Source organism: Cellulosimicrobium sp. NPDC030954, from assembly GCF_055571305.1.
Genome location: NZ_JBVIFN010000013.1, coordinates 1 through 57671 on the forward strand (window position 1 = coordinate 1; position 57671 = coordinate 57671).

The 57671-nt window shown below is 74.2% G+C and carries 43 protein-coding genes and 1 pseudogene (1 of these 44 running past the window's edge); 24 read left to right on the forward strand and 20 right to left on the reverse strand.

Annotated features, from left to right (window positions below; all coding sequences use genetic code 11):
- Nucleotides 1–87: 87 nt before the first annotated feature.
- The 3 genes from ACZ402_RS18370 to ACZ402_RS18380 all read right to left on the reverse strand — a co-directional run bounded on the left by ACZ402_RS18370 (nucleotide 88) and on the right by ACZ402_RS18380 (nucleotide 5617).
- Complete coding sequence (locus ACZ402_RS18370) at nucleotides 88–1641, reverse strand: aminoglycoside phosphotransferase (RefSeq protein ID WP_375825606.1); 1554 nt, start codon at nucleotides 1639–1641, stop codon at nucleotides 88–90.
- An 80-nt stretch (nucleotides 1642–1721) separates the two neighbouring features.
- Nucleotides 1722–3515 carry a maltose alpha-D-glucosyltransferase gene (treS, locus tag ACZ402_RS18375; RefSeq protein ID WP_375825607.1) on the reverse strand — a complete coding sequence of 598 codons (1794 nt, stop codon included), beginning with the start codon at nucleotides 3513–3515 and terminating at the stop codon, nucleotides 1722–1724.
- Nucleotides 3512–5617: an alpha-1,4-glucan--maltose-1-phosphate maltosyltransferase gene (locus ACZ402_RS18380; protein WP_375825608.1), complete on the reverse strand. Its 2106-nt coding sequence runs from the start codon at nucleotides 5615–5617 to the stop codon at nucleotides 3512–3514. The genes treS and ACZ402_RS18380 overlap by 4 nt, the downstream gene beginning before the upstream one ends.
- A gap of 171 nt (nucleotides 5618–5788) precedes the next feature.
- On the opposite strand from ACZ402_RS18380, the gene glgP reads away from it, so the two are divergent.
- Complete coding sequence (gene glgP / locus ACZ402_RS18385) at nucleotides 5789–8389, forward strand: alpha-glucan family phosphorylase (protein ID WP_375825609.1); 2601 nt, start codon at nucleotides 5789–5791, stop codon at nucleotides 8387–8389.
- Between the two features lie 184 nt (nucleotides 8390–8573).
- Entirely contained in the window at nucleotides 8574–9578 is a 1005-nt protein-coding gene (locus tag ACZ402_RS18390) for a hypothetical protein (RefSeq protein ID WP_375825611.1), read from the forward strand.
- A 33-nt stretch (nucleotides 9579–9611) separates the two neighbouring features.
- Here ACZ402_RS18390 and ACZ402_RS18395 read toward each other — a convergent pair whose 3' ends face one another.
- From ACZ402_RS18395 to ACZ402_RS18410, 4 genes are all read right to left on the reverse strand, one after another.
- Nucleotides 9612–10868 (reverse strand): hypothetical protein, encoded by a 1257-nt coding sequence (locus ACZ402_RS18395; protein WP_375825612.1) that lies wholly within the window; start codon nucleotides 10866–10868, stop codon nucleotides 9612–9614.
- Between the two features lie 85 nt (nucleotides 10869–10953).
- Nucleotides 10954–12708 (reverse strand): FAD-binding dehydrogenase, encoded by a 1755-nt coding sequence (locus ACZ402_RS18400; RefSeq protein ID WP_375825613.1) that lies wholly within the window; start codon nucleotides 12706–12708, stop codon nucleotides 10954–10956.
- 32 nt (nucleotides 12709–12740) lie between these two features.
- Nucleotides 12741–12917, reverse strand: coding sequence for a hypothetical protein (locus tag ACZ402_RS18405; RefSeq protein WP_375825614.1), 177 nt, complete (start codon nucleotides 12915–12917; stop codon nucleotides 12741–12743).
- A complete protein-coding gene (locus ACZ402_RS18410) occupies nucleotides 12914–13156 on the reverse strand; it encodes a hypothetical protein (RefSeq protein WP_375825615.1) in 243 nt (80 codons plus the stop codon). The genes ACZ402_RS18405 and ACZ402_RS18410 overlap by 4 nt, the downstream gene beginning before the upstream one ends.
- A gap of 70 nt (nucleotides 13157–13226) precedes the next feature.
- On the opposite strand from ACZ402_RS18410, the gene ACZ402_RS18415 reads away from it, so the two are divergent.
- On the forward strand, nucleotides 13227–13874 hold the full coding sequence (locus ACZ402_RS18415) for a TetR/AcrR family transcriptional regulator (protein ID WP_375825616.1): 648 nt from the start codon (nucleotides 13227–13229) through the stop codon (nucleotides 13872–13874).
- Here ACZ402_RS18415 and glgX read toward each other — a convergent pair.
- Complete coding sequence (gene glgX / locus ACZ402_RS18420; protein WP_375825667.1) at nucleotides 13847–16180, reverse strand: glycogen debranching protein GlgX; 2334 nt, start codon at nucleotides 16178–16180, stop codon at nucleotides 13847–13849. The genes ACZ402_RS18415 and glgX overlap by 28 nt on opposite strands.
- Nucleotides 16181–16384: 204 nt before the next feature.
- Here glgX and ACZ402_RS18425 point away from each other — a divergent pair, with 204 nt between their 5' ends.
- From ACZ402_RS18425 to ACZ402_RS18440, 4 genes are all read left to right on the forward strand, one after another.
- Nucleotides 16385–17200, forward strand: a complete 816-nt coding sequence (locus ACZ402_RS18425) for an electron transfer flavoprotein subunit beta/FixA family protein (protein ID WP_375825617.1) — start codon at nucleotides 16385–16387, stop codon at nucleotides 17198–17200.
- A 13-nt stretch (nucleotides 17201–17213) separates the two neighbouring features.
- Nucleotides 17214–18221 (forward strand): electron transfer flavoprotein subunit alpha/FixB family protein, encoded by a 1008-nt coding sequence (locus ACZ402_RS18430; protein WP_375825618.1) that lies wholly within the window; start codon nucleotides 17214–17216, stop codon nucleotides 18219–18221.
- A 32-nt stretch (nucleotides 18222–18253) separates the two neighbouring features.
- Nucleotides 18254–18727, forward strand: a complete 474-nt coding sequence (locus tag ACZ402_RS18435; protein ID WP_375825619.1) for a GNAT family N-acetyltransferase — start codon at nucleotides 18254–18256, stop codon at nucleotides 18725–18727.
- A 137-nt stretch (nucleotides 18728–18864) separates the two neighbouring features.
- Entirely contained in the window at nucleotides 18865–20997 is a 2133-nt protein-coding gene (locus ACZ402_RS18440; protein WP_375825620.1) for a PhoX family protein, read from the forward strand.
- 72 nt (nucleotides 20998–21069) lie between these two features.
- Here the strand turns inward: ACZ402_RS18440 and ACZ402_RS18445 are convergent, their stop codons facing one another.
- Nucleotides 21070–22116 carry an aminoglycoside phosphotransferase family protein gene (locus tag ACZ402_RS18445; RefSeq protein ID WP_375825621.1) on the reverse strand — a complete coding sequence of 349 codons (1047 nt, stop codon included), beginning with the start codon at nucleotides 22114–22116 and terminating at the stop codon, nucleotides 21070–21072.
- Between the two features lie 221 nt (nucleotides 22117–22337).
- On the opposite strand from ACZ402_RS18445, the gene ACZ402_RS18450 reads away from it, so the two are divergent.
- Nucleotides 22338–23621: a cysteine desulfurase family protein gene (locus ACZ402_RS18450; protein ID WP_375825622.1), complete on the forward strand. Its 1284-nt coding sequence runs from the start codon at nucleotides 22338–22340 to the stop codon at nucleotides 23619–23621.
- Nucleotides 23618–24796, forward strand: a complete 1179-nt coding sequence (gene mnmA / locus ACZ402_RS18455) for a tRNA 2-thiouridine(34) synthase MnmA (RefSeq protein ID WP_375825623.1) — start codon at nucleotides 23618–23620, stop codon at nucleotides 24794–24796. Before ACZ402_RS18450 ends, mnmA begins: the two co-directional genes overlap by 4 nt.
- On the opposite strand, the gene ACZ402_RS18460 is transcribed toward mnmA, so the two are convergent.
- Complete coding sequence (locus tag ACZ402_RS18460) at nucleotides 24769–25197, reverse strand: ester cyclase (protein WP_375825624.1); 429 nt, start codon at nucleotides 25195–25197, stop codon at nucleotides 24769–24771. The genes mnmA and ACZ402_RS18460 overlap by 28 nt on opposite strands.
- Before the next feature lie 173 nt (nucleotides 25198–25370).
- Between ACZ402_RS18460 and ACZ402_RS18465 the strand changes: the two genes are divergently transcribed.
- The 3 genes from ACZ402_RS18465 to ACZ402_RS18475 all read left to right on the forward strand — a co-directional run bounded on the left by ACZ402_RS18465 (nucleotide 25371) and on the right by ACZ402_RS18475 (nucleotide 29774).
- The gene (locus ACZ402_RS18465) at nucleotides 25371–26420 is read left to right on the forward strand and encodes a uroporphyrinogen decarboxylase/cobalamine-independent methonine synthase family protein (protein WP_375825625.1); all 1050 of its coding nucleotides are present in this window, start codon (nucleotides 25371–25373) and stop codon (nucleotides 26418–26420) included.
- Nucleotides 26421–26520: 100 nt separating this feature from the next.
- Complete coding sequence (locus tag ACZ402_RS18470; RefSeq protein ID WP_375825626.1) at nucleotides 26521–27300, forward strand: HAD family hydrolase; 780 nt, start codon at nucleotides 26521–26523, stop codon at nucleotides 27298–27300.
- On the forward strand, nucleotides 27297–29774 hold the full coding sequence (locus ACZ402_RS18475; RefSeq protein WP_375825627.1) for a glycoside hydrolase family 65 protein: 2478 nt from the start codon (nucleotides 27297–27299) through the stop codon (nucleotides 29772–29774). The genes ACZ402_RS18470 and ACZ402_RS18475 overlap by 4 nt, the downstream gene beginning before the upstream one ends.
- 105 nt (nucleotides 29775–29879) lie before the next feature.
- Here the strand turns inward: ACZ402_RS18475 and ACZ402_RS18480 are convergent, their stop codons facing one another.
- Nucleotides 29880–30518 (reverse strand): TetR/AcrR family transcriptional regulator C-terminal domain-containing protein, encoded by a 639-nt coding sequence (locus ACZ402_RS18480; protein WP_375825628.1) that lies wholly within the window; start codon nucleotides 30516–30518, stop codon nucleotides 29880–29882.
- A 66-nt stretch (nucleotides 30519–30584) separates the two neighbouring features.
- Between ACZ402_RS18480 and ACZ402_RS18485 the strand changes: the two genes are divergently transcribed.
- Nucleotides 30585–31544 carry a zinc-binding dehydrogenase gene (locus ACZ402_RS18485; RefSeq protein ID WP_375825629.1) on the forward strand — a complete coding sequence of 320 codons (960 nt, stop codon included), beginning with the start codon at nucleotides 30585–30587 and terminating at the stop codon, nucleotides 31542–31544.
- A 46-nt stretch (nucleotides 31545–31590) separates the two neighbouring features.
- Nucleotides 31591–32808 (forward strand): FAD-dependent monooxygenase, encoded by a 1218-nt coding sequence (locus ACZ402_RS18490; RefSeq protein ID WP_375825630.1) that lies wholly within the window; start codon nucleotides 31591–31593, stop codon nucleotides 32806–32808.
- A gap of 26 nt (nucleotides 32809–32834) precedes the next feature.
- Here ACZ402_RS18490 and ACZ402_RS18495 read toward each other — a convergent pair whose 3' ends face one another.
- Nucleotides 32835–35063 carry a prolyl oligopeptidase family serine peptidase gene (locus ACZ402_RS18495; protein WP_375825631.1) on the reverse strand — a complete coding sequence of 743 codons (2229 nt, stop codon included), beginning with the start codon at nucleotides 35061–35063 and terminating at the stop codon, nucleotides 32835–32837.
- 209 nt (nucleotides 35064–35272) lie between these two features.
- On the opposite strand from ACZ402_RS18495, the gene adhE reads away from it, so the two are divergent.
- The 3 genes from adhE to ACZ402_RS18510 all read left to right on the forward strand — a co-directional run bounded on the left by adhE (nucleotide 35273) and on the right by ACZ402_RS18510 (nucleotide 40452).
- The gene (adhE, locus tag ACZ402_RS18500; protein WP_375825632.1) at nucleotides 35273–38017 is read left to right on the forward strand and encodes a bifunctional acetaldehyde-CoA/alcohol dehydrogenase; all 2745 of its coding nucleotides are present in this window, start codon (nucleotides 35273–35275) and stop codon (nucleotides 38015–38017) included.
- Nucleotides 38018–38226: 209 nt separating this feature from the next.
- Nucleotides 38227–39096: a hypothetical protein gene (locus tag ACZ402_RS18505; RefSeq protein WP_375825633.1), complete on the forward strand. Its 870-nt coding sequence runs from the start codon at nucleotides 38227–38229 to the stop codon at nucleotides 39094–39096.
- Between the two features lie 69 nt (nucleotides 39097–39165).
- Nucleotides 39166–40452, forward strand: coding sequence for a hypothetical protein (locus tag ACZ402_RS18510; RefSeq protein ID WP_375825634.1), 1287 nt, complete (start codon nucleotides 39166–39168; stop codon nucleotides 40450–40452).
- Here the strand turns inward: ACZ402_RS18510 and ACZ402_RS18515 are convergent.
- Entirely contained in the window at nucleotides 40431–41192 is a 762-nt protein-coding gene (locus tag ACZ402_RS18515) for a response regulator (protein ID WP_375825635.1), read from the reverse strand. The two genes, ACZ402_RS18510 and ACZ402_RS18515, sit on opposite strands and share 22 nt — an antisense overlap.
- Nucleotides 41189–42412 carry a sensor histidine kinase gene (locus ACZ402_RS18520; protein ID WP_375825636.1) on the reverse strand — a complete coding sequence of 408 codons (1224 nt, stop codon included), beginning with the start codon at nucleotides 42410–42412 and terminating at the stop codon, nucleotides 41189–41191. Before ACZ402_RS18520 ends, ACZ402_RS18515 begins: the two co-directional genes overlap by 4 nt.
- Before the next feature lie 197 nt (nucleotides 42413–42609).
- Here ACZ402_RS18520 and ACZ402_RS18525 point away from each other — a divergent pair, with 197 nt between their 5' ends.
- Complete coding sequence (locus tag ACZ402_RS18525; RefSeq protein WP_375825637.1) at nucleotides 42610–43191, forward strand: M15 family metallopeptidase; 582 nt, start codon at nucleotides 42610–42612, stop codon at nucleotides 43189–43191.
- A 74-nt stretch (nucleotides 43192–43265) separates the two neighbouring features.
- On the opposite strand, the gene ACZ402_RS18530 is transcribed toward ACZ402_RS18525, so the two are convergent.
- The 3 genes and pseudogenes from ACZ402_RS18530 to ACZ402_RS18540 form a co-directional block, all read right to left on the reverse strand.
- Nucleotides 43266–44027, reverse strand: a complete 762-nt coding sequence (locus ACZ402_RS18530; protein WP_375825638.1) for an ABC transporter permease — start codon at nucleotides 44025–44027, stop codon at nucleotides 43266–43268.
- Nucleotides 44024–44677 (reverse strand): annotated as a pseudogene (locus tag ACZ402_RS18535) (ABC transporter ATP-binding protein); the annotation flags it as partial. The gene ACZ402_RS18530 and the pseudogene ACZ402_RS18535, both read right to left, overlap by 4 nt.
- Before the next feature lie 76 nt (nucleotides 44678–44753).
- Complete coding sequence (locus ACZ402_RS18540) at nucleotides 44754–45353, reverse strand: TetR/AcrR family transcriptional regulator (RefSeq protein WP_375825640.1); 600 nt, start codon at nucleotides 45351–45353, stop codon at nucleotides 44754–44756.
- 152 nt (nucleotides 45354–45505) lie between these two features.
- Here ACZ402_RS18540 and ligA point away from each other — a divergent pair, with 152 nt between their 5' ends.
- Nucleotides 45506–47971, forward strand: a complete 2466-nt coding sequence (ligA, locus tag ACZ402_RS18545; RefSeq protein WP_375825641.1) for an NAD-dependent DNA ligase LigA — start codon at nucleotides 45506–45508, stop codon at nucleotides 47969–47971.
- Nucleotides 47972–48012: 41 nt separating this feature from the next.
- On the opposite strand, the gene ACZ402_RS18550 is transcribed toward ligA, so the two are convergent.
- The 3 genes from ACZ402_RS18550 to ACZ402_RS18560 form a co-directional block, all read right to left on the reverse strand.
- The gene (locus ACZ402_RS18550; protein ID WP_375825642.1) at nucleotides 48013–48918 is read right to left on the reverse strand and encodes a dihydrodipicolinate synthase family protein; all 906 of its coding nucleotides are present in this window, start codon (nucleotides 48916–48918) and stop codon (nucleotides 48013–48015) included.
- Between the two features lie 40 nt (nucleotides 48919–48958).
- Entirely contained in the window at nucleotides 48959–49624 is a 666-nt protein-coding gene (locus ACZ402_RS18555) for a ThuA domain-containing protein (RefSeq protein WP_375825644.1), read from the reverse strand.
- Between the two features lie 70 nt (nucleotides 49625–49694).
- Complete coding sequence (locus ACZ402_RS18560) at nucleotides 49695–50876, reverse strand: ROK family transcriptional regulator (RefSeq protein WP_375825645.1); 1182 nt, start codon at nucleotides 50874–50876, stop codon at nucleotides 49695–49697.
- Between the two features lie 409 nt (nucleotides 50877–51285).
- Here ACZ402_RS18560 and ACZ402_RS18565 point away from each other — a divergent pair, with 409 nt between their 5' ends.
- The 5 genes from ACZ402_RS18565 to ACZ402_RS18585 all read left to right on the forward strand — a co-directional run.
- Complete coding sequence (locus ACZ402_RS18565; protein ID WP_375825646.1) at nucleotides 51286–52806, forward strand: sugar ABC transporter ATP-binding protein; 1521 nt, start codon at nucleotides 51286–51288, stop codon at nucleotides 52804–52806.
- Nucleotides 52803–53846, forward strand: coding sequence for an ABC transporter permease (locus ACZ402_RS18570; RefSeq protein ID WP_375825647.1), 1044 nt, complete (start codon nucleotides 52803–52805; stop codon nucleotides 53844–53846). The genes ACZ402_RS18565 and ACZ402_RS18570 overlap by 4 nt, the downstream gene beginning before the upstream one ends.
- Nucleotides 53847–53953: 107 nt before the next feature.
- On the forward strand, nucleotides 53954–55021 hold the full coding sequence (locus ACZ402_RS18575) for a substrate-binding domain-containing protein (protein WP_375825648.1): 1068 nt from the start codon (nucleotides 53954–53956) through the stop codon (nucleotides 55019–55021).
- 135 nt (nucleotides 55022–55156) lie between these two features.
- On the forward strand, nucleotides 55157–56329 hold the full coding sequence (locus ACZ402_RS18580) for a Gfo/Idh/MocA family protein (protein WP_375825649.1): 1173 nt from the start codon (nucleotides 55157–55159) through the stop codon (nucleotides 56327–56329).
- 279 nt (nucleotides 56330–56608) lie between these two features.
- Nucleotides 56609–57671 carry the beginning of a ThuA domain-containing protein gene (locus ACZ402_RS18585; protein WP_375825650.1) on the forward strand. The gene runs 3929 nt beyond the window's last position, so only the first 1063 of its 4992 coding nucleotides appear in the window; the start codon lies at nucleotides 56609–56611; its stop codon lies beyond the right edge, outside the window.

A 57671-nucleotide genomic window follows, 5' to 3' on the forward strand; every position in this document is an offset into this window, starting at 1 on the left:
GGCACCACGCGACAAGAGGAGCACCCGTCCCGGACGACGGTCCGAGGCGGGTGCTCCAACCTGCCACTTGACAGAACGGCCTACATATCAGGCGTCGCCCGCGAGCAGGCGGTCCACCGCGGCGAGGGGGATGGGCTCCCAGTCCGGTCGGTTGCGCGACTCGTAGACGACCTCGTAGAGCGCCTTGTCGAGCGTGAGCGCCCGGACGAGCGCCTCGGACGTCGCGCGGTCGACGCCGGCCGTGTCGGCCCGGTCGTACGCGTCGAGGAACGCGGTGCGCGCCTGGACGGCCCACGCGGCGTCGGGCGCGTGCCCGACGGCGGCGGCGTAGTCGAACGAGCGCACGATCCCGGCGACGTCGCGCAGCGCGAGGTCGGGCCGCGTGCGCTCGACGACGGGGCGCAGCGGCTCGCCCTCGAAGTCGAGCACCTTCCACCCGAACCGGCGGGCGTGCAGCACCTGGCCGAGGTGCAGGTCACCGTGGACGGTCTGGAGCCGGGGGAGCGCGTCGGGGACGCGCGTGACGTTCGCGAGGCGCGCGGACGTGCGGTCCCAGAAGGCGGCGACGTCGTCCGCGCGCCGCGCGAGCGCGCGCGACGACGCGACGGCCTCGTCCGCCCGCCGGCGCAGGTCCGCGACGAGCCAGCGCGCGTCGACCGGCGAGCCGACGTCGAACGCGCGCCGGAGCGCGGCGTGCAGGTCGGCGAGCACGCGCCCCAGGTCGGCCGCGAGGTCGGCGAACGACGCGCCCTGGCCCGCGTACGAGCACGCGAGGTCGAACCCGTCGCGCGCGCCCTCCACGAACTCGCTGAGGATCGCCAGGTGCGCGGACCGCGGCGCGGGGTCCGGGGCGGTGCTCGACGGCGGCGACCCCGGCCCGGCGGTCGGCCCGCCCGGTCGGTGGTCCGGGTCCGGTCCGACGGCGGCCGGGTCGTCCGCCGCGTCCCACGTCACCTCGAGCCACGCGAGCGGGCGGGGCACGCCCGTCCAGCCCTGGGCCGCGAGCGCGCGGGGGATCGTCACGTCGGGGTTGGGGCCGATCGCGATGGCGCGCAGCACCTTGAGCATGCTCCCGCCGGCGACGCCCGGGAGCAGCACCGAGCTGTTGGACTGCTCGACGCTCAGCGCGCGGCCCCCGGCGAGCTCGCGGTCGGGCGCACCGGCGTCGCGGGACCCCGCGGCGCGGGGCGCCGAGCCCGGCTCCTCCCACGCGGCCTCGGCCAGGAGGGCCGCCCAGCAGGCGGGGTGCGTGGTGCCGTCGTGCACGACCCACCCCGGGCCGGCCGGGACGTCCGTGCCCAGGGTGCCGATCGGCGTCGGGCTCCCGAGCCTCGCCGCGCCACCGGGCTCCACGCCCCCGCTCGCGGTGCCCGCGGGTTCGAGCACGAGGGGCACCTGCACGACGAGGTCGACGCCGTCCCCGACGAGCCGCAGGAGGTGGAGCTCGACCCGCGCTCGCCCTGATGCGTCGTCGGGCGGGCCGGCGGCCGGGGCGGACGCCGGGACGTCGAGCGCGAAGGACAACCACGGCACGTGCCGCACGGCGACCCCTTTCACGGGGTACCACCGCCGCGCGGGCAGCCAGTCGTCCAGGAGCGCCATGAGCTCCGCCGAGGGCGGGTCCGTCCGCCGTACCGTCACGCGTGCCTCCCGGGTCGGGTCGCTCTCATGCCATCACGCGAGCGACGAGCCCGCCGCACGAGGACCGGGAGGAGGCGCGCTCACGCGGGGTCGTGCACGACGAGCCAGTAGAAGTCGCGCGACCCCCAGGTCATGACGACGCGCTCGTCGTCGTCGACGGCGGGGAAGTGCGCGCCGCCGAACACGTCGGTGAGCGTCGCCCCGGCGTGACCGGGCAGGTGCACCGCGGCCGAGCGCGCGGTCGCGGAGAGATTCGCGACGCACAGGACCGTCTCGGTCGGCGTGCGGCGCAGGAACGCGAGGATCGACTCGTTGTCGCAGTCGAGCGGCACGAAGTCGCCCGTGCCGAACGCCTTGTGCCGGCGCCGGACCTTGAGCATGCCGTGCACCCAGTGCAGCAGCGACGTCGACTGCTCGAGCTGCGCCTCGACGTTGACGTAGCCGTAGTGGTGCACGAGCGACTGGACGAGCGGCAGGTACACCTTGCCGGGGTCGGCGGTGGAGAACCCCGCGTTGCGGTCGGGCGTCCACTGCATGGGCGTGCGCACGGCGTCGCGGTCGGGCAGCCAGATGTTGTCGCCCATGCCGATCTCGTCGCCGTAGTACAGGCACGGGCTGCCGGGGAGGGAGAGCAGGAGCGCGTGGGCGAGCTCGACCTCCTTGCGCGAGTTGTCGAGCAGGGGCGCGAGCCGGCGCCGGATGCCGACGTTCGCGCGCATGCGCGGGTCGGGCGCGTACCAGCCGTACATCGACGCGCGCTCCTCGGTGGAGACCATCTCCAGGGTGAGCTCGTCGTGGTTGCGCAGGAACGTGCTCCACTGCGCGCCGGGCGGGATGTCCGGCGTGTCGGCGAGGATCTCCAGGACCTGGTTGGCGCGCTGGTCGCGGATCGCGTAGTAGATGCGGGGCATCACGGGGAAGTGGAAGCACATGTGGCACTCGGGCTCGTCCTCGGTGCCGAAGTAGTCCACGACCTCGCGCGGCCACTGGTTCGCCTCGGCGAGCAGGATGCGCCCCGGGAACTCGGCGTCCACCATGCGCCGCACGCGCCGCAGGAACTCGTGCGTCTGCGGCAGGTTCTCGCAGTTGGTGCCCTCGGCCTCGTACAGGTACGGCACCGCGTCGAGGCGGAACCCGTCGACCCCCATCTGCAGCCAGAACCGCGCGACGTCGAGCATCGCGTCCGCGACGCGGGGGTTCTCGAAGTTGAGATCGGGCTGGTGGGAGAAGAACCGGTGCCAGAAGAACTGGCGTCGCACGGGGTCGAACGTCCAGTTGGACGTCTCGGTGTCGACGAAGATGATGCGCGCGTCCTGGTAGCGCGTGTCGTCGTCGCTCCACACGTAGAAGTCGCCGTACGGGCCCTCCGGGTCGGCGCGCGACGCCTGGAACCACGGGTGCTGGTCGCTCGTGTGGTTCATGACGAGGTCGATGACGACGCGCATCCCGCGCGCGTGCGCCTCGCTGACGAGCTCGGCGAAGTCCGACGTCGAGCCGTACTGCGGCGCGATCGCCGTGTAGTCGGAGACGTCGTAGCCGCCGTCGCGCAGGGGCGACGGGTAGAACGGCGGCAGCCACAGCGCGTCGATGCCGAGCCACTGGAGGTAGTCGAGGCGGTCGATGAGGCCTCGGAGGTCGCCCGTCCCGCTGCCGTCGGAGTCGGAGAACGCGCGGACGATCACCTCGTAGAACACGGCCGTGCGGTACCAGTCTGGGTCGTCCGACAGCCCGGGGCGCGCGTCGACGGGCGCCGTCGGCTGGCGGCGTGGCGGGAGCGCCGCGACGGGGACCGGCGCGGTGATGGGCGGCACGGGGGCGGGGCCGGCAGCGGGACCGCGCACGGGGACCGGTGCAGCATCGCGAGGGAACGTCATGCAGGCCTCACGTGCACGACGTGCGCGACCTGGCGCATCGGCTCGAGCCGCACGTAGACGTCCTGGCCCCAGCCGTAGCTCTCGCCGGACAGCTCGTCGTGCGCGACGAAGGACGGCACCCACGGGTCCTGGCCGTCCGCGAGGGGAGGCAGCCCGAGGGTCGCGAGGTCGAGGTGCACGTTCGACTCCTGCGGGGAGCGGGGGTCGAGGTTCACCACGACGACGACCGTGTCCGCCTCGCCGGTCGGCGAGTGCTCGGCGGGCAGGTGCCGCGAGAACGCGAGCACCTGGTCGTTCGTCGTCGGGTGCACGGTGAGGTTGCGGAGCTGGCGCAGCGCGGGGTGGTCGCGCCGGACCTCGTTGAGCCGCGCGAGCAGCGTCGAGATCCCGATCTCCTCGGCGAGCGCCCAGTCGCGCGGCTTGTACTCGTACTTCTCGTTGTCGATCTGCTCCTCGACGCCCGGGCGCGGGACGTTCTCCACGAGCTCGTACCCGGAGTAGATCCCCCACGTGGGCGACCCGGTCGCGGCGAGCACCGCGCGCACCGCGAACCCGGCCACCCCGCCGTGCTGGAGGTACGGGGGGAGGATGTCGTGCGTCGTCGGCCAGAAGCTCGGCCGCATGTACGCGCCCGCCTCTCCCGAGACCTCCTCGAGGTACTCGGCGAGCTCGTCGCGCGTGTTGCGCCACGTGAAGTACGTGTACGACTGGTGGAACCCGATCCGCGCCAGCGTGTGCATCATCGCGGGCTTGGTGAACGCCTCCGAGAGGAACACGACCTCGGGGTTCGTCGCGCGCACCTCCGCGAGCAGCCACTCCCAGAAGTCGAGCGGCTTGGTGTGCGGGTTGTCGACGCGGAACGCCGTGACGCCCCGCTCGATCCACACGCGGACCACCCGCAGGACCTCGGCGTAGATGCCCTCGGGGTCGTTGTCGAAGTTCAGCGGGTAGATGTCCTGGTACTTCTTGGGCGGGTTCTCGGCGTACGCGATCGAGCCGTCGGCGCGGGTCGTGAACCATTCCGGGTGCTCGGCGACCCACGGATGGTCGGGCGAGCACTGCAGCGCGAGGTCGATCGCGACCTCGAGCCCGTTGCGTCGCGCCTCCTTGACGAACGCGCGGAACGTGCGGTCGCTGCCGAGCTCGGGGTGGATCGCGTCGTGGCCGCCGTCCTTCGAGCCGATCGCGTACGGGCTGCCCGGGTCGCCCGGGAGCGCCGTGAGGGAGTTGTTGCGGCCCTTGCGGTGGGTCGTGCCGATGGGGTGGACGGGCGTGAGGTAGACGACGTCGAACCCCATCGCGGCGATCGCGGGCAGGCGCCGGGCCGCCGCGGTGAACGTGCCGGAGCGCCAGCGCCCGTCCTTGAGCCGGCGCGCGCCCTCCGAGCGCGGGAACATCTCGTACCACGCGCCCGCGAGCGCCAGCGGCCGCTCGACGCGCAGGTCGTAGGTGGCCGACGCCGTCACGTGGTCGCGCAGGGGCGCGCGGTCCAGGACGTCGCGCACCTCGGGGGACGTCGCCGCGGCGAGGCGGGCCTCGGCGGGGCGGCTCGCGTCGGCGAGGGCGGCGGCCGCGTCGGCGAGCGTGCGCGCGTCCTGCGGCGACCGGGTGCCCGGGGTGCCGTCGGCGCCCGGGAGGGGGACGGCGTCGGCCAGGACGCGCTCGAAGAGGCGGACGCCCTCGGCGAGCATGAGGTCGACGTCGACGCCCGCGGCGATCTTCACCGTCGCGTCGTGCGCCCAGGTGCCGTACGGGTCGCTCCACGCCTCGACCCGCAGCGACCAGTCGCCGAGGGAGTCGGGGTGCAGCGACGCGCGGAAGCGGTCGAGGCCGGGCGCGACGTCCACCATCCGGGCGGTGCGCTCGGCCCCGTCCGGGGCGACGAGGACGGCGGTCGCGGCGACGGCGTCGTGCCCCTCGCGGAACACGGTCGCCTCGACCGGCACCATCTCGCCGACGACGGCCTTCGCGGGCCACCGCCCGCCCTCGACGACGGGGGACACGTCCAGCACGGGGATGCGGCCGATCGGGGCGGACGGCGCGGGAAGGGGGGAGGTCGCGGGGGTGCGGTGCGGCGCGGGGGCCGGAGGGGTCGACGTCACACGCACAACGTATCGAGGCCCGCGGGGGGCGGGCACCTGGGAGCGCGGGTCGGCGCGTCGCACGTCCGTGCCCGCAGGCGGCGCGCACCGGGGTGAAACTTCATGCAAGCGTTACGTGCGTGTGACGGCGCGAGGGTGTGCAGCGGCCCGAGCCCCCGTAGTCTCGTCCCCGTGAGAGCGATCCGACGGTTCACCGTCCGCACCCTGCTGCCCGCCGAGCTGCGCGACCTGGACGAGCTGGCGCACAACCTGCGCTGGTCCTGGCACGCCCCGACGCGCGACCTGTTCGCCGGCATCGACCCCGAGGCGTGGGCGTCCGTGCACGGCGACCCCGTCGCGCTGCTGGGCGCGCTCGGCCCGGAGCGCCTCGCGGAGCTCGCCGCCGACGGCGCGTTCGTCGAGCGCGTGCGCGCGGCGGCGGCCGACCTGCGCCACTACCTCGACGACGCGCTGTGGTACCAGCAGCGGGCGGCCGCGGAGGACGAGAACGGCCCGCTCCCGGCCGCGATCGCGTACTTCTCGCCCGAGTTCGGCATCACGTCGGTGCTGCCCCAGTACTCCGGCGGGCTCGGCATCCTCGCGGGCGACCACCTCAAGAGCGCGAGCGACCTCGGCGTGCCGATCGTCGGCGTCGGGCTCCTGTACGGCGCCGGGTACTTCAAGCAGTCCCTCACGCGCGACGGCTGGCAGGTCGAGACCTACCCGCTGCTCGACCCGGACGGCCTCCCGCTGACCCTGCTGCGCGACGACGACGGCACGCCCGCGCGCGTCTCGCTCGCCCTCCCGGGCGGTCGGACGCTGCACGCGCACGTGTGGGTGGCCGCCGTGGGGCGCGTGCCCCTGCTGCTGCTCGACTCGAACGTGCCCGGCAACGACGAGGCCGCGCGCAAGGTCACCGACCGCCTCTACGGCGGGGGTGGGGAGCACCGTCTCCAGCAGGAGCTGCTGCTCGGCGTGGGCGGCGTGCGCGCGCTGCGCCTGTGGTCGCGCCTCACCGGCGCGCCGGCGCCGGAGGTCTACCACACGAACGAGGGGCACGCCGGGTTCCTCGGCGTCGAGCGCATCCGCGAGCTCGTCGAGCAGGGCCTCACGTTCGACGAGGCCCTGGAGGCCGTGCGCGCCGCGACGGTCTTCACGACGCACACGCCCGTCCCGGCCGGCATCGACCGGTTCGGCCGCGACCTCGTCACGCAGTACTTCGGCGGCGACATGGCCGTGGACGGCCTGCCTGTGGAGCGGGTCCTCGCGCTCGGCGCCGAGGACTACGACGGCGGCGACCCGACCGTCTTCAACATGGCCGTCATGGGACTGCGCATGGGCGGCCGCGCGAACGGCGTCTCGCTGCTGCACGGCGAGGTGTCGCGGGGCATGTTCGAGGGGCTGTGGCCCGGGTTCGACGCGCGCGAGGTCCCCATCACGTCCGTGACGAACGGCGTGCACTCGCCCACCTGGGTGGACCCCGCGTTCGCGGCCCTCGAGGCCGAGCGGCTCGGGCTCGACGAGCTCACGGCCGACGACGCGTCGTCGGGCTGGCTGCGCGGTGAGGGCGAGGGCGGCGTGAGCGACGGCGAGCTGTGGGCGGTCCGCCGCGAGATGTGTGGTCGCCTCGTCGACGAGGCCCGCCGCCGCGTGCGCAAGTCGTGGCGCGAGCGCGGCGCGACCCCGGCGGAGCTGGGCTGGGTCGACGACGTCCTGTCGCCCGACGTGCTCACCATCGGCTTCGCGCGCCGCGTGCCCACGTACAAGCGGCTCACGCTCATGCTGCGCGACCCCGAGCGGCTCAAGGCGCTGCTGCTGCACCCCGAGCGCCCCGTGCAGCTCGTCGTGGCCGGCAAGTCGCACCCCGCCGACGACCAGGGCAAGCGGCTCATCCAGCAGCTCGTGCGCTTCACCGACGACCCCGAGGTGCGCCACCGCATCGTCTTCCTGCCCAACTACGACATCGCCATGGCGCAGTCGCTCTACCCGGGCTGCGACGTCTGGCTCAACAACCCGCTGCGTCCGCTGGAGGCGTCGGGGACGTCGGGCATGAAGTCGGCGCTCAACGGCGGCCTCAACCTGTCGATCCTCGACGGGTGGTGGGACGAGTGGTACGACGGCGAGAACGGCTGGGCCATCCCCACCGCCGACGGCGTCGAGGACCCCGACCGCCGCGACGACCTCGAGGCGTCCGCGCTCTACGACCTCGTCGAGCAGCAGGTGGCGCCGCGCTTCTACGACCGCACCGCCGACGGCGTCCCGGACCGGTGGCTCGAGATGGTGCGGCACACGCTCGCCACGCTCGGCCCCAAGGTCCAGGCGACGCGCATGGTCGGCGAGTACGTGACGCGCCTGTACGCGCCCGCCGCCGCCGCGGGGCGGGCGCTCGCGGCCGACGGGCTCGCCCCCGCGCGCGAGCTCGCGCACTGGAAGAACGCGGTCCGTGCGGGCTGGTCGCGCGTGCGGGTCGACCACGTCGACTCGTCCGGCATCGGCGAGGTGCCGCAGGTCGGCGACCGGCTCACCGTGCGCGCGTACGTCTCGCTCGGCGACCTGCGCCCCGAGGACGTGCAGGTGCAGGTCGTGCACGGCCGCGTCAGCGAGGCCGACGTCATCGAGGAGTTCACCGCCGAGCCGCTCGCGCTCGCCGAGACGTACGAGGCCGGCCGCTACGCGTTCGCCGGTGACGTCGTGCTCGACGCCTCCGGCCCGTTCGGCTACACGGTGCGCGTCGTCCCGACGCACACCGGCCTCCCGAGCGTCGCCGAGCTCGGCCTCGTCGCCAACGCCTGACGCCCCGCTGCCGAGGTAGAGCCTCCGGTCGCGGCGTAGAACACCCGGAGTTCTACATCGCGACCGGAGGCTCTACCTCGTGGGAGCCGGTGGCCGGGACGAGCCCGCTGGGCGCGGTCGACGGTTGTCCACAGGTTCCTGGCCGGCCCTGGCTGCGGCCGGCGTGCTCGGCCATTCTGTGCCCGTGAGCACGGACGAGCACGAGGTCGAGCAGACGCGTCGGACGGTGAGTCGTCCCCGGGACACGCGGCACCCGCCCCGGCGAGACGACGACGCGCGTGCTTCCGTGCCGTTGCCGTCGGTGGTCCGGTTCTCGGCAGAGCGGCGCGCCGAGATCGCGGCCGCGGTCCGCCGCGGCACGCTCGTCCGGGTGCGTCGGGGTGTCTACGCGGCCCCGCCGGCTTCGGTGGCTCCGCCGGCGCGGCGTCGGCGCGACGCCGTCGTCGCGCGTGCGGTAGCGCTCGCGGGACGGTTGACGACGGACTACTGGTTCAGTCACTCGACCGCTGCAGTCCTGCACGGGCTGTGGACCTGGCGGCTCGAGGACGAGGTCCATGTGACGCAGCTCGGGAACCCGTCCGTGCGCCGGACCGACTCGGGGTTCCGCAGGCACTGGACGGCGCTGCCCGAGAGCGACCGCTGCGAGCTCGACGGTCTGCCGATCACCTCGCTGGAGCGCACGATCGTCGACTGTGCTCGTTCTCTCAGCCCGACGGCGGGCGTCGTGGTCGCGGACTCGGGGCTCCGTGCCGGGGCTGACGTCCAGAAGGTCACGGCCGTTCTGGACGCAGCCGCCGGTGGGCGTGGCGTCCAGCGCGCACGGAGGGTCCTCGCCGAGGCCGATCCCCGGTCGGAGTCGCCGGGCGAGAGCGTGGTGCGCTGGTTGGTGGTCGACGCGGGCCTCCCGCACCCTGAGCCGAACCTCGCGGTGACGACCTGGCGAGGCACGTACCGGCTGGACGTCGCGTGGGCGACGTACCGCGTCGCGGTCGAGTTCGACGGAGCCGTCAAGTACTCCGGCGGCGAGTACGGCGACCCGCGGGACCGCCTGCTCGCGGAGAAGACCAGGCACGACGCCCTGACGGAGGCAGGGTGGTTCGTCCTGCGGGTGACGTGGAACGACCTCGCGGAACCCGACGTCCTCGTTCGCCGGATCCGGGCTGCGCTCGCGCGACGCTCCGCGAGATAGAGGCTCCCGCAGCGAGGTAGGGCTCGCGGAGCTCTATCTCACGACCGGAGGCTCTATCTCGCGGGTGTCGAGGAGGGTGAGGTAGCGGGAGCGGGTGCGGACGACGTCGGCGAGCTGGGTCTCGATGCCGTCGACGAACTCCTCGCGGTAGACCGCGTCGACCTGCACGGAGATCGCGTAGTAGAGGCCGGTGAAGGTCGCGATGGCGACGGAGACGCGCAGGAGCGTCTGCGTCACGACGAGGTCCGCCCCGCCGACCCCACCCCCGCCCGCGAGCGAGAGCGTCTGCTGCCAGGTGCCCCCGTCGACGTCCCACAGCGCCATGACCTCCGGCGTCACGGTGAGGGTCCCCAGCGCCATGAAGAACACGCCCATGCCGAGACTCACGACGAGGACCTGCAGGAGCTGGCTGCTGGCGATCATGGTCGCGAGGTTCGCCGTCTGGCCGCGGCTGAAGCGCGTCGCGCGCTCGTGCCCGGGTAGCCGCGCAGCCGTCTCGGCGAGGGCCTCGCGCGCCTCGCCCGGGGAGCGCAGCGCGACGAACAGCACGACGAGCAGCGCGAAGAACGCGCCGAGCACGAGGTCCGCGACGCCGTGCGTGCGGTCGAACACCTGCCAGACCTCGGCGTTGTAGAACAGGACGAGGGAGAACACGAGCAGCAAGGGGAGCAGCCGCACGAGGCGCAGGAGAGCGGCGCCGAGCTCGTCCGTGACGCGCGCGAGACCCCACCACAGCGACGACAGCACGCCGTACCCCACGACGACGCGCACGACCCCGAGCAGGACCAGGTTCCCCACGACGGTGAGCAGCGCCTCGTCCCACTGGCCGCCGAACACGAGCGGCAGCAGCGCCGGGACGAGCACGAAGAACGCGAGCTCGGGGAGGCCGACCGACTGGGGGAGGGTCGACCACGCGCGGCCGCGCACCACGTTGAGACCCGCGTAGGCGCCGGCGACGATCGCGGCGCCGCCGAGGAGCGCGAGCGCGTTCGCCCAGGCGGGCCAGCCGGAGCGGAGGGCGCCGGTGAGCTCGGCGAGCAGCACGACGAGCAGGAACGGTGCCGACCGACCGAAGACGTCACGGTCCACGGAGTGACCCTCGACGAGGAGCGGGAGCCCGTTGCGGCGGAAGACACGTTCGCACGCAGCGACGTCGGACGGGTCGGTCTCCGGCTGCGTGCCGGACTCCTGGACGACGCCCGGCCCGGCCGGTTCGCCGTGCCCGACCGGTCCCGTACCCGAGGCGAGGGCAGGTCGTCCGGGTCGGGACGCGTCGTCGTGCACGCTCATGCTCGGTGACCCTACCGGCCGTGGCACCTCGCGCGACGGACGACGACAGCCGGCCCCCAACGACCAGGTGCTGTCTCGCGTGGGTTCAGCCGAGCTCCGCCGCGAGCGAGCGGCCCGCGACACGGCCCGAGTAGAGGCAGCCGCCGAGGAACGTGCCCTCGAGCGCGCGGTGGCCGTGCACGCCGCCGCCGCCGAACCCGGCGGCCTCGCCCGCGGCCCAGAGCCCGGGCAGCATGGAGCCGTCGGCGCGCAGCACGCGCGCGGACGTGTCGGTCCACAGCCCGCCGAGCGTCTTGCGCGTGAGCACCGAGAGGCGGACGGCGAGCAGGGGCCCGTCCTTGGGCGTGGTGAGCGGGCGCGGGGGCGAGACGCGGATGAGCCGGTCGACGCGGTAACGCCGCGCCATCGCCGTCGCGACGACCTGCGGGTCCTTGCCGAGGCCGGTGCGGACCTGCTCGTCGCGCAGGTGGACGATGCGTGCGAGGGCGTCGCCGTCGACGTGGCCGCGCGAGCCCGGCGTCGCGTCCACGAGCGCGTTCATCCCGGCGGCGAGCTCCTCGGGCGTGTCGGCCCAGACGAACTCGGGCGACTGCTCGGCGAACCGCGCCACCGGCCCGACGGCGCCCGGCAGCACGCGCTGCGCGAGCAGCCGGACGTCCTTGCCGGTGAGGTCGGGGTTCTGCTCGGAGCCCGACAGCGCGAACTCGGTCTCCATGATCGCCTTGTTGAGCACGAACCAGGAGTGGTCATCGCCGCGCTCGGTGACGTGCTGGAGCGCGCCGAGCGCGTCGAACCCCGGGAACAGCGGCGCGGGCAGCCGGTTGCCGTCGGCGTCGAGCCACAACGAGCTCGGGCCGGGCAGGATGCGGATGCCGTGGTCCGTCCACACGGGGGAGTGGTTCGCGATGCCCTCGGGGTAGTGCCACATGCGGTCCTCGTGGACGAGCGCGGCGCCCGCGTCGGCGGCGACGCCGATCATGAGCCCGTCGGTCGAGTCGGGGACGCCGGAGAGCATGCGGGCGGGCAGGTGGCCGGCGGACCGCGGCCAGCGCGAGCGCACGAGGTCGTGATTCGCGCCGATCCCGCCCGACGTCACGACGACGGCGCTCGCGGCGATCTCGACCTCGCCGACCACGTCGCGCGACGACGGGGCCCCGCGCTCCGCGTCGGACGGCGCCAGCACCTCCGCGCGCACGCCCGTCACCGCGCCGTCGGTCACCACGAGGGACGTGACCCGGTGCCGGAACCGCAGGTCGAGCAGGCCCGCGGCCCGGGCGTCGAGCGCGGCGCGGACGAACGGCTCGAGGATGCCCGGCCCGGTGCCCCACGTGACGTGGAACCGGGGGACGGAGTTGCCGTGGGCGCCCGCCGCGGACCCGTCGGCGCCCGAGCGCACCGGGTACCCGCCGCGCTCGGCCCACTGCACCAGGGGGAACCACCGCACGCCCTTGTCGTGCAGCCAGCCACGCATCTCGCCCGCGGCGAAGTCGACGAACCCGCGCGCCCACGCGTACCCGTGGCGGTCGGGGCCTTCTCCTCGGTCGGCGCCGGGCGCGAACTGCGCGGACCCGAGCCAGTCGTCGAACGCGAGCTCGGCCGAGTCCGTGACGCCCATGCGCCGCTGCTCGGGCGAGCCGACGAGGAACAGGCCGCCGAACGACCACCACGCCTGACCGCCGAGGCTCGCGGCCGGCTCCTGGTCGAGCAGGACGACACGACGCCCCGCCGCGGTGAGCTCGGTCGCCGCGACGAGCCCGGCGAGGCCGGCCCCCACGACGACGATCTCGGGATCCTGGATCGCGGGAGAGCTGACGGAGGAGTCGACCGCGCTGTCACTCATGCGGGAACACTAGAGCACCAGGTCGTGCGACGTCAGCCGCGGTCGTGCGGTCCGCGACCCCACACCCGCCACGCGACGGCGAGCCCGACGGAGAGCAGGACCAGACCGACGAGCACGATCGCTCCCTTCGCGAGGGCGTCGTGCACGAGGAGCTCGACGACGTCGTCGCCGTCCGCGCGCACCGCCGCGCTCCGCAGCGTGGCGCTCACGGGCGGTGTCGGTCGGTCGGACGCTCGTCCCGGGCCGCCGTACCGCGCGCGCCCAGGAGGTGGTCGACAGCGGCACGCGCGACGGCGCGCGCGACCGGTGCGGCCTGCTCGCGCGCGGCGTCGAGCCGACCCCGGCGCCGCAGGACGAGCGCGACGACGAACAGGACGAGAGCGGCCACGACGATCGCGGCGACGACCAGGCCGAAGCGGACCAGGAGCAGGGTGGACAGGGTCTCCACGACGACCTCCGAAAGTTAAGTAGCACACTTGTGATAAAAAAACGTATCACAGGCGTGATAGAACGACCCCATGCCGAGGATCGTGGACCCCGTCACGCGACGGGAGGAGATCGTCACCGCCGTCCTGCGGCTGACGGCGCGCGAGGGACTCGCGCGCGCGTCGTTGCGCAAGGTGGCCGACGAGGCGGGCCTGAACGTCGGCTCCGTGCGGCACTACTTCGCGTCGCACGAGGAGCTGGTTCTCTTCGCGATGGTGTCCATGGTCGACCGGGTCTCCGGACGCGTCCGCCGGCACGTGGCCGACGCGCAGGGGTGGACCGCGCGCCCGTCCGGCGAGCGCCGTCGCCTGGTCCAGGCCCTGGTCGAGGAGCTCCTCCCGCTCGACGACGCCCGGCGCGACGAGGTGTCGGTGTTCGTCGAGTTCACGGCCGCGGCGCGGACGGACCCGACGCTCCAGGAACAGGCCCGACGCGCTGCCGAGGGCACCCGGTGGGTCCTCGGGCAGGTGCTGGCGGGGCACGTCGCCGGCGGGGGGTTACGCCCGGGGCTCGACGTCGAGACCGAGACGGCCCGCCTGTGGGCACTGGTCGACGGCGTCGCGACCCAGGCGGTCCTCCAGCCGCACCTCGCCGGGCCCGCGACGTGCCGGGCCGTGCTCGACGCGCACCTGCGCAGCCTGGAGGCCGACGGCTACGACGACGCGCCCCGCGCCACGTAGACGCGCAGGCTCAGGGCCTCGAGCCCGACGACGTCGCCCGCGCGGGCGGTGCCGTCGCCGTTCGCGCGGTCCCGGTCGTCGGGGTGCTCCCAGTCGGAGTCCCACGCGAGGTCCCAGCGCTCGGGGTCGCCGCCCGACGCCGCGCGCACGCCCGGGAGCGTGACGTCCACGGGGTCGAGGGCACCGACCAGGACGACGAGCACATCGGCGTCGCCGGGCTCGGGCGCGGTCCGCAGCATCTGCAGGGTCCGGACTGCGGGGTCGTGCCACGCGGCGTGGTCCAGGAGCTCACCGTCGGCGCCGAACCAGACCAGGTCGGGCACGCCGACGCGGTCCGCCCCGCGCGGCGTCGCCGCGTCCGTCGCTGCGCCCATCGCGGTGTTCGTGGCGGTGTCCGTCACGGCGTGCGTCGGGCGGGGCCGACCGGTGAAGAAGGTGTCGGGCCGCAGCGCGGGGTGCGCGCGGCGCAGGGCGAGCAGGTGCCGCGCGGTCGCGAGCAGGTCCTCGCGCCACGGGGACAGGTCCCACGACACCCAGGACGTCGCGTCGTCCTGGGTGTAGGCGTTGTTGTTGCCCCGCTGGGTCCGACCCATCTCGTCGCCCGCGGTGAGCATCGGGACCCCGGCGGCCAGGACGAGCGTCGCGAGCAGGTTGCGGATCGACCGGCGGCGCAGGGGCGCGATCACCTCGCCGATCCCGATCCCGATCCCGCTCCCGAGTTCGTCGAGCCCGGCGCCGGGGCCGCCGTCCGTCCGTGCGTCGAGGGCCGCGACCGGGCCCTCGAGGCCGTGGTTCCAGGACCGGTTGTCGTCGGTCCCGTCGCGGTTGTCCTCGCCGTTCGCGAGGTTGTGCTTGTGGTCGTACGCGACGAGGTCCGCGAGCGTGAACCCGTCGTGCGCGGTCACGTAGCTCACCGAGGCGACGGGCCCGCGCAGCAGCGGCGGGTCGGAGCGGCCGAACAGGTCCGCGGAGCCCGCGAGCCGGGTCGCGAGGTCGCGCACGCCGTGGCCGGGCCGCCCGTGGGACGCCTCGCGCGCGTCGGCGAGCCAGAACTGGCGGGCCGCGTCGCGGAACCGGTCGTTCCACTCGGCGAGCGGGGGCGGGAACTGACCGGTGCGCCAGCCGCCCGGCCCCACGTCCCACGGCTCGGCGACGAGCTTGAGCCCGCACAGCACCGGGTCGGTCTGGAGCGCGACGAGGAACGGGTGGTCGGGGTCGAACCCGGCCGACCCGCGCCCGAGCGTGACCGCGAGGTCGAAGCGGAACCCGTCGACGCCCACGACGTCCGCCCAGTACCGCAGCGAGTCGAGCGCCGCGCGCACGACCGCCGGGCGCCGGAAGTCGAGGGAGTTGCCCGTCCCGGTGACGTCCGCGAGGCGCGCGGGCGCGCCGCCGTCGTGCAGGTAGTACCCGGCGTTGTCGAGGCCGCGCCACGACAGGTGGTAGCCGTCCGCGCCGCCCTCGCACGTGTGGTTGTGCACGACGTCGAGCAGCACCTCGATCCCCGCCTCGTGGAGCAGGTGGACCATGCCGCGCACCTCGTCGAGGACGGCGCCGGGACCGGCCTCCTGCGCGGCGCGCGTCGCGTACGCGGCGTGGGGCGCGAAGAACCCGAGCGTCGAGTACCCCCAGTAGTTGGTGCGGCCGCTCGCGAGCAGGTGCGGCTCGGGGACGTTCGCGTGCACGGGCAGGAGCTCGACCGTCGTCACGCCGAGGGTGCGCAGGTGCTCGACCGTCACGGGGTGCGCGACGCCCGCGTACGTGCCGCGCAGGTGCTCGGGCAGCGCCTCGAGCCGCTGCGTGAGGCCGCGCACGTGCGCCTCGTAGACGACGGTGTCGCGCCACGGGACGCGGGGCCGGGGCGCGAGCGCGCCCGCGGGCTCGGCCACGACCACCGCGTGCGGGACGAACGGCAGCGAGTCGCGCGCGTCCGCCGGGCCGTACGGGTCGTCGCCGGCCTGCCCGCGGATCGCAGGGTCGTCGACGAGCTCGCCCACGAGGCCTCGCGCGTACGGGTCGACGAGGAGCTTCGCGGGGTTGTGCCGGAGCCCGGCCGCGGGGTCCCAGGGGCCGTGGACGCGGAACCCGTAGCGCTGCCCGGGGCGGACGCCCGGGACGTGGGCGTGCCAGACGCCGTACGCCGGCCCGGCGAGCGGGACGCGGCGCTCGCGGTAGCGGGCGGGGTCGTGGGCGGGCCGCGCCGCGTCGACGACGTCGACGAGGCACAGCTCGACGGCGGTCGCGTGCGAGGCGAGGACGGCGACGTCGACGCCGTCGCCCGCGACGCGGACGCCGAGCGGCGGCACGAGGGCGTGCCGGTCGACGCGTCCCGGCGCGGCCGGGAGCGCGGGCTCGCCGGTGGCCGGGGGGACGGGGCTCGGGTCGGAGGGCTCGTGCACCCGTCCATTGTGGCGGGTGTCACCGGCTCCTCCCGCCGCCCGCCGGTAGGCTTCCCCGAGCGGGCCGGGAACCTCTCCGGCCGACCGCCCAGCGCACAGGGAGAGCAGCCGATGCGGATCGTCGTCGCCGTGAAGTACGTCCCGGACATCCACGCCGACCGGGGCTTCGAGGGCGGGCGCGTCGTGCGCCGGGCCGACGAGGGGACGCTCAACGAGCTCGACGAGAACGCGGTCGAGGCCGCGCTGCGCCTCAAGGAGGCGCTGCCGGAGGCGGAGCGCGAGACCAGCGAGGTGATCGTCCTCACGGTGGCAGGGCCCGACGCCGACGGCGCGGTGCGCCGCTCGTACCAGCTCGGCGCGGACCGCGGCGTGCGCGTGAGCGACGACGCCGTCGCGGGCTCCGACTACTTCGGTACCGCGCGCGTGCTCGCCGCCGCGGTGCGCCGCCTCGCGGACGAGGCACCGGTGGACGTCGTCGTCACCGGCATGGCCGCGCTCGACGGGCTCGGCTCGGTCGTCCCCGCGCTCCTGTCCGCGGAGCTCGGGCTGCCGCAGCTCACGCTCGCGGGGAAGCTCGAGGTCGACGGCGAGCCGGGCGCGCGCACCGCGCGCGTCACGCGCGAGCTCGACGGCGTCGAGGAGGTCCTCGAGGCGCCGCTCCCCGCCGTGGTCTCGGTGACCGACCACGCGAACGACCCGCGCATGCCCAACTTCAAGCTCATCATGGCGGCGCGCACGCGCCCGGTGGAGGCGTGGAGCCTCGCCGACCTCGGCGTCGACCCGGCGCTCGTCGGCGACGCGGGCGCGCGCTCGCGCGTGACCGACGCGTCGCCCCGCCCGCCGCGCCCCGACGCCGAGATCGTCGTCGACAAGGGCGAGGGCGGCCGCGCCCTGGCCGAGTTCCTCATCCGCAACGACCTGGTCTGAGAGGCGTCCGCACATGAGCACCCCCGGGACCCGTACCGTCCTCGTCCTCCTCGACTCCGCCGGCACCGAGCTGCGCTCGCCCGTGCTGGAGCTCATCACCGTCGGCCGCTCGCTGGGGCGCGTCGAGGCCGTCGCCCTCGAGGCGCCGAGCGTCGACGTGCTCGCTCAGCTCGGCGCATACGGCGTCGCGCTCGTGCGCCAGGCGGAGCCGTCGTCGGGCGGGGAGGTCGTGACCGGCGACGCGCTGCACCTGACGCCCGTCGTGGCGGAGGTCCTCGCCGCCGCGACGCGCGCGTCCGACGCGGACGCCGTCCTGCTCACCTCGTCCTTCCCGAACAAGGAGGCCGCCGCGCGCCTCGCGTTCCTCACCGAGGCGGGACTCGTCGTCGACGCGTCCGCGCTGTCCGACGGCGGCACGCACCTCGTCGCGGACAAGCGCGTCTTCGCGGGATCCTGGGACGTGCGCAGCGAGATCGTCACCGACCCCGCCGTGCTCACGCTGCGGGCGAACTCCGTCGTCCCGCAGCCCGCGGAGGTCGCCGTCGCGACCGAGGTCGGCGCGCTGCGCCTCGAGCTCTCGCCCGCCGCGACCGCGGCGCGCGTCGTGTCCCGCACGGTCGACGAGTCGGCCGGCGCGGGCCGCCCGGCGCTCGGCGAGGCGGCGATCGTCGTCGCCGGGGGTCGTGGCACCAACGGCGACTTCGGTCCCGTCACCGAGCTCGCCGACGCGCTGGGCGCGGCCGTGGGCGCGACACGCGACGCCGTCTACGAGGGCTGGCACGACCAATTCGTCGGGCAGACGGGCGTCACCGTCGCCCCGCGCCTGTACATCGGCGCGGGCATCTCCGGCGCCCCGCACCACCGCGGCGGCATGCAGGCGTCGCAGGTGATCGTCGCGGTGAACAACGACCCGGAGTGCCCGCTGTTCGAGATCTCGGACTTCGCGGTCGTCGGCGACCTCGCGGACGTGCTGCCCCAGGCGGCCGAGGTGCTGCGCGAGCACCGCGCCTCCCAGGGCTAGCGGTCCGCTGGGCGGGTCGGCACACTGCTCGCATGGAGATCACGCTGCGCGGGCTGGAGGACGGCGACCTCGACCAGGTCTTCGCGTGGGAGCGGGATCCCGAGGCCGTCGCGCTCGCGGCCTTCACGCGCGCGGACCCGTCCGACCGCGACGCCTTCGACCGCCACTACGACCGTATCCGTGCCGATCCGACGTGCAGCGTGCGTGCGGTCGAGCGGGACGGCGCGTTCGTCGGGACGATCGGCAGCTTCACCGTGGACGGGGAGCGAGAGGTCACCTACTGGGTCGACCCGTCGCTCTGGGGGCGGGGGATCGCGTCGGCCGCCCTCTCGGTCTACCTCCTGGTCGAGCGGGAGCGTCCGCTGTTCGCACGCGTCGCGGCTCACAACGCAGCCTCGTCGACGGTGCTCACCCGGGCGGGGTTCGTGGAGGTGGGCAGGGAGGTCTCGTTCGCGCCCGGCGTCGGTGCCGAGGTGGTCGAGCGGATCCTTCGCCTGGAGTCGTGACCCGGGCGAGGTCGCACAGCGGGCTCCGAGAGTTCACCCGGCGTCCTCCGGGCGGTGGCCGGCCGGCCACCCATCGTTCCTAGCGTCGGGCCGACTCCCCGGTGACGGGGAGGCCCCCCGACCCGTGGAGACGACCGATGACGATCACGCCTGCCCCCGAGCATCGCCCCCTGCTCTCCGTCGCGCCGCACGCGCGCGGCAAGCGCAGCCCCGTCACCTGCCGGCTGAAGTGCGCGGACGCGTGCTCGCACCCGGTCCCCAACGAGAGCGCCAACGAGACGTTCCGGGACGTCGTCGCCGGCGTGATGTCGCGCCGTGCGCTGCTCGGCGGGCTCGCGGTCGGCGCCGCCGCCGTCGTCCTCGGTGCCCAGACGGTCGGTGCGCCGTCGGCCGCCGCGCAGGGCGTGACGACGCACGGGGGCCACGGCGGAGGCCGCCCGCAGAAGGGCCTGGCCTTCGGCGCGATCTCGCCCCAGCCCGCGGCGCGCGACGCGTTCGTCGTCCCCGACGGCTACCGGTGGCGGCCCGTGATCCGCTGGGGTGACCCGATCCTGCGCGGCGCCCGGCCGTTCGACGTCGGACGCCAGACGCCCGAGGCCCAGGCCCAGCAGTTCGGCTACAACAACGACTACCTCGACATCCTGCCGTTCGAGCGCCAGCACGCCCTCGCGGGCGCCCAGGGCAGGGGCAAGGGCCCCGGCCGGGGCACGCGCGGCCTGCTGGTCGCGAACCACGAGTACACCAACCCGGCGATCATGTTCGACGCCTCGTACGACGCCCCGACGCGCCGCGCCATCGAGCGCGCCGCGCACGGCATGTCCGTCGTCGAGGTGCGCCGCCGCCGCACCGGGACCCCGTGGGACTACGTCGCGGACAGCCGGTACAACCGTCGCGTGCACCTCTCGACCGAGTTCCGCCTGACCGGCCCGGTCGCGGGCACGGACCTCGTCAGGACCGTCGCGGACCCGTCGGGGACGCGCGTGCTGGGCACGCTCAACAACTGCGCGGGCGGCACGACCCCGTGGGGCACCGTGCTGTCGGGCGAGGAGAACTACAACGGCTACTTCCGCACGTCGGGCACGGGCCACGACGCGCGCTACGGCCTGCGCGACGCCGCGACCGGGTACGGCTGGGAGCTCGACGACCCGCGCTTCGACGCCCGCAACCCCGGCTACGAGAACGAGCCCCACCGCTTCGGCTGGATCGTCGAGATCGACCCGTACGCGCCGGACGAGCCGCCGGTGAAGCACACCGCGCTCGGCCGCTTCAAGCACGAAGGCGCCAACGTGATCCTCTCGCGGCGCGGCAACGCGGTCGCGTACATGGGCGACGACGAGCGCTTCGACTACGTGTACAAGTTCGTCTCGTCGCGCACGATGCGCCCGGGGAACAGCGAGGCCGCGCGACGCCACAACAAGACGCTGCTCACCGAGGGCTCGCTGTACGTCGCGCGCTTCACGGGCGACTCGCCGGCGGCCGAGATCGACGGCACGGGCGCCGTTCCGTCCGACGGCGCGTTCGACGGCCGGGGCGAGTGGGTCCCGCTCGTCCTGGACGGGCGGAGCCAGGTCCCCGGCATGAGCATCGAGGAGGTGCTCGTCTACACGCGCGTCGCGGCCGACCAGGTCGGGGCCACGAAGATGGACCGCCCGGAGGACGTCGAGCCCAACCCGGTCACGGGCCGCGTCTACGTCGCGTGCACCAACAACACCTCGCGCGGGCCCGCGGCGGTCGAGGCCGCGACCGAGCCGAACCCGCGCAACACCAACCGCGACGGGCACGTCGTGGAGATCGTCGAGGACGGCGACGACGCCGCGTCACTGACGTTCCGCTGGAACCTGCTGCTCGTCGCGGGCGACCCCGCGACGAACACCTCCACCTACTTCTCGGGCTACCCGAAGGAGAAGGTCTCCCCGATCTCCTGCCCGGACAACCTCGCGTTCGACGCCGAGGGCAACCTGTGGATCTCCACCGACGGGCAGCCCAGCACGATCCAGAAGTGCGACGGCCTGTTCAAGGTCACGCTCGACGGCCGCGAGCGCGGTCGCGTCGAGCAGTTCCTCTCCGTGCCGCGGGGCGCCGAGACGTGCGGGCCGCTCGTCGACTCGGCGGACCGCATGGTCTACGTGGCGGTCCAGCACCCGGGCGAGGACGGGTCGTTCGACGCGCAGGCGTCGTACTTCCCCGACTACCTGACGCCGGGCACCCCGGTCCCGACGGGCGCCTTCGCCGGCCCGCGGCCGTCCGTCGTCCAGGTGTGGCGCGACTGACGCGTCCCCGCGACCGAGGGGCCCGGCGTCGCGACGGCGCCGGGCCCCTTCGTCGTCCGCTCAGAGACCCGCTCAGAGCCCGAGGTGCTCCAGCCAGGCGACGGCTGCGACGCCCTGGGCGCGCTGGAACGCGCGCAGGCGGGGGATCGTCGGGACGGCGGGCTTGCGCGAGGAGTGCAGGAAGTACCCCGCGATCCCGGCGACGACCGACCGGAGGTCGGCCGGGTGCACGTCGCGCCCGAGGGGGTGCGCGGCGAAGGTCGACGCGGCCCACGCGCCGCCGCGCGCACGGCGCCCCGGGTCCGCGCTCACCGTGACCGGCTCGCAGACGTCCACGACACCCTGCATGACGACGCTCGGCAGGAACATCGCCAGGTCGAGCCAGGCCGCGCCGCGCGACGCGTGCGGCCAGTCGACGACGTAGACCTTCTCCGGCGTGAGGAGGATGTTGTCGGCGCGCAGGTCGCCGTGCACGAACGACTCGCCCTCGCACGCCACGAGCGCCCCGCGCTCGGCCTCCGCGAGCGCGTCGAGGTGCGCGGCGGCCCACGGCGCGACGGCGGCCAGGCGCGGGTCGGGGTCGTCGCGCAGCGCGCGCCATCCGGTCGCCATGTCGGCGAAGTCGGGCCCGGTCGGCGGCAGGCGCATGGCACGGGCCCCCGGGACGGCCGCGACGCGGACGAGGGTGGTCAGGACCCGGTCGAGCTCGTCGGGGTCCCAGGGCGTGGCGGGCACGTGCCCGTCCACGACGTCGAAGGCGAGCGCGATCCAGTCGCCGTCGCCGTGACCCCACGCGAAGCGCGGGGCCGGGACCTCGCGCGGCAGCCGGGTCGCGACCTTCGCCTCGGCGCGGTGGAGGTCGGCCGCCACCGGCTCGTCCGCGGTCCGGGCCGCCTTGACGAAGAGGCGGGTGCCGTCGTCGAACGTGAGCACGGACGCGAGCCCGGGGCTGAACCCGGCCGTGACCGAGCGCTCCTGCACGACCCTGCCGCCGGCGACGGCCTCCAGCTCGTCGCGCAGCGTGAGCGGGAGGTCTCCCCAGAGCAGGCGGCCACCGCCCGAGGCGACCGGGACGTCTCCGGCGACCTCGACGGCGGGTGGTGCGGCGTCGTCGGGCATCGAGATGCCACTTCCCCTGTCGGTGGCTGGACGGTCTCGTCCTCGGCACGTTCCCGTCCCGCGGCGATGTGTGGCGCGCGACGGCGGTCCTGCGACCGGGACGAGCGCCCGGCGGCGGCCGGGCGCAGACCTCTGACAACCTAGCGCTTCTCGCCGTGATGTCCAGCGCCGCCCACTCCTCGGACCGGTGCGCGCCGCGGTGCTCCGTAGACTGGGTGATCGTGACCCACCCTCCCGGCCCCGTCCCCGCGCCGGCGGCCTACCTCGACCACGCCGCCACGACGCCGCTGTCCGCGGCGGCGCGCGAGGCCTTCGTCGACGAGCTGTCGCGCACCGGCAACCCGTCGTCGCTGCACGCCGCGGGGCGCGCCGCGCGCCGCACGGTCGAGGAGGCGCGCGAGTCGATCGCCGCGGCCCTCGGCGCGCGCCCGAGCGAGGTCGTGTTCACCGCGGGAGGCACCGAGGCCGACAACCTCGCGATCAAGGGCCTGTTCTGGGGCCGGCGCACGACCGACCCGCGCCGTCGGCGGATCGTCGTCTCCGCGGTCGAGCACCACGCGGTGCTCGACCCCGCGTTCTGGATGGCCGAGCACGCCGGCGCCGAGATCGTCCTGCTGCCCGTCGACGGCGAGGGCCGCGTGGACCTGGCCGCGCTGCGCGCCGAGGTCGCGGAGCACGCGGACGAGATCGCGCTGATCTCCGTCATGTGGGCCAACAACGAGGTCGGGACGCTGCAGCCCGTGCAGGAGGTCGTGCAGCTCGCGCGCCCGCACGGCATCCCCGTGCACTCCGACGCGGTCCAGGCGGTCGGCCAGGTCCCCGTCGACTTCGCCGCGAGCGGCCTCGACGCGACGACCGTGTCCGGGCACAAGCTCGGCGGCCCCGTCGGCGTCGGCGCGCTCGTCGCACGGCGCGACGCGCCCCTCACGCCGGTCCTGCACGGCGGGGGCCAGGAGCGCGGCGTGCGCTCCGGCACGCTCGACGCGCCCGCGATCCGCGCGTTCGGCGTCGCCGTCGCCGAGGCCGTCGCGCACCGCGAGGAGCGCGCCGCCCACCTCGCGGCCCTGCGCGACGAGCTCGTCGCGGGCGTGCGCGAGCGCGTGCCGGACGCCGTCCTCAGCGGGCCCGAGCCGGGGTCCGGCGGTCGCGACGCCGCCCGCCTGCCGGGCAACGCGCACTTCACGTTCCCCGGGGCCGAGGGCGACTCGCTCCTCTACCTGCTCGACTCCGCGGGCGTGCAGGCGTCGACCGGCTCGGCGTGCCAGGCCGGCGTGCCGCAGCCGTCGCACGTGCTCCTCGCGATGGGCGTGCCGGAGCAGGACGCGCGCGGCGCGCTGCGGTTCTCGCTCGGCGTCACGTCCACGCCCGACGACGTCGCGCGCCTCCTCGACGCCCTGCCCCCCGCGGTCGAGCGTGCGCGGGCCGCCGGGCTCGCGTCCGGCCCGACGCGCGCCGCTGCTCCGACCCGCACCGCGGTCCCGACCCGCGCGGGCGGTGCCGCGTGAGGGTCCTCGCCGCCATGTCGGGCGGCGTCGACTCGGCCGTCGCCGCAGCGCTCGCGGTCGAGGCGGGGCACGAGGTCGTGGGCGTCCACATGGCGCTGTCCCGCAACCGCGACCAGTTCCGCACCGGGTCGCGCGGGTGCTGCTCGATCGAGGACGCGGGGGACGCGCGGCGCGCGGCCGACGTGCTCGGCATCCCGTACTACGTGTGGGACCTCTCGGAGCGGTTCGAGGACACCGTCGTCGCCGACTTCCTCGCGGAGTACGAGGCGGGCCGCACCCCCAACCCGTGCGTCCGGTGCAACGAGCACATCAAGTTCGAGGCGCTGCTCGACAAGGCGACCGCGCTCGGCTTCGACGCCGTCGCGACGGGCCACTACGCGCGCGTCGTGACGCGCGAGGAGGCCGACGAGACCGCCCCGGGCGGAGCGCGCACGGTGCGCGAGCTCCACCGCTCCCCGAACACGGCGAAGGACCAGTCGTACGTCCTCGCGGTCATGGGGCCCGAGCGTCTCGCGCGTGCGATGTTCCCGCTCGGGGACTTCGCGTCGAAGGACGAGGTGCGCGCCGAGGCCGCGCGGCGCGGGCTGTCGGTGTCCGCGAAGCCCGACTCGTACGACATCTGCTTCGTCGCCGACGGCGACACGCAGGGCTTCCTCCGCGACCGCCTGGGCGCGCGCCCGGGCGAGATCGTCGACGCCGAGGGCACGGTGCTCGGCGAGCACGACGGCGCCTACGCGTACACCGTCGGTCAGCGCAAGGGCCTCGGCATCGACCGCCCGGCACCCGACGGCCGCCCGCGGTACGTGCTCGACGTGCAGCCCGCGAGCAACCGCGTGGTCGTGGGGCCGGCCGAGCTGCTGAGCGTCGACCGCATCGAGGCCGGCGCGGCGGTCTGGTTCGACGACGCGCGCCCGGCGCCGGGGGAGCAGGCCGACGTCGAGGTGCAGGTCCGCGCGCACGGCGCCCCCGTCGCGGCGCGGGTCCGGGCCGCCGGCGACGCGATGGAGGTCGAGCTCACGGGCACGCCGCTCCGGGGCGTCGCGGCCGGGCAGTCGCTCGTCGTCTACGACGGCGCGCGCGTGCTCGGCCAGGCCACGGTGGACCGCGCCTACCGCTCGACGGCACGGTCGGCGGACCGGTCGGCCGGTCAGCCGACGCCGACGGGCGCGGGGTGAGCGAGCGCACGCACGAGCGCCGACTCGTCGCGCACGCACCAGTGCTCGACCTCCTGGCCCTCGGCGAAGCGCAGCACGTGCATCTCGCGCACCTGGAAGCGCCGTCCCGTCGGGGCGAGGCCGCGGAAGAACCCGGTGTGCCGCGCGCTCAGCTCGACGTGCAGCGCGACGAGGTCGCCCTCCGCGACCGCGTGCAGGACCTCGACGCGCTGGTCCTCGAACGCCTCGTCGTACCAGTGCATCATCGCGAGGAGGGCGTCGGTGCCGCCCTCGCAGCCGGGCGACGTGTCGTGGTTGCGGAACCCGGGCCCGAGCAGCGTCGCGAGCGCGTCGCCGTGGTTGCCGGGGATCGCCCGCGTGTGCACGGCGACCGCCGTGGCCTTGTTCTCGTGCGTGCCCATGTCGGAGTCCTTCCGCACACCCTCGTGCTCGGCGGCCGCGCGGCCCCCGGACCCCGGCGGGGTCGCGGCACGGCTCGGTTTCCCAGTGTGCTCCTGAAGAGAGGTGGTCGGCACGTGGTTCGTGACGAGAGGCCGGGCGGCGCCCGGGGCGGGCGCTCGCGCGCGGGTGCGGCATGACCGCGGTGAGCGGGCTCGGCCCGTGGCCCGGCGGCGAGGGCGTGGACGTGCTGGAGGCGCAGCTCACGGTGCTCGGCGACCTCGCCGAGGTCCCGACGGGCGTGCGCGGGGTCCCGTTCCTCGTCCAGCTCCCGGGACGCGGCCCCGGCGCGGACGCGACCGGGCGCACCGCGGCGCTGCTGCCGGGTCTGCCCGTCGAGCTGGGGCCGCACGGCTGGAAGCTCGCGGACCACGGCGGGTCGGACCTGCGCCGGTCCGAGGCGTACCTGCGCGAGGACCTCGAGGCGCTCGCGATCGCGGGCGCGGGGTACACCGGTCCGCTCGCCGTGACCGTCACCGGGCCGTGGACGCTCGCCGCGGACGTCTACCTCGCGCGGGGCGACCGCGTGCTGTCCGACCGGGGCGCCGTGCGCGAGGTCGTCGAGGCGCTCGCGGCGGCCGTGGGCGACCACGTCGCGCAGGTGCGCCGGCAGGTCCCCGGGGCGGACGTCGTCGTGCAGGTCGACGAGCCGCTGCTCGCCCAGGTCGGGGCGGGCGTGCTCCCGTCGTTCTCGGGCTACTCGCGCCTGCGCGCGGTCCCGGGCCCGGACCTCGTGGAAGGGTTGCGGCCCGTGCTCGACGCCGCGCGCGCGGCGTCGGCGTCGACGGTCGTCCACGTGGGACCCGCCTGGGTGGGCGTGGCGCCCGTCGTGCTCGCGGGCGCCGATGCCGTCGGCATCGCGCTCGGCGCGTGGGACGAGAAGCTGTGGGAGACCGTCGCACGCGCGGTCGAGCGGGGCGTGGGCCTGTGGGCCGCGCTCCCGCCCGCGAAGGTGTCGCAGTGCGCCGGCCCTGCGCTGGGCGAGCTCGCCGACCTGGTGAGCGTGCCGTGGCGCCGGATCGGGCTCCCGCTGCCCGCGCTCGACGACGTCACGCTCCTGGGCGCCTCCCGAGGTGCCGGGGGAGGGCCCGGCCGCGGCGTCGCGGGCACCCCCGACGAGCACCGCGCGCTGCTCGCGAACCTGGGCCGTGTCGCCGACGTCCTCGCCGAGCGCGCCCACGCCTGAACGTCGCCAGGACACGCGCTCGACGCTTCCCGAGCGCGCTCCCGCATGCGTACGCTTGACCGGCGTCGCCCCCCTCGTCCCCTCACCGCGAAGGACCTCCATGCCCGTGCTGCGAGCCGTGCTGTTCGACCTCGACGGCGTCCTCACGCCGACCGCCGAGATCCACATGCGCGCCTGGGAACGCCTGTTCGCGCCCTACTGCGCGGCGCACGGGCTCGCCCCCTACACCGCCGCGGACTACTTCGCGTCGATCGACGGCAAGCCCCGGTACGACGGCGTCGCGACGTTCCTCGCGTCGCGCGGCGTCGAGCTGCCGCGCGGCGACGCGTCCGACGCCCCCGGCGAGGGCACCGTGACGGCGCTCGGCAACCGCAAGGACGAGATCGTGAACCGCATGTTCGCCGAGGAGGGCATCGCGCCCTACCCGGGCTCGGTGCGCTTCCTCGACGCCGTGACCGGGGCGGGCGCCGCCGTGGCCGTCGTGTCGTCGTCGCGCAACACGCCCGCGGTCCTCGCCGCGGCGGGGCTCACGGACCGGTTCGGCGTCGTCGTCGACGGCAACGTCGCCGCGCGCGAGCACATCGCCGGCAAGCCGGCCCCGGACACCTACCTGCGCGCGGCCGAGCTGCTCGGCGTCCCGGCCGCGGAGGCGATCGTCGTGGAGGACGCGCTCTCGGGCGTCCAGGCCGGCGCCGCCGGGGACTTCGGGCTCGTGCTCGGCGTCGACCGCGGCGTGGGCGCCGACGCGCTGCGCGCGCACGGGGCCGACGTCGTCGTCGCCGACCTGGGCGAGCTGGACGCGACGGTCCTCGACCGCCCGCGCGCCGCCGCGACCGCACCGGCCGACTCCGCGCCGGCCGGCGAGGAGGCGGGCGCGTGATCCGCAAGACCGCCGACGAGCAGAGCACCGTCGACCGCCTGCGCTTCCCCGCCGAGCCGTGGCGGCTCGTCGAGTCGCAGTTCTCGGCCGAGGACCTCGGCGTGACCGAGACCCTCTTCGCCGTCGCGAACGGCTACCTCGGCATGCGCGGCAACGTCGAGGAGGGGCGGGAGTCCCACTCGCACGGCACGTTCGTCAACGGCTTCCACGAGACCTGGTCGATCCGGCACGCCGAGGAGGCGTACGGGTTCGCGCGCGTCGGGCAGACCATCGTCAACGTCCCCGACGCGAAGGTCATCCGGCTGTACGTCGACGACGAGCCGCTCCTGCTCCCCGTCGCGGACCTCGTCGACTACGAGCGGTCGCTCGACCTGCGCGACGGCGTCCTGCGCCGCGAGCTGCTGTGGCGCACGCCGTCGGGCAAGCGCGTGCAGGTTCGCTCCGAGCGCATGGTGTCGTTCGTCGAGCGGCACCTGGCGGTCATGACGTTCGAGGTGACGCTGCTCGACGCCGCGGCGCCCGTCGCGATCTCGTCGCAGGTCCTCAACCGCCAGGACGGGCAGGACGAGTACCACGTGCGCTCCGCGTCGCTCGGCGAGGGGTTCGACCCGCGCAAGACCGACCAGTTCTCCGGGCGCGTCCTGCAGCCGCAGTCCCAGTGGGGCGACGACGAGCGGCTCGTGCTCTCCTACCGCGCCACGAACTCGGGCATGACGCTCGCCGTCGCGGCGGACGACCTGCTCGAGACCGAGAACGCGTGGGACGTGCGCACCCAGGTCGACGAGGACCTCGCCAAGCACGTGTTCCGCATCCACGCCGAGCCCGGCCGGCCCATCCGGCTCACCAAGCTCGTCGCGTACCACACGTCGCGCGGCGTGCCGTCGCGCGAGCTCGTCGACCGCTGCCGCCGCACGCTCGACCGCGCGCGGGAGACCGGCGTCGAGGGCCAGGTCGCGCTCCAGCGCGAGTGGCTCGACGACTTCTGGGCCCGTTCCGACGTCGAGGTCCCGGGCCAGCCCGGCATCCAGCAGGCGGTGCGCTGGAACCTCTTCCAGCTCGCCCAGGCCACGGCGCGCGCCGAGGGCAACGGCGTCCCCGCCAAGGGCCTCACCGGCTCCGGGTACAGCGGGCACTACTTCTGGGACACGGAGATCTACGTCCTGCCGTTCCTCACGTACACGAGCCCCCGGTACGCGCGCAACGCGCTGCGGTTCCGCTACCAGATGCTCGACGCCGCGCGCCGTCGCGCGGGCGAGCTGTCGCAGAAGGGCGCGCTCTTCCCCTGGCGCACCATCAACGGCGAGGAGGCGTCCGCCTACTACGCCGCCGGCACCGCGCAGTACCACATCGACGCCGACGTCAGCTACGCGCTCGTGCAGTACGTGCGCGCCACGGGCGACGTGGACTTCCTGCGCCGCGAGGGCGTCGACATCCTCGTCGAGACCGCCCGCATGTGGGAGGACCTGGGCTTCTGGCGCGCCAACGGCGACGACAACTTCCACATCCACGGCGTCACCGGCCCGGACGAGTACACGACCGTCGTCAACGACAACCTCTTCACCAACGTCATGGCGCGGTTCAACCTGCGCGCGGCGGCGTTCGTCGTCGAGCGCATGAAGGCCGAGCACCCCGAGGACTACGCGCTCCTCGTGGACCGGCTCGGGCTCGGCGCCTACGAGGCCGCGGAGTGGGTCCGCGCGGCCGACCACATGTCGATCCCGTACGCCGAGAGCATCGGGATCCACCCGCAGGACTCGCACTTCCTCGAGCGCGAGATCTGGGACCTCGCGCACACACCCGCGAACAAGCGGCCCCTCCTGCTGCACTACCACCCGCTCGTCATCTACCGCTACCAGGTGCTCAAGCAGGCCGACGTCGTGCTCGCCCTGTTCCTCCAGGGCCAGCACTTCACGGCGGAGGAGAAGCTCGCCGACTTCGAGTACTACGACCCGTTGACCACCGGCGACTCGACGCTGTCCGGCGTCGTGCAGTCGATCGTCGCGGCCGAGGTGGGCTACCACGAGCTCGCGCTCGAGTACTTCGTGTCGTCGCTGTTCGTCGACCTCGCGAACCTCCACGCCAACGCGGCCGACGGCGTGCACGTCGCCTCCGCCGGCGGCACGTGGTCCGCGCTCGCGTGCGGGTTCGGCGGCATGCGCGACTCCGACGGCGACCTGACCTTCGACCCGCGGCTGCCGCAGGAGTGGGAGTCCCTGACGTTCCGCGTCCAGTGGCACGGCTCGCGCCTGCGCGTCACCGTGCTCCCCGACGCGATCGAGCTCGACGCCGAGACCGGCGACGGCGCGCAGGTCACCGTGCGCGGCGAGCGCGTCAAGGTCGTGCCGGGCGAGGTCACGCGCGTCGCGCTCGACGGTCAGGGCCCCGTGAAGCCCGGCCGTCCGAGCCTGCGCGCGCTCTCCGGCAACCGCCGCGACGACGGCACCCTCATCACCGCCACCGTCCCGCACTCCTGACCCCGCGCTCTCCGTCGGCGGCCCCCGACCCGCCGACGGAGGCCCTGGTCTTGCTCGACACCGGTGGGGTCGCCTGGGGTGTCGGGGCGGGTGCGTGGCGAGGCATCAGCCGCCGAGGCGGGCGGCGAGCCCGTCCAGGACGATGCTCAGGTGCCGGTCGAACCGCTGGTCGCCGTCGTCGCGCAGGCGGCCGGCTTCCTTGACCAACGGCGCGGCCGGGCCGAGCCACGTGTCGCGTTCGGCCGTCCCGTAGCGGGTGGGGTCGTCCTCGCCGGACTGGCTCCGTTCCTGCTCCTCGATGACGAAGCCGACGACGAACGCCACCACGAGGTCGACGGCGTCGTCGGCCTCGACGAGGGTCAGGCCCTGCGCCGTCCAGCGCGCGAACCACGGCTCCTTCATGCGGACCACCTCGGGGTCCGTCAGGCGTGTGCCGCTGAAGATGCGCGCGCCCTCGCGGTGCTGCAGGAACTCCGTGCGCAGGATCCGGGCGTAGGTCCTCAGGTCGTCGGTCCAGCGGTCGGCGACCGGAGCCTGGGACGCCGCCGTGCTGACGCGACGCAGCACGGCGGTGGCCATCTCGTCGAGCAGCTCCTGCTTGTTGCGCACGTGCCAGTACAGGGCGGGCGGGCGGACGTCGAGCCGGGCGGCGAGCGCACGGACGGTGAGGCCCTCCCTGCCCTTCTCGTCGAGCAGCTCGAGCGCCGTGGCCACGATCCGTTCCCTGGTGACGCCCTTTGCCATGGTTGACACCTTAACAACGTTCAGGCAGTGTGGTGCGCACTAGTTGAACTTAGTTAAGGAGATGTCATGCGTGCTGCCGTCGTCAACGTCCCGGGGCAGGAGCCGGTCTGCGCCGAGTTCCCCGAGCCGGAGGCCAGGCCCGGGCAGGAGCCGCTGCACCTGGTCGGGGCAGGTCTGCACCACGTGGTCCGGGCTCGGGCGTCCGGACACCACTACAGCAGCACCCAGGCCTACCCGTCGGTGCTCGGGGTGGACGCCGTGGCGCGAGCCGCGGACGGGCGCCTGGTCTACACCGGCTTCCCGCGCGCGCCGTGGGGCACGATGGCCGAGCGGATGGTCACCCCGTTCGAGCTGGACCTTCCCGCCGGCGCCGACCCTCTCGCCGTCGCGGCCGGCATGAATCCCGGAATGTCCGGGTGGGTGGTCCTGGCCGGCCACCGCAAGGAAGCGGGTTCCCTGGGCTCCGTGCTCGTGCTCGGTGCGACGGGCATGTCTGGCACCCTCGCGGTGCAGGGCGCGCTCGCGCTCGGCGCCGACCGGGTCGTCGCCGCCGGCCGTGACCCCGAGTCGCTGGAGCGGCTGCGCGCACTGGGTGCCGTGCCCGTCTCGCTCGCCCACGACGGGCCGGACGCCCTCGTGGACGCCCTGGCCGAGGCGACCGAGGACGCGCCCCCGACGCTCGTGCTCGACTTCCTGTGGGGCCCGGTGGCCGAGGCCGCCTTCGCCGCGCTGGGCCGGGGCGGCGTGGGCGACGACGACACCGAGACCGCCTACGTGCAGATCGGCTCGCTCGCGGGGCCGCAGGCCTCCCTGCCGGCCGCGTTGCTGCGCAGCCGCCGTCTCCGGGTCACGGGGAGCGGCATCGGCTCGGTGTCCAGGGCGGAGCTGCTCGCCGAGGCGCCCGCGGTCCTGGCCCTGCTCGCGGACGGGACGTTCTCCGCGCCGTACACCCCGTACCCGTTCAGCAGGGTCGGCGAGGCCTGGGCGCACCAGGGGCGCACGCGTGCCGTCGTCGTCCCGGACTGACCGCCGCCCGCCCCACGAGCGCGGAACGAGGACTCGGAGGAGCACCATGCAGACTCAGGAGAGCGCCGCCCAGCAGCGGCGCGCTCGCAGGCGCGCACTCGTCGTCGGGCTCGGGATCGCCGGCCTCTCGGCGGCCATCGGCCTCCGGGACGCCGGATGGGACCCGGTGATCGTCGAGCGTTCCCCCGAACGTCGGCGGGGAGGCTACTTCGTCGGTCTGATGCCCGACGGTCGGCAGGCGGCCGTCGACCTGGGCGTCGCCGCCGACCTGCACGTGCGCAACCCCGTGGACGGTGCCGAGGCGTGGGAGCTGGACCGGCGCGGGAACCGGGGGCCCGGGATGGGCTTCCTCGACCAGCCCGGCCGGCCCGCAGCGGTCGTCCGCGGTGACATCGAGGCCGCGCTCTGGCGTGGGGTCACGGACGGCACGGGCGACCGGCGGGTGGAGGTGCGGCTGGCCACGAGGCCGCTCGAGATCGTCGACGACCCGGGTGGGGTCCAGGTGCGGTTGGAGGACGCCGACGCCGGCCGGGAGTACCGCGAGAGGTTCGACCTCGTCGTCGGGGCCGACGGCCTGCGCTCCGGGGTGCGGCGCCTGGTGTTCGGTCCGCACGAGCGCTGGATGACCACGTGGGGCGCCATGGTCTGCGCGTTCCAGCTGGCCGAGCAGGTGCCCTCCTTCGGTGCGCAGGACAGCATCGTCAGTGCGCGTGTCGGCCGTGCGGCCTGGGTGTTCGGGTTCGCCGACCGAGCCCCCACCGCGCTGCTGACATACCGCACTGCGGACGTCGCAGGGCAGTTCGCCGGAGATCCGGTCGAGCGGCTGCGCGCGGTCTTCGCCGGGATGGACGACCTCGTCGTGAGCCACGTCCTGGACGGGCTGGCCCAGGCGCCCGAGCACCTGTTCGACTCCGTGCACCAGGTCAGGATGCCCCGGTGGAGCAGCAGCAGGGTCGTGCTCGTCGGGGACGCCGCGTGGTGCCTGAACCTGTACTCGGGCATGGGGGCCACCGCCGCCCTGCGTGGCGGCGCGGCCCTGGGCCAGGCGCTGCGGGACGAGCCCGAGGACCTCCCGGTCGCACTCGCGGCCTGGGAGGCGGGGCTGCGCCCGTCCGTCGAGCGCCACCAGCGCGTCGCCCGGCTCAAGCAGCAGATGTTCGTCCCGTCCAGCCGGCCGGTCGAGGCCGTCCGCTCGTGCCTCGTGCGGCTCGGTGGTGCGGCGCGCGGGCGGGGCCTCGGACCCCGGCCCGCGCGCTCCTCCTGAGCCGGTCCTCGGCCGGGGCGCGAGCCTCAGCCGAGGCGCTCTGCGAGGAAGCGGTAGTGCACGGCGGCCATGTGGGCGGCCTGGGCGTTGTTCGCGGCGCCGCCGTGGCCGCCCTCGATGTTCTCGTAGTACGTGACGTCCTTGCCCTCACCGAGCATCTTCGCGGCGAGCTTGCGCGCGTGGCCCGGGTGGACGCGGTCGTCCTTGGTCGACGTCGTGAAGAGCACGGGCGGGTACTCGCGCTCGGCGTCGAACAGGTGGTACGGCGAGAACGTGCGGATGAACGCCCACTGCTCGGGGTCGTCCGGGTCGCCGTACTCCGCGGCCCACGACGCCCCGGCGAGGAGCTTCGTGTAGCGGCGCATGTCGAGCAGCGGGACGCCGACGATCACGGCGCCGAACAGCTCGGGGTACTGCGTGAGCATGTTGCCGGCGAGCAGGCCGCCGTTGGAGCGGCCCTCCATGCCGAGGTGCTCGTGCGTCGTGATCCCGCGGGCCACGAGGTCGCGCGCGGCGGCGGCGAAGTCCTCGTAGGCGCGGTGGCGGTTCGCCTTGAGCGCGGCCTGGTGCCAGGCGGGCCCGTACTCGCCGCCGCCGCGGATGTTCGCGACGACGTAGACGCCGCCCCGCGCGAGCCAGGCGCGGCCGAGCGCGCCGGAGTACGCGGGCGTGAGCGAGATCTCGAAGCCGCCGTACCCGTACAGCAGCGTCGGCGCGGTTCCCGTGCCGCCGTCGCCCGCGCCCGCGACGAGGTCCGCGCGTCCGACGACGAAGTACGGCACGCGCGTGCCGTCGTCGGACGTGGCGAAGTGCTGGGCGACGGTCATGCCGTCGGCGTCGAAGAACGCGGGGTTGGACTTGACGACCTCCGGTGCACCCGCGTCGCCCGGCCGCTCGCCGAGCGACAGGAGCGAGAGCGTCGTGGGCGTGAGGTAGTCGGTCGTGACGAGCCACAGGTCGTCGGTGTCGACGGGGTCGACGGCCCCGACGGCGACCGTGCCGAGCTCCGGCAGGCCGGGGATCTCGGAGCGCACCCACGGCGCGTCGGCGGTCTCCTGCCCGACGGCGGTCCCGGCACCCTCGGGAGCGGCGGCGTCCGGCGGCGTGAGCACGTGCAGGCGGTTCTTCACGTCGTCGAGCACGTTGACCACCAGGTGGTGGCGCGTCCACGTCGCGCCGGCGAGCGACGTCGTCGCCGTGGGCTCGAACAGCACGGTGAAGCCGCGGTCGCCCGCGAGGAAGTCGTCGAACCGGGCGACGAGCAGCGAGCCCGCGCGGTACGTCGCGCCGCCGACCGTCCAGTCGTCGCGCAGCTCGACGAGCATCCACTCGCGCCGCACGCCGACCTCGGCGGAGTCGGGCACGTCGATCTTCGTCAGGCGCTGCTCGGGCGTGCCGGTGCGCTCGGCGAGGTAGAGCTCGTCGGCGTAGAACGCCTTGGAGCGGTGCACGAAGTCGCGCTCGAACCCGGGCGTGTGCGACCGCCAGGCGGAGATGTACATGTCCTCGTCGGTGCCCTCGTAGACGGTCACCGCGTCCTCGAGCGGGGTGCCGCGCGTCCAGCGCTTGACCACGCGCGGGTACCCGGACGGCGTGAGCGTGCCCTCGCCGAAGTCGGTGAACACGTAGACGGTGTCGGCGTCGACCCAGCCGAGCGAGCCCTTGGCCTCGGCGCGGAAGAACCCGCCGTCGCCGGGGGCGACGAACCGCTTCTCGACGAGGTCGAACTCGCGCGTGACGTCGGCGTCGGAGCCGCCGGGGGAGAGCTCGACGAGCGCGTGGCGCCAGGGCTCGCCCGCGGCGAGCTGCCCCGGCGTCGGGCGCAGGACGCTCGCGCCGTGCCAGACCCACGACTCGCCCTCCGCCGCGGCGAGCGCGTCGAGGTCGAGCACGGTCTCCCACTCCGGGTCGTCCGAGCGGTAGGACTCGAGCGTCGTGCGGCGCCAGAGGCCGCGCTCGTGCTGCGCGTCGCGCCAGAAGTTGTAGTAGCGGTCGCCGATCTTGGAGACCTCGGGGATCTTGGCGTCGGAGTCGAGCACCTCGCGGATCGCGCGCTCGGTCGCGGTGAACTCCTCGGCGACCTCGAGCGTGTCGGCGACCTCGGCGTTGCGTGCGCGGACCCACGTCAGGGCCTCGTCCCCCTCGACGTCCTCGAGCCAGAGGTACGGGTCGTGGGGCGCGCCGTCGGCGGGGAGCACGGTCTCGGCGGTGTTCTGGGGCGCGGGCGCAGGGCTCGTCGTCTGCTCGGCGGTCATGGTCCCCCACCCTACGGCGGCGGGCGCGGTGGTGCGGAGGTCACGAGCGGGCCGGGACCTTGGGCCTCGAACACGTTCTGGACCTTGCTCGGCTGCGCGGCTTGTGAAAACATTCACAAGTAGAGAGACCGCTGAAGGAGCCGGGGCAATCCGGCCCCGGCAGCACCCGCGGCCCGACGCCCGGCCCGACCGGGCACCGGAGGGGACGCATGAGCGCGAAGAGCGCCGGCACGAAGGTCGAGACCCGCACCGAGGACACGCGCACCACGCACGAGATCGACGTCCTCGTCGAGCGCGCCCGCAAGGCGCTCGACCAGTACATGAGCCTCACGCAGGAGGACGTCGACCGGATCGTCCTCAAGGCGTCGGTCGCGGGCCTGCACCAGCACGGTCACCTCGCGCAGCTGGCCGTCGCCGAGACCGGGCGCGGCGTGTTCGAGGACAAGGCGACGAAGAACATCTTCGCGTGCGAGCACGTGCCCAACTCGATGGCGAACCTCAAGACGGTCGGCATCATCGGCCGCGACGAGCTGACGGGCGTCGTCGAGATCGCCGAGCCGGTCGGCGTGGTGTGCGCCGTGACGCCGGTGACCAACCCGACGTCGACCACGATCTTCAAGTCGCTCATCGCGCTCAAGACGCGCAACCCCGTCGTGTTCGCCTTCCACCCGAGCGCGCAGCGCTCGTCGGTCGAGGCGGCCCGGATCGTGCGCGACGCCGCGGTGGCCGCCGGCGCGCCCGACGACTGCATCCAGTGGGTCGAGCACCCCTCGATCGAGGCGACCAACACGCTCATGCACCACCCGGGCGTCGCGCTCATCCTCGCGACGGGCGGCAACGGCATGGTCCGCGCGGCCTACTCGGCCGGCAAGCCGGCGCTCGGCGTCGGCGCGGGCAACGTCCCCGCCTACGTCGAGAAGAGCGCCGACCTCGGCCGCGCGATCAACGACGTGGTCATGTCGAAGGCGTTCGACAACGGCATGGTCTGCGCGTCGGAGCAGGCGCTCATCCTCGACGACGTGATCTACGACGACGCGATGCGCGAGCTGGCCCGCCTGCACGCCTACCGCGCGACGCCCGCCGAGAAGGCGATGCTCGAGCGCCTCATCTTCGGCGTCGAGGCGAGCGGCACGAACTGCGCCGGCGCGAAGCTGAACCCGAAGGTCGTGGGCAAGTCGCCGGTGTGGATCGCGCGCGAGGCCGGGTTCGAGGTCCCCGACGACACGTCGATCATCCTCGCGGAGATCGACGACGTGGGCCCGCAGGAGCCGCTGAGCCGCGAGAAGCTCACCCCGGTCCTCGCGGTGCTGCGTGCGCGCGACACCGAGCACGGCGTCCGCCTCGCGGAGCGCATGGTCGAGCTCGACGGCCTCGGCCACTCGGCGGCGATCCACACGGCGGACCAGGAGCTCGTCGAGCGCTACGGCGCGCGGGTCAAGGCCGTGCGCGTGCTGTGGAACAGCCCGACGTCGCTCGGCGGCATCGGCGACATCTACAACGCGCTGCTCCCGTCGCTCACGCTCGGGTGCGGCAGCTACGGCGCGAACTCGGTGTCGAACAACGTGTCGGCGGTCAACCTCATCAACGTCAAGCGGATCGGGCGGCGCAACAACAACATGCAGTGGTTCAAGGTGCCTGCCAAGACGTACTTCGAGCCGAACTCGATCCAGTACCTCGCGCAGATGCGCGACGTGCACCGCGTCACGATCGTCACCGACAAGGTCATGAGCCGCATCGGCGTCGTCGACCGCGTGCTCGACGTCCTCGCCCGCCGCGAGGAGAAGGTCGCGATCCAGATCATCGACGCGGTCGAGCCCGAGCCGAGCGTCGGCACCGTGAACCGCGGTGCCGAGTCGATGCGCGACTTCGAGCCCGACACGATCATCGCGATCGGTGGCGGGTCGCCGATGGACGCCGCCAAGGTCATGTGGCTGCGGTACGAGCACCCGGAGATCGAGTTCTCCGACATGCGGGAGAAGTTCTTCGACGTGCGCAAGCGCGCCTACAAGTTCCCGGAGCTCGGGGGCAGGGCGAAGCTCGTGTGCATCCCGACGTCGTCGGGCACCGGCGCGGAGGTGACGCCGTTCGCGGTCATCACCGACCCGGAGACGGGCTTCAAGTACCCGCTCGCGGACTACGCGCTCACCCCGACCGTCGCCATCGTCGACCCCGTGCTCACGGACACCATGCCCGCGAAGCTCGCGGCCGACTCGGGCTTCGACGCCCTCACGCACGCGACCGAGGCGTTCGTCTCCGTCTACGCGAACGACTTCACCGACGGGCTGTGCCTGCAGGCGATCAAGATGGTCTTCGAGCACATCGAGGACTCGGTCACGCAGGGCGCGGCGGCCCCGAAGGCCCGCGAGAAGATGCACAACGCGGCGACCATCGCGGGCATGGCGTTCGGCTCGGCGATGCTCGGCATCGTGCACGCCATGGCGCACACCGTGGGCTCGACCTTCCACCTCGTGCACGGGCGCACCAACGCGGTGCTCCTGCCGCACGTGATCCGCTACAACGGCCAGGTGCCCACGAAGCTCACGAGCTGGCCCAAGTACGAGCGCTACGTGGCCCCGGAGCGGTTCCAGGAGATCGCGAAGCACCTCGGGCTGCCGGCCTCCACCCCGGAGGAGGGCGTCGAGTCGTACGCGAGGGCGGTCGAGGAGCTGCGCGCCAAGGTCGGCATCGAGCCGACGTTCGCGGCGCAGGGCGTCGACGAGACGGCGTTCCTGAGCCGCCTCGACGACCTCGCGCTGCGGTCGTTCGAGGACCAGTGCGCCCCCGCGAACCCGCGGATGCCGGTCCTGGAGGACATGCGCGACATCCTCGTCGCGGCCTACCGCGGCAGCAGCCGCGAGGTCGTGCGCGCGGAGCGTCTCGCGGCCCACGAGGCCGCGAGCGCCGAGGACGGGCAGACGGCGACCCCGCCTGCCGAGACCGTGGTGGCCGGCTGACCCTTCCCGGCCCCACGAAACCCGGAGCCCGACGGCGCGAGTCCCCTCCCGCCGTCGGGCTCCGTCGTGCGTGCCTGTGGAAAACCCTCGAGGGGCGTCAGGACCTCGGTAGGTTCTCCGCTCGCGGGACGTCGGTCCCGCGGCTCGCGACGACGCGGGTCGTGACGACGGCAGGGGGCCTCATGGTGCACGGACCTGGACGACGCGTGGTGAGGGCCTTCGCCACGGTGCTGGCGGGAGCGCTCGTGGTGACGCTCGCGGCGTGCACCCCGGACGCGGAGCCGGAGCGGCGCGCGCCGGTGGTGTTCACCGAGATCGACGTGCCACCCGAGCTCGCCCCGCAGGAGGCCGTAGTCGACCACGTCGGGATCGTGCCCGCCGCGCCCGGGCTGCCGTGGATCGTGAGCGGTGTGCGGACGGAGCCGGACGGTCTGCCGGAGGCCGTGGTCTGGACCCTCGGTGAGAGCGGCGCGGTCGCGGGGGAGCCGGCGGTCCTCGACCTTCCGGGCGTGGTGCGCGACCTGGCGGCCGCGGGCGGTCCGGCCCGCACCGTCCTCGCGGGGAGCACGTGGGAGGACGGACGGACGAAAGGCTTCCTGCTGACCTCGGCGGACCGTGCGGCCTGGGTGCCGGTCCGGCTTCCTCCGGAGATCGAGGGCGTCCCGGTGACGCACGTCGCCGAGACGGCCGGCTCGGTCGTCGCTCTCGGCGTCGATCCCGACGCGAGGGTCGTGCGCGGCGTGCTCGTGCCGCCGTCGGGCGACCCGGTGCCGCTGGTGCTGCCGGAGGGCGAGGGGCGGCCGACGATCCAGGGGGTGGCCGGACGCGAGGCGTTGTGGGTCGTCGCGGTGTCCTGGGACGACGAGGTGGAGGACGACGTCGTCGTCACCTATCGATCCGCGGACTCGGGGACCACCTGGACGACGTCCGAGCTGCCCGGTGACGCGCCGCGCGTCGCGGGTGCGGCGGCGACCGCGACAGGGTTCGTCCTGACGGGCTCGGTCCGGGAGGCCGGGCTCGGCGGTCCCGTGACCGACGCGGCCGCGTGGTTCTGGGAACCGGGCGGCGGCGACGCCTGAGAGTACCTGGACTTCCGCCGCGACGACGCCGGCACGGACGACCAGTCGACCGGGCTGTCGGCGCCCGCCGTGGGCGGCGACGATCTCGCGGCCGTCTACTGGGGCGACGAGCTCAGCGCGAGCAGCCTGGTGGTCGAGGACGAGTCGGGAGACATCCTCTCCCAGGGCATGTCCGACGACAACGGAGGGATCGGGTTCGGCGGTCCGTCCGCCTGGGACCCGGACGAGCGTGCGGTGCGGGCCGTCCTCGCCGGGGACGGCGGCGCGTACGTGACCGAGCTCCGCGACGGGCGGTGGCGTCGGCTCGCGACCCTCGCGACGCCTCGGCGCTGGTTCCGGCCGACGGAGGTCGACGCGGGCGACGGGGCTGTCGTCGTGCGGCGCGCGGAGGTCTCGACCGCGGGGGACGGCTGGCGGAGGCGGGTCTCGTCAGCGGTGTACACCGCAGGTGGTCGCGGCCTCGCCGAGAGGTCGGCGGACGCCCCCTGGACCGGGGAGGACCTCGCACTGGTCCGGGCTGCGGCCTCCGACGGGAGGGAGGTGACGATCACGTTCGGTTGGGAGGAGGGCGAGAACGGCGTCACGGTGCGGTCGTGGTTCCGTCCCGTGGGCGGTGAGTGGGCGGAGGGCTCCGGCTGGCCGTCCTCCGGGCACGCGGAGATCCACGACGTCCGCGCGGTCGACGGGGGCTGGGTCGCCGTCGGGGTGCGGGCGGACAGTCCCGAGGGCGCGAGCGTGCGGCACGCCGCGGCCTGGCGGTCCGAGGACGGCCTCGTCTGGACCCTCGACGAGGGGCTCGAAGGGGGTGACGGTCGGTCCTCCGCGCGGCACGTGTGTCTCCTCGCCGACGGTCGTCCCTGGGTGCTGGGCACGGTCGTCGACGGCGACCGGGAGGTCGACGCGTCCTGGGTCGGCGCGGGCACCGGCTGGGAGCGCGCGGTGATCGACGCGGAGGAGTCGTTCGAGGTCGACGGGTGCGTCCAGGGAGACGGCGACGCTCGCCCCTTGCTCCAGGTGCAGGTCGACGGGCGCACCGAGCTGCGCGGGACCACGGACGGCACGACCTTCGAGCTCGTCAGCGCGACGGGTCGAGGCGAGACGTTCGGTCGCGTCGTCCGCGTCGACGGGAGGTACGCCGCCGTGGGCACGGTCGTCGCGACGGGCGTGGAACGGTCGGTCCTGTGGCTGTCCGCCGACGCGGAGGAATGGCAGCATCTCGTGCTCCCGACGCCTGAACCGGGAGGCCAGGGGACCGTCCACCCGGACGGGTCGGACGCCGTCGTGACGCTTGCCGGAGCGGGCGGCGTACGGGCCTGGCGCGTGAGCGACGTCGCTCAGCTCGTCGACGCCGGATGATCGTCGCGTCCCGGACGGACGATGCCTGCCTCGTAGGCGAGGATCACGAGCTGCACGCGGTTGGTCAGGCCGACCTTCGTGAGCAGCGAGCGCACGTGGCTCTTGACGGTCGCCTCGGTGAGGTGCAGCTCGGCGCCGATCTCGCGGTTCGACAGCCCGCGCGCGACGGCGAGCAGCACCTCGCGCTCGCGGGGCGTCGCCGCGTCCAGCCCGGTCCCGGGCGCGTCGGTCTCGGCGGCGTCCGGCCCGAGCGGCGCGTGCCGCGCGAGCTCGACGTAGGTCGAGATGATGCGTCCGGTGACGGCCGGGTCGAGCAGCGAGTCGCCCGCGCGGACGCGGTGCACGGCGTCGACGAGGGTCTGTGGGTCGGCGTCCTTGAGCAGGAACCCGGCCGCCCCGGCGCGCAGCGCGCCGTACACGTACTCGTCGTCGTCGAAGGTCGTGAGGACGAGGGTGCGGACCTCGGCGAGGTCGGGGTCGGCGACGATGCGCGCGGTCGCCTCGATGCCGTCGAGCCGCGGCATGCGCACGTCCATGAGCACGACGTCGGGGCGCAGCGCGCGCGCCATCGTCACCGCGGTCTCGCCGTCCCCGGCCTCGCCCACGACGGTCACGTCCGGCTCGTTCTCGAGGATCATGCGCAGGCCGAGGCGGATCGTGGACTGGTCGTCGACGACGACGACGCGGACCGGGGGGAGCGCGGCGCCGCTCCCGTCCGCGCCCGGCACGGGGCCGGTCACGCGGTCTCCCGCGGGATGCGCGCCTCGACGGTCCAGCCGCCGCGCCCGTCCGGCCCGGCGGTCAGCTCGCCCCCGGCGGCGAGCGCGCGCTCGCGCATGGAGGTCAGGCCGTGGCCCTGACGCCCCTCGGCGCTCGGGAGGGACGGCCCCGGGTCGTGGACGCGCAGGCGCAGGTCGGCGGCGTCGTCGGTCACGGTCACGGTGACGTCGGGGGCGAGCGAGTGGAGCAGCACGTTGGTCAGGGCCTCCTGGGTGATGCGGACGACGGCCAGCCCCGACTCGGCGCCCGTCGTCGGCCACGGGCGGGGGAGCGAGAGGTCGACGTCGCGGCCGGCGTCGCACAGGCGGCGTGCGGCCGCGCGCAGCTCGTCGGGAGCGCGGGTGCCGTCCGGCGTCGGGGCGAGGGCCGCGGTCCCGCCGTCGGCCTCGGTGCCGCGGCGCAGCACCTGCACGACCGACCGCATCGCGGTGAGCGCCTGCTTGCCCTCGTCGCTGATCCAGCGCACGGCCTCGGCGGGAGCCTCGGGCTGGTTCGCCGCGACGCGGTCCGCGGCCTGGGCCCGCACGACGATCGCGGACATGTGGTGCGCGACGACGTCGTGCAGCTCGCGCGCGATGCGGGTGCGTTCGGCGAGCACTGCGCGCTCGGCGAGCTCGGCCTGGAGGGCCTGGAGCTCGGCGTTGCGCTCGCGCAGCCGCTCGGACGTCACCGCGAGGCGGCGGAAGAAGTAGCCGGCCGCGACCGCGCCCAGGACGAGCGCGAGGGCGAGGAGCACGTCCGACGGCGACCGGCCGAGCCCGATCCACAGCGGCGAGAACGGGGTCGGGGGGAACGTCAGGTGCGGTCGGGACCAGAGCTGCATCGCGAACGCCGAGAGGCCGCCCGCGAGGCCGGCGAGGGCCCACGGGACGGCGCCCGAGCGGGTCGCGGCGAATCCCGCGACCAGGAGCGGGAGGAGCTCGAACGGCGTCTGCATGGTCCACGGCAGGGCGAGGGGGTAGAGCATCGCCGTCGCCCAGAAGAGCGGGCCCGGCAGGACCCGGCGCAGGGCGAGGGTCAGGACGATCCACAGCCCCGCCACGCGGTACGACTCGGGGGTGCGGGGGTACCAGTAGTCGCCGCTCTCCATCACGGTGATGACCGCGAACCACACGAGGCCCGCGGCGAGCGCGGTCGCGAGGTCCTGCGCCCACACGGGCAGACGGGTGAGCTGGGGCACCTGTCCACGGTAGCCGGGCGCCCGCCCGGGACGGGACCGCCCAAGGACCGAGGCCGGTCGACGGGGGCTCAGCCCCAGGGCGGAGCGGCGTCGCGCCGGGGACGGACGCGGGACGCGCGGCTGCGCCGGACGGCGGGGGTCGAGGTGCCGCCGTCGGGCCGATGTGGCGGGGGGCCGCGGCGGGCGAGCCTCGAGGCATGACCACGACACCCCTCCGCCCCGCCCGTCCCGCCCGCCACGTCCCGGGCCGTCCCGGTCCCCGTCGCGCCGCTCGCGCCGTGGCCGGCGTCCTCGTCGTCGGGGTGCTCGGCGCGGTGGGCGCGATCACGTACCTCACCGTGTCGACGCCCGACGGCGGCGCCGTCGCCGACCCGTCGCCCACGCTGCGCCCGCAGACCGCGACGGGTCTCGACCCGGAGCTCGAGCGGCGCTTCGACGTGGCACGGGCGGCAGCGGACGCCGACGGCGTCGAGCTCACCCTCACGTCCGGGTGGCGCACCGCGGCCGAGCAGCAGGAGCTCGTCGACGCCGCGCTCGAGCGCTACGGGTCGGCGGAGGAGGCGCACCGCTGGGTGCTCCCGCCCGAGTCGTCCGAGCACGTCGCGGGGCTCGCGATCGACGTCGGGCCGACGGACGGCGCGCTGTGGCTCGAGCAGCACGGGGCCGAGTTCGGGCTGTGCCGCACGTACGCGAACGAGCTCTGGCACTTCGAGGCCGCCGTCGAGCCCGGCGGGACGTGCCCGCCGATGCACGACGACGCGTCCCATGGCTGGGAGTGACCGCCGTGCGGCGGCGAGGTCGTGCGGAGTCGGTGTCGAGGGCCGCCCCCGAGGGTGGCCGGCCGAGGTCGACCTCAGCGGCTGACGAGCTCCGCACGGCGCCACCACGACGCGGTCGCGACCCAGCTGGCGGCACCGACCGTCGGGGCGGCTGCGAGCTGCCACCAGGTCACGTGCACGGCGGGGCCGCCCATGCCGAGCCAGAGGCCCGGCGCGGCCCAGGGGAACCACGCGCCGGCGCCGACCACCGTGACGACCTGGGCCACGACGACCAGCCCGAGCACGGCGCCCACCCCGGCCAATGCGTCGCGGCCCCAGGTCGCGACGAGCGCGCAGGGGAGGGCGAGCAGCGCGGCGAGGAGGCCGCCGACGACGGCGCGCGCGGCCCCGGGCCAGGGCGACCCGGCGCCGGGAGCGAGGGCGAGCCCCGCGACGACCGCGACGCTCACGCCGGCGACGCTCGACGCCAGCGCCCATCCGGTGACGACGACGAGCTTGGCCGACACGACGGCGGTCCGGGACGGGAGGGCGGTGAGCAGCGGTTCGACCGTGCCGCGGGTGAGCTCGCGGCCGAACGTCCAGCTCACGACGAAACCTGCCGCGAGGAGCGTCGCGACGGTCAGCACCTGGCCGGTCGTCCCGGTGACGGCGTCCCAGCCGCCGTCGGGGACCAGGGGGCGGACCTTGAGCGCGAGCGTGCTGTTGCCGCCGTGCTCCGCGGCCGCGGCGAGCCCGACGGCCAGCAGGGGCACGATGAGCACGAGCGTGCCTGTCGCGATGCGGGCGACCGTCGAGCGCGCGAGCTTGAGCAGCTCTGCCTCGAGCGCGGCGCTCACCTGGCGCCACCCCCGGTCGCTGCCGCGTGCACCGTGGTGAAGAACTGGCGCTCGAGGTCGGGGCCGTCCGGTGGCAGCTGCCCGACGACGCGTCCGTCGTGGACGACGTCGATCGACGTGGCGACGCGGGCCATCTCGTCGAGGTGGTGGCTCGACACGAGGACCGCGGTCCCGTCCGCGGCGCGGCGCACCAGGGTCTCGCGGATCTCGACGACGCCCGCCGGGTCGAGGGCGTTCGTCGGTTCGTCGAGGACGAGCAGGTCGGCGTCGTGCACGAGCGCGCAGGCGAGCTCGAGACGGCGCCGGTTGCCGTCCGAGAGGGTGCGCACCCGCCGGTCGGACCACCGGTCCAGCGCGAGCGAGGAGAGGAGCCCGTCCGTCCGCCGTCGCGCCTCCGCGGAGGTGCAGCCGTGCAGCCGGGCCGCGGTGCGCAGGTTCTCGCGGACGGTCAGCTCGTCGTAGGCGTGGCCGGAGCCGACGAAGCCGACGCGTGCCCGGACCTCCGCGGGCGCCCCCCAGGCCGGTGTGCCCCACAGCTCGGCGCGTCCGGAGCCGGGCCGCAGCAGGCCGACGAGGAGCCGCAGGAGCGTGGACTTGCCCGCGCCGTTGAGCCCGACGAGCGCGCGCACCTCACCGGGGCGGACGTCGAGGTCGATCCCTCGGACGGCGGCGACGTCGCCGAAGGAGCGGGACAGCGCGACGGCGCGGAGCACCGGCGCCTGCGCCCTACGCACGACGCCCCCTCGCCACGCGCCCGGCCGGCACCAGCACGCCGAGCGCGCGGTCGATGACCGCACCGAGGTCCTCGTCCTCGGAGTCCGCCCAGTGCAGCAGCGCGGCCGTGAGGACGGCGAGGGTGGCTCCGACGGCGGCGCGCGCCTCGAGCGGCTCGCACCCGTCCTCGACGAGCCGGGCCACGACGGCGTCCTCCGTGCGGAGGTTGTTGAGCCCGACCGCGCCGCGCAGCACGGGCGTGCGCGCGACGATCCGGGTGCGCCGGCGGACGACGTCGCGCGCGTCGGCCGGGATCTCGCCCCAGGCGTTCCGCAGGCCCGCGACGGTGCGCTCCAACGGGCCCTCCGCGCGCGGGCGCGCCGCGACCGCCTCGACGAGCACGGGGTCGTACGGGTCGTCGAGGAGCACTCGCTCCTTCGCGGGGAAGTGGCGGAAGAACGTCATCTCGGTGACGCCCGCGGCCTCCGCGACCTGCGCGACCGACGTCGTCTCGTAGCCCTGACGCTCGAACAGGTCCAGCGCGCCCGCGATCAGAGCGGCCCGTGTCCGCTCTCGGCGCGGGACTGCCGCGGTGATGTGTGTCGAGCTCATGGACCAGATGTTAGTGACTAACATTCATGGTGCCAAGACGCCGTCCCGGCCGGGAACCGGCACCCGGCCGGGACGGACCGGGGGCCGCGACCGATGCCTCTCCACCGCCGTCGAGGGCGGCGGATGTCGGCGGTCCGCGCGATGATGTGCGGGTGAGCGAGAGCACCCCCGCGACGTCCGCCCCGACCGCCCCGACCGTGACGGACCAGGAGGTCCCCACGGCCACGTCCGCCGCCGAGCTCGACGAGGCCGCCGCGCAGCGGCGGTGGGCCGAGCTCGTCGCCCAGGTCGAGGCGGACCAGCGCGCGTACTACGAGGAGGACCAGCCCGTCTCCTCGGACGCCGAGTACGACGCCCGCATGCACGAACTCCAGGCGCTCGAGGCCGCGCACCCCGCCCTCCAGTCGCCCGAGTCGCCGACGCAGCGCGTCGGGGGCCGGGCCGCCGCGGGCTTCGCGACGGTCCAGCACCTCGAGCCGATGCTGTCGCTCGACAACGCGTTCAGCGAGGAGGACCTCGCGGCGTGGGCGGCGCGCGTGCACCGCGACCTCGGCGTGGCCGCCGACGCCGAGGTGGACTACCTGTGCGAGGTGAAGATCGACGGCCTCGCCATCGCGCTGCTCTACGAGAAGGGCCGGCTCGTCCGGGCGGCCACGCGCGGCGACGGGCGCACGGGCGAGGACGTCTCCGCCAACGTGCGGACGATCGAGAGCATCCCGCAGCGCCTCGGCGGAGACCCGGCGACCCACCCCGACGTCATCGAGATCCGCGGCGAGGTGTTCATGGGCGTCGCGGACTTCGCGGCGCTCAACGAGAAGCTCGTCGCTGCGGGCCAGGCGCCGTACGCGAACCCGCGGAACACCGCGGCCGGGTCGCTGCGGCAGAAGGACCCCGCGGTCACGGCGAGCCGCAACCTGCGCATGTACGCCCACGGCGTCGGCGCGCTCCAGTGGGAGGCCGGCGAGCACGCCGAGCTCGCGCGGCAGTCCGCCGCGTACGACCTGTTCGAGCAGTGGGGCGTCCCGGTGTCGCCGCACAACCGGGTCGTCCACGGCCTCGACGAGGTCATGGAGCGCATCGCCTACTTCGGCGAGCACCGGCACGACATCGAGCACGAGCTCGACGGGATCGTCGTCAAGGTCGACGAGCTCGCGCTCCAGCGCCGGCTCGGGGCCACGAGCCGCGCGCCCCGGTGGGCCATCGCGTACAAGTACCCGCCGGAGGAGGTCAACACGCGCCTGCTCGCGATCCAGGTCGGCGTGGGCCGCACGGGCCGCGCGACCCCGTACGCCGTCATGGAGCCGGTCAAGGTCGCGGGCAGCACGGTGCGCCAGGCGACCCTGCACAACCAGGACGTGGTCCGGGCCAAGGGCGTGCGGATCGGTGACATGGTCGTCCTGCGCAAGGCGGGCGACGTCATCCCGGAGATCCTCGGCCCCGTCGCGGCGCTCGCGGACGACGGCTACCCGCGCGAGGACTTCGTCATGCCGGCCGAGTGCCCCGAGTGCGGCACGCCGCTGCGCCCCATGAAGGAGGGGGACGTCGACCTGCGCTGCCCCAACGCCGAGTCGTGCCCCGCCCAGGTGCGCGGCCGCGTCGAGCACATCGGCTCGCGCGGTGGCCTCGACGTCGAGGCGCTCGGCGAGGTCACGGCCGCCGCGCTCACCCACCCGTACGAGCCGGCAGAGCCGCCGCTGCGCACGGAGAAGAACCTCTTCGGGCTCACCGTCGAGCAGCTCGCGCCGATCAAGGTCGTCGTGCGCGACCCGGAGACCGGCCTGCCCCGGCCGTACGAGGGCGTGGGGGAGTCGGGCGAGGTCGCGATGTCCGACGGCTCCGTGCTGCTCGCCAAGGTCGTCCGGCCGTTCCAGAAGGTCGCCGCGCGCACCTACCCGCCGGGGTTCGAGGACGCGACGCCCGCCGAGCGCCGCGCGGCGGGGGTCCGCAAGGACTACCCGGTGTACGGGCCGTCGAGCACGGCGCAGACCCTCGTCGACGAGCTGCGGCTCGCGCGGACGAAGGACCTGTGGCGCATCCTCGTGAGCCTCAACATCCGGCACGTCGGCCCGGTCGCGGCGCGCGCGCTCGCGGACTGGTTCGGGTCCCTGGACGCCATCGAGGAGGCGATCCGCGACGGGGGCCGCGAGGCGCTCGCGGCGGTCGAGGGCGTCGGGCCGGTGATCGCCGACGAGGTGATCGCGTGGCTCGAGGTCGGCTGGCACCAGGAGATCGTCGAGCAGTGGAAGCGGGACGGGGTGCGGTTCGCCATCCCGGGGCATCCCGGTCCGGGAGCCCGCCAGGCGCCGACCGGACCGCTCGCCGGCCTCACCGTGGTCGTCACGGGGTCGCTCGAGGGCTTCAGCCGTGACGGCGCCAAGGAGGCCGTGATCGCGGCGGGCGGCAAGTCGTCGGGGTCGGTCTCGAAGAAGACCGACTACGTGGTCGTCGGCGCCAACGCGGGCTCGAAGGAGACCAAGGCCCGCGACCTCGGCCTGCCGATCCTCGACGAGGACGGCTTCGTCGCGCTGCTCGCCGGGGGCCCCGACGCCGTGGCGGACCGGGTCGGTGGCGACGCGTCCGGCGTGGACGACGCGGAAGGTGCGGGCACGGACGGCTGAGTCGTGCGGCGCGACGCGGCGCGGCGCGGCGGGGGATGGGGTCAGGGCGCCGACGGGCGCCGCGCGACGACCTCCCGCAGGCGCGCGACGCCGTCGGGCGGGACGGGCAGCGACGGGCCGCGCGGGGGAGCGGTCGGCACGCCGAGCAGGGTCGCGAGCGCGTGGAACCCGCTCACGGGTCGCAGCGACGCCAGGACGTCCGTGAGTGCGCGCAGCCAGCCGACGACGTCGGCGTCAGGCTCCTCGTCCGCGGTCCGTGCACGCCGGAGCGCCGCGTACTCGGCGGGCACGAGCGCCGCGAGCCCCGTGTGCCAGGCGTCCGCGGCCTCGGCACCGCCGACGATCGCCGCGTCGCCGCTGAGCCCGACGCTCACGCCGAGCCCGGCGGTCGCCGCCCGCAGCGTCGCGACGCGGCCCGCCGGTCGCGCGGGCGTGGACGCCGGGTCCTTCACGGCCGTGACGGTCGTGGCGTGCGCGAGCCGGGCGAGCGCCGCGGGCGTGACGTCGTACGCCGTCTGCACGCTCCGGTTGTAGTAGCAGACCGGCAGGTCGACGGCGGCCGCGACGGCCTCGAACACCGCCACGACCTCGTCCTCGTCGAGCGGGAGGTAGGAGAACGGCGCGAGCACCAGCCCGTCGGCCCCGGCGTCCCGCGCCGCGCGGGCGCGCGCGACGACCTCACGCGTGGAAGCGCCGCTCACGGCGACGTGGACCGGGACGCGCGGCGCGCCGGGCGTGGAGCCCGCCGCGAGGGCAGCCCGCACGACGGCGTCGCGCTCGTCGGGCGCGAACGTCACGCCCGCGCCCGACGACGCGAGGACGACGACGCCGTCGACCCCGGCCCGCGCGGCGCCGCCCATGAGGGCGGCGAGCGCGTCGAGGTCGGGTGCGCCGTCGGGGGTGAGCGGCGTGATCGGGTAGGCGAGGAGCCCGCGGAACGAGGTCACGCGCCGAGTGTAGGGAACCGTGCGCGTGGGGTGCTGCGCGTCAGCGGCTGGCCCAGAGGATGCCGCGCTCCACGATCGTGCGGACGGGCGGGACCTCGAGGTCGGCGAGCTGGTGGCCCGCCGCGCACACGAAGATGCGGCCGGCGCCCCAGCGGCGCGTCCACACGGCGGGGGAGACGACGGGCTCGTGCCACGGGTCGCCGTCGCGCGGGACGATGGTCGTCGTCGCGAGGACCTCGTTGTACGAGTCGGCGAGCACCCAGTACTGCTCGGAGTGCAGCGAGATCGAGTCGATGCCCGCGACGATCGGGTGGTCCGCGTGCTCGGGCGCGATGTCGATCGTGTGGTCGATGAGGTCGTGCGCGTGCGCGGCGAACTGCCCGCCCACCATCTGCAGGTAGTCGGTCGCGAGGCGGAACGAGTCCACGATCCCGCCGTGCCATCCCGCGAACCCGGTGCCGTTCCCGATCGCGGTGCGCAGCCCGCGCATCTCGTCCGGGAGGATCTCGCCCATCGTCCAGCACTGCACGACGAGGTCCAGGCTCGCCATGAACTCCTCGTCGGCGTACGACTCGAGCGATCCCTCGAGCGTCACGTCGTAGCCGGACGCCTCCAGGAACGGGACGAACAGCTCCGCCGCCTCCTCGGGTGCGTGCCCGGGCCAACCGCCCCGGACCACGAGCGCTCGACGGTCCCGCTCGGTCATGACTCCTCCTCGTGCCTCGTCACACTCGTCGCGCCCGCGTGTCGCGGGCAGCGGCCCCCGGCGACCGCGCTCAGGCGATGAGCGCGTCGATCGCTGCGGGCGAGAGTACGTGATCCACGGCCATGGCGCTCGCACCGAGCACGCCGGCCTGGCCGCGCGCCTGCGACGTGACGATGCGCAGGTGCTGCGTCGCGAGGGGGAGCGACCGCTGGTACACGATCTCGCGGATGCCCGCGATGAGGTGCTCGCCGGCCTCGGCGACGATGCCGCCGATGACGATGAGCGACGGGTTGAGGAGGCTCACGCACGCCGCGAGGACCGAGCCGATGTCGCGTCCGGCCTGGCGGACGGCCTGGCTCGCGGTGAGGTCCCCACCACGGACGAGGGTGACGACGTCGGCGCTGTTCGTCGCGTCGAGGCCTGCGGCGGCGAGCGCGGCGGCGACCGCATGGCCGCTCGCGACCGCCTCGAGGCACCCGACGTTCCCGCAGCGGCACGGGACGTCGGCCGCGCTCGGGACGGCGACGTGGCCGATGTCCCCGGCCGCGCCCTGTGCGCCGCGCCGCAGCTCGCCGTCGGCGATGATGCCGGACCCGATGCCGGTGGCGACCTTGACGAACAGCATGTCGGTCACGGTGGGCCAGGCGGTGCGGTGCTCGCCGAGCGCCATGATGTTCACGTCGTTGTCCACCAGGACCGACGCGTTGAACCGCTTCTGCAGGATGCCGGCGACGTCGACGTCGTCCCACGCGGGCATGATCGGCGGGTTGATGGGCCGGCCGGTCGAGTGCTCGACCGGGCCGGGCAGGCCGACGCCGATGCTCACGAGGTCGTCGAGGCTGCGCCCGGTCGTCGCGACGAGCTTCTCGCCCGTGTCCGCGACCCACGACAGGACCACGTCGGGGCCGTCGGCGATCGCGAGCGCGGCGTCGGTCTCGGCGAGCACGTTGGACGCGAGGTCCGTCACGGCCAGGCGGGCGTGCGTCGCACCGAGGTCGACGGCGAGGACGATGCGCGCCTCAGGGCTGAAGGCGAAGGTCACGGGCGGTCGCCCGCCGGTCGAGCTCGCCTCTCCCGCGGGGGCGATGAGGCCCGCCGACATGAGAAGGTCGATCCGGGCGGCGATGGTGGATCGCGCCTGCCCCGTGATCGCTGCGAGGTCCGCGCGCGTGCGCGGCTGACCGTCCCGGAGCAGCTGGAACATGTCGCCGGCGCCGGTCGGGCGCGGCGCGAACTTCAGCAGTTCCTCCATGGGCACAGTGAATCACGGAGCCTCTCGTCGGTCGTCCGTACCTGCCGGACGAGTCATCGGCTTTTGCTTGACGATCGCCAAAAGGTACCCTACTGTCCCCTCCCAAGGCGACACGGACGTCGTCGGAAGTTGTGGAGACCCGAGGAAGGGCCTCCCGTCCGGGCGAACAGCCGCCCCACCTGCTTGTGCAGACCCCGACCCCAGGCCGACTTCTCGGTGGTTCGGCTCGTCAGCCGGCCGTCGTGCCACGAGTCGACCTGCCTCGTCGATCTCTGCCCGCTCGCACGGTGGGAGCGTTCCCTCGCCCTGACAGCGCTTGTCCACTTTTGCTGGTAACGAAGTTGTAACAGCAGCAAAAGGCTGTGATCTTATGATTGACCGTCGTCAAAAGGTCGGCTAGGTTCACCGCATGGTCACCGCAGACCCTCCCCAGCCGCTCCTGCAGATGCAGGGCATCGTCAAGGTCTTTCCCGGGGCTCGAGCGCTCGACGGCGTCGATCTCGAGATCCTCCCGGGCGAGGTCCACTGTCTCCTCGGGCAGAACGGCGCCGGCAAGTCCACCCTCATCAAGGTGCTCGCCGGTGCTCACCAGCCGACCGAGGGTCAGATCCTCCTCGACGGCGAGCCCATCACCATCTCCGACCCCGTCGCCGCGCTCCGGCACGGTGTCGCGACCATGTACCAGGAGCTCGACGTCGTCGACGGCCTGACCGTCGCGGAGAACGTGTACCTCGGGCACGAGCTCGCGACGCTCGGGTTCTCCCAGCGTCGCGAGGCCGTGCGCCAGACGCGGGCGATCCTCAAGCGGCTCGGGCACAGCGAGATCTCCCCGAACCACGAGGTCGAGCGCCTCTCCGCGGCGGGCAAGCAGGTCGTCTCGATGGCCCGCGCACTCTCGCACGACGCGCGCGTCATCATCATGGACGAGCCGTCCGCGGTGCTCGACTCCGAGGAGGTGGGCAACCTCTTCCGCGTGGTCAAGGAGCTGACCAAGGCCGGGGTCGCCGTCGTCTACATCTCGCACCGTCTCGAGGAGATCCGCGAGATCGGGGACCGGATCACGGTCCTCAAGGACGGCCGGACCGTCGCGCAGAACCTCCCGGTCTCCGAGACTCCGACCGCGAAGCTCATCACCCTGATGACCGGGCGCTCGGTCGAGTACGTCTTCCCCGACTCCCAGGAGCTCGCCGCCGACGCACCCGTCGTGCTCGACGTCGAGGGCCTGTCCCTGCGGGGCACGTTCGAGGACGTGTCGCTCCAGGTGCGCGCCGGGGAGATCGTCGGCCTGGCGGGCCTGGTGGGCGCCGGGCGCTCGGAGATCATCGAGACGATCTACGGGGCTCGGCGCGCGACCGCGGGCACGGTCCGGGTCGACTCGAAGCGGCTCCGCGCCGGTTCCGTGGCATCCGCCGTGGACGCCGGGATCGGGCTCGCGCCCGAGGAGCGCAAGAGCCAGGGTCTGCTCCTCGACGAGCCCGTCTACCGCAACGTCACCCTCTCGACGTTCGCGCGCTTCGCGCGCGGCGGCTTCCTCGACGAGGCCGCCGAGCGCAAGGCGGCCAAGGAGCAGGCCGACTCGCTCGAGCTGCGGCCGGCCGGCGTCGACCGTGCGATCCGCACCCTCTCGGGCGGCAACCAGCAGAAGGCGATGCTCGCCCGCTGGCTGGTCCACGGCTGCCGCGTCCTGCTCCTCGACGAGCCGACGCGCGGCGTGGACGTCGGAGCCCGCGCCGAGATCTACGCCCTCATCCGCAGGCTCGCCGACGAGGGCGCCGCCGTCGTCGTCGTGTCCAGCGAGATCCCCGAAGTCCTCGGCCTCGCCGACCGCGTACTCGTCGTCTCCGAGGGTCGCGTCGTCCACGAGGGGCCCTCGAGCTCCATCGACGAGCACCAGGTGCTCGACATGGTCATGGAAGGAAGTGTCGCGTGAGCGAGCAGCAGGTGTCGGCCTCGATGCCGACGGACAAGCCGGACGCCGACGAGTCGGCCAGGGTCGCGAAGGCCGCGAGCGAGCGCCGCCGGGCAGGATTCATGTCCGGGGCGGCAGGTCGGAACATCGGCCTGGTCCTCGCACTGGTCCTCCTGTGCGTCCTGGGCTTCGCGACGGCGGGTGAGCGGTTCGCAAGCGTCAGCAACCTGATGACCATCCTCAGCCTCGGGTCGGTCACCGGTGTCCTGGCCATCGGCATGACGTTCGTCATCACGACGGGCGGCATCGACCTGTCGGTCGGCTCCGTGCTCGGGCTCTCCTCCGTGTGGGCGACGACGCTCGCCACCCAGTCGTACGGCTGGGTCGTCATGGTCATCTGTGCGCTCGCGGTCGGCCTCGGCGCCGGGTTCCTCAACGGCCTGATCATCGCCTACGGGCGCGTCGTGGCGTTCATCGCGACGCTCGCGATGCTCGTCGCGGCGCGCGGCCTCGCCGAGCTCATCGCCCAGAAGCGCACGCAGATCGTCAACGTCCAGGAGTTCAACGACATCTTCCGGGGCAACCTCCTCGGTGTCCCGAAGATCGTCTGGATCTTCGCGATCGTCGCCGTGCTCGGCTGGTTCCTGTTCAACCGCACGACGTTCGGACGCCGGACCGTCGCGGTCGGCGGCAACCCCGAGGCCGCGCGCCTCGCGGGCATCAAGGTCAAGCGGCACCTCATGTACGTGTACGCGCTCTCGGGCCTCACCGCGGGCATCGCCGGTGTCATGATCCTCGCTCGCACGAGCGCCGGCTCCTCGACCAACGGTCTGCTCCTCGAGCTCGACGTGATCGCCGCGGTCGTCGTCGGCGGCACGCTCCTGGCAGGCGGCCGCGGATCGATCGTCGGCACCGTCCTGGGCGTGCTCATCTTCACGACGCTCACCAACGTCTTCATCATCAACAACGTCGACAGCTCGGTCCAGCAGATCGCCAAGGGCGCGATCATCGTCGGCGCGGTCCTGCTCCAGCAGCGCATCGCCCGCCGCAGCACCAGGTAGCCCACGTACCTCCGGCGCCTCGCGCCACGCACAGCCCGCACCACCCCGTCAGTTCCCCCGCAGTTCCCCCGCAGTTCCTCTTGCAGGACAGCTTCGAAGGAGATCCCATGTCCGCACGCACCACCCTGCGCCGCCGCTTCATGATCGCGACGGTCTCGGCCGCGTCGATCGCCCTGATCGCCACGGCGTGCACGTCGAACACCCCGGCCCCCGCGGACACCGCGGACGGCGACGGAGGCGGCAGCAGCAACGAGGCCGTCTCCGACAACGACGCCCCGGGCGACCCGATCGTCATCGGCTTCTCGGCCCCCGCCGCCGACCACGGCTGGATGGGCGCCATCACGACCGCGGCCGAGGCCGAGGCCGCGGAGTACGAGGACGTGGAGCTCCGTGTCGCGGACGGGACGAACGACGTCAACGTCCAGATCAGCCAGATCGAGGGCTTCATCAACGACGGCGTGGACGCGATCGTGCTCCTGCCGTTCGACGGCGCCGCGCTCACCGAGGTCGCGACCAAGGCGATGAACGCCGGGATCCCCGTCATCAACGTCGACCGCGAGTTCTCGAGCCCGTTCGCCGCCCGGGCCACGGTCCTCGGCGACAACTACGGCATGGGCGTGAGCGCCGGCCAGTACATCTGCGAGCAGCTCGGGGACAACCCCGACGCGGTGGTCGCCGAGATCGCCGGCATCGACTCGCTCCCGCTCACGCAGGACCGCAGCCAGGGCTTCGCGGACGCGCTGTCCGACTGCGGCCTCGACGTCGACAACCGCGTCGCCGCCGACTTCACGGTCCAGGGCGGCGAGGCCGCGACGGCCAACCTGCTCCAGGCCGCGCCGCAGATCGACGCCATCTGGAACCACGACGACGACCAGGGCGTCGGCGTGCTCTCGGCGATCCAGAACGCGGGCCGCGACGAGTTCTTCATGGTCGGCGGCGCCGGCTCGAAGCAGGTCATGGAGCACATCCAGGCCGGCGACTCCGTCCTCCAGGCCACCGTCGTCTACCCGTCGACCCAGGCCGCGGACGGCATCAAGCTCGCCCGCCTCGTCGCGCACGACCGGAGCATGAGCGACCTGGCGTCGTCCGGCGTCCCCCGCACGATCCAGCTCTTCGCGCCGGTCGTGACGAAGGACAACGTCGACCAGTACCTGCCGACCGCGTTCCAGTCCTGACGGACCGCTGACGCCCGTCGTCAGCACGCAGCAGCACAGCACGCGGACCACGCCCACGGTCCGCCCGGGACGACCCCGGCCGGACCGTGGGCATGCTCACGTCACGCGCAGGAACATGCGCACGGAAGGAACGTCATGGCAGGAAACGACGGCGCACAGCTCGGCGTCGGCATGGTCGGGTACTCGTTCATGGGGGCAGCGCACTCGCAGGCCTGGCGGACCGCCCCCCGGTTCTTCGACCTCCCTCTCGACCCGCGCATGCGGGTGCTCGGCGGCCGCAACCCGGAGGCGCTGGCCGCCGCCGCCCAGCGGCTCGGCTGGGAGTCCACCGAGACCAGCTGGCAGGCGCTCGTCGCGCGGGACGACGTCGACCTCGTCGACGTGTGCACGCCCGGCGACACGCACGCCGAGATCGCGATCGCGGCGCTCGAGGCCGGCAAGCACGTGCTGTGCGAGAAGCCGCTCGCGAACACGGTCGCCGAGGCGGAGAAGATGGTCGAGGTGGCCGAGGCCGCGGCCGCGCGCGGCCAGGTCGCGATGGTGGGCTTCACCTACCGCCGCGTGCCGGCCATCCAGCTCGCGCGCCAGCTCGTCGTCGACGGCCGGATCGGGACCGTGCGCCACGTCCGCGCGCAGTACCTCCAGGACTGGATCGCGGACGAGGACGCGCCGCTGTCGTGGCGGCTCGACAAGTCGAAGGCCGGCAGCGGGGCGCTCGGCGACATCGGCGCCCACGTCATCGACCTCGCGCAGTTCATCACCGGAGAGAAGATCACGAGCGTCTCGGGACTGCTCGAGACCTTCGTGACCGAGCGGCCCGTCGCGACGGAGTTCGCGGGGCTGTCCGGCCAGGGCGGCACCGAGCGCGGGCCCGTCACCGTGGACGACGCGGCGGTCTTCCTCGCCCGGCTGTCCGGCGGGGGCATCGGGACCTTCGAGGCCACGCGCTTCGCCTACGGCCGCAAGAACGCGATCCGCCTCGAGATCAACGGCTCGAAGGGCTCGGTCGCGTTCGACTTCGAGGACATGAACGTCCTGCACTTCTTCGACGCCGCGGACGACGCGGTCGTCGCCGGATTCCGACGCATCGTCGTCACGGAGCCGGAGCACGCGTACGTCGCGCACTGGTGGCCCGCGGGCCACGGGCTCGGGTACGAGCACGCCTTCACGCACCAGGCGGTCGACCTCGTCGAGGGGATCGCCTCCGGGACGCACCCGGCGCCGACCTTCGCGGACGGCCTCGTGGTGCAGCGCGTGCTCGACGCGGTCGAGCGGAGCGCGGCATCGGGCGGCTGGGTCCAGCCGTAGTATCGAGTCCGGGTCGGCCCGCGGGGCGGAGGGTCGACCCGGACGCCGACCCGACGGTGTCGGTCCGTGCAGCGCAGCACGGCCGACCGGGAACGGCTTGGAGGAAAGGAGGGTGGACGCGCAGCGATGGCGCGCATTTAGTACGACGGGCAATCAAAATTGCCGGTCGAAGATCCCGGGACGGCGGCCGGCCGATGGCGGCACCCGGCGGAGCGCAGCACTGATTCCCCATCTCGACGAGGAGACCTTGTGAGAAACGTGCTAGGAGGATCGCTCGCCTTGAGGCGGACGGTCGCGGCAGCTGCCGCGGCAGCGGTCGCTCTCCCCCTGACCATGGCGGCGGCGACGTCGGCGACCGCCGCACCGGTGCCCACGGGCGTCGCGGCGGCGCCCGTCGTCACGGCCGCGGACGCCGAACCGTTCGACGTGCTCGTCTTCAGCAAGACCGGTGGCTTCCGCCACGGGTCGATCCCCGCGGGCATCGCCGCGATCCAGCAGCTCGGTGCCGAGAACAACTTCGAGGTCACCGCGACCGAGGACGCGGGAGCGTTCACGGACGACAACCTCGCGCAGTACGAAGCCGTCGTGTGGCTGTCCACGACCGGCGACGTCCTCAACGACGACCAGCAGGCCGCGTTCGAGCGCTACATCCAGAACGGGGGCGGGTACGCGGGCATCCACGCGGCGTCCGACACCGAGTACGACTGGCCCTGGTACGGCGGGCTGGTCGGCGCGTACTTCAGCGCTCACCCCCAGAACCAGACCGCGACCGTCAAGGTCGAGGACCACGTCCACGAGTCGACGGCCCACCTGCCCTCACGGTGGGAGCGGTTCGACGAGTGGTACAACTTCCGCACCAACCCCCGCGACACGGTGCACGTGCTCGCGAGCCTCGACGAGACCACGTACAACGCGGGTGGCGGCGCGATGGGCGCCGAGCACCCGACCGCCTGGTGCCAGGTCTACGAGGGTGGCCGGTCCTGGTACACCGGCGGTGGCCACACCGACGAGTCGTACGCCGACCCGGACTTCCTCCAGCACCTGCTGGGCGGCATCCAGACGGCCGCGGGCGCCGTGGCGTCCGACTGCGCGGCGACGCAGTCCGCGAGCTACGAGCAGATCGCGCTCGACGAGGAGACGCGCAACCCGATGGTCCTGGACGTCGCGGACGACGGCACGGTGTTCTACGCCGAGCGTGACGGCCGCGTGCAGGTCATCGACCCGTCGACCAACACGACGCACACCGCGACGACCCTCCCCGTGACCACCGCCAACGAGGACGGTCTGCTCGGTCTCGTCCTCGACCCGGCCTTCTCGGAGAACGGGTGGGTCTACACCTACT

Excerpts from the sequence above, each read along its gene's own strand:
- treS (WP_375825607.1), bottom strand. The coding sequence starts at position 3,515 with ATGACGTTCCCTCGCGATGCTGCACCGGTCCCCGTGCGCGGTCCCGCT.
- ACZ402_RS18395 (WP_375825612.1), bottom strand. The coding sequence starts at position 10,868 with ATGAGCGTGCACGACGACGCGTCCCGACCCGGACGACCTGCCCTCGCC.
- ACZ402_RS18400 (WP_375825613.1), bottom strand. The coding sequence starts at position 12,708 with ATGAGTGACAGCGCGGTCGACTCCTCCGTCAGCTCTCCCGCGATCCAG.
- ACZ402_RS18415 (WP_375825616.1), top strand. The coding sequence starts at position 13,227 with ATGCCGAGGATCGTGGACCCCGTCACGCGACGGGAGGAGATCGTCACC.
- ACZ402_RS18425 (WP_375825617.1), top strand. The coding sequence starts at position 16,385 with ATGCGGATCGTCGTCGCCGTGAAGTACGTCCCGGACATCCACGCCGAC.
- ACZ402_RS18430 (WP_375825618.1), top strand. The coding sequence starts at position 17,214 with ATGAGCACCCCCGGGACCCGTACCGTCCTCGTCCTCCTCGACTCCGCC.
- ACZ402_RS18435 (WP_375825619.1), top strand. The coding sequence starts at position 18,254 with ATGGAGATCACGCTGCGCGGGCTGGAGGACGGCGACCTCGACCAGGTC.
- ACZ402_RS18440 (WP_375825620.1), top strand. The coding sequence starts at position 18,865 with ATGACGATCACGCCTGCCCCCGAGCATCGCCCCCTGCTCTCCGTCGCG.
- ACZ402_RS18445 (WP_375825621.1), bottom strand. The coding sequence starts at position 22,116 with ATGCCCGACGACGCCGCACCACCCGCCGTCGAGGTCGCCGGAGACGTC.
- ACZ402_RS18460 (WP_375825624.1), bottom strand. The coding sequence starts at position 25,197 with ATGGGCACGCACGAGAACAAGGCCACGGCGGTCGCCGTGCACACGCGG.
- ACZ402_RS18465 (WP_375825625.1), top strand. The coding sequence starts at position 25,371 with ATGACCGCGGTGAGCGGGCTCGGCCCGTGGCCCGGCGGCGAGGGCGTG.
- ACZ402_RS18470 (WP_375825626.1), top strand. The coding sequence starts at position 26,521 with ATGCCCGTGCTGCGAGCCGTGCTGTTCGACCTCGACGGCGTCCTCACG.
- ACZ402_RS18480 (WP_375825628.1), bottom strand. The coding sequence starts at position 30,518 with ATGGCAAAGGGCGTCACCAGGGAACGGATCGTGGCCACGGCGCTCGAG.
- ACZ402_RS18485 (WP_375825629.1), top strand. The coding sequence starts at position 30,585 with ATGCGTGCTGCCGTCGTCAACGTCCCGGGGCAGGAGCCGGTCTGCGCC.
- ACZ402_RS18490 (WP_375825630.1), top strand. The coding sequence starts at position 31,591 with ATGCAGACTCAGGAGAGCGCCGCCCAGCAGCGGCGCGCTCGCAGGCGC.
- ACZ402_RS18495 (WP_375825631.1), bottom strand. The coding sequence starts at position 35,063 with ATGACCGCCGAGCAGACGACGAGCCCTGCGCCCGCGCCCCAGAACACC.
- adhE (WP_375825632.1), top strand. The coding sequence starts at position 35,273 with ATGAGCGCGAAGAGCGCCGGCACGAAGGTCGAGACCCGCACCGAGGAC.
- ACZ402_RS18525 (WP_375825637.1), top strand. The coding sequence starts at position 42,610 with ATGACCACGACACCCCTCCGCCCCGCCCGTCCCGCCCGCCACGTCCCG.
- ACZ402_RS18540 (WP_375825640.1), bottom strand. The coding sequence starts at position 45,353 with ATGAGCTCGACACACATCACCGCGGCAGTCCCGCGCCGAGAGCGGACA.
- ACZ402_RS18555 (WP_375825644.1), bottom strand. The coding sequence starts at position 49,624 with ATGACCGAGCGGGACCGTCGAGCGCTCGTGGTCCGGGGCGGTTGGCCC.
- ACZ402_RS18560 (WP_375825645.1), bottom strand. The coding sequence starts at position 50,876 with ATGGAGGAACTGCTGAAGTTCGCGCCGCGCCCGACCGGCGCCGGCGAC.
- ACZ402_RS18565 (WP_375825646.1), top strand. The coding sequence starts at position 51,286 with ATGGTCACCGCAGACCCTCCCCAGCCGCTCCTGCAGATGCAGGGCATC.
- ACZ402_RS18575 (WP_375825648.1), top strand. The coding sequence starts at position 53,954 with ATGTCCGCACGCACCACCCTGCGCCGCCGCTTCATGATCGCGACGGTC.
- ACZ402_RS18580 (WP_375825649.1), top strand. The coding sequence starts at position 55,157 with ATGGCAGGAAACGACGGCGCACAGCTCGGCGTCGGCATGGTCGGGTAC.